Source organism: Draconibacterium orientale (assembly GCF_900111425.1).
Classification (GTDB): domain Bacteria; phylum Bacteroidota; class Bacteroidia; order Bacteroidales; family Prolixibacteraceae; genus Draconibacterium; species Draconibacterium orientale.
In genome coordinates this window covers 115,343-173,013 of sequence record NZ_FOHT01000003.1, presented here as the reverse complement: position 1 = coordinate 173,013, position 57,671 = coordinate 115,343, and the positions used below count along the sequence as shown (strand labels likewise).

At 39.6% G+C, this 57,671-nt stretch carries 43 protein-coding genes, 1 tRNA gene and 1 riboswitch (2 of these 45 running past the window's edge); of the genes, 23 read left to right on the top strand and 21 right to left on the bottom strand.

The features are described from left to right. From BMW53_RS03395 to hemW, 3 genes are all read right to left on the bottom strand, one after another. On the bottom strand, window positions 1-1,258 hold the 5' portion of the coding sequence (locus tag BMW53_RS03395) for a tetratricopeptide repeat protein (protein ID WP_038557353.1). 506 nt of this gene lie to the left of the window's left edge; only the first 1,258 of its 1,764 coding nucleotides appear in the window; its start codon is at window positions 1,256-1,258; the stop codon falls past the left edge of the window. 1 nt (window position 1,259) lies between these two features. Beyond that, a complete protein-coding gene (dut, locus tag BMW53_RS03390) occupies window positions 1,260-1,694 on the bottom strand; it encodes a dUTP diphosphatase (RefSeq protein WP_038557350.1) in 435 nt (144 codons plus the stop codon). Window positions 1,695-1,961: 267 nt separating this feature from the next. After that, window positions 1,962-3,089 carry a radical SAM family heme chaperone HemW gene (gene hemW / locus BMW53_RS03385; RefSeq protein WP_038557347.1) on the bottom strand — a complete coding sequence of 376 codons (1,128 nt, stop codon included), beginning with the start codon at window positions 3,087-3,089 and terminating at the stop codon, window positions 1,962-1,964. Window positions 3,090-3,128: 39 nt separating this feature from the next. Here hemW and BMW53_RS03380 point away from each other — a divergent pair, with 39 nt between their 5' ends. Next, a complete protein-coding gene (locus BMW53_RS03380) occupies window positions 3,129-3,506 on the top strand; it encodes a VanZ family protein (RefSeq protein WP_038557343.1) in 378 nt (125 codons plus the stop codon). Window positions 3,507-3,533: 27 nt separating this feature from the next. On the opposite strand, the gene BMW53_RS03375 is transcribed toward BMW53_RS03380, so the two are convergent. The 4 genes from BMW53_RS03375 to BMW53_RS03360 form a co-directional block, all read right to left on the bottom strand. After that, window positions 3,534-3,977, bottom strand: coding sequence for an RrF2 family transcriptional regulator (locus BMW53_RS03375; RefSeq protein ID WP_038557340.1), 444 nt, complete (start codon window positions 3,975-3,977; stop codon window positions 3,534-3,536). Further along, window positions 3,978-5,345 (bottom strand): lactate utilization protein B, encoded by a 1,368-nt coding sequence (locus tag BMW53_RS03370; RefSeq protein ID WP_038557337.1) that lies wholly within the window; start codon window positions 5,343-5,345, stop codon window positions 3,978-3,980. It lies immediately after the preceding gene. Then, a complete protein-coding gene (rpiB, locus tag BMW53_RS03365; protein WP_038557334.1) occupies window positions 5,346-5,798 on the bottom strand; it encodes a ribose 5-phosphate isomerase B in 453 nt (150 codons plus the stop codon). Window positions 5,799-5,910: 112 nt separating this feature from the next. Continuing rightward, window positions 5,911-7,395 carry a lipopolysaccharide biosynthesis protein gene (locus tag BMW53_RS03360; RefSeq protein ID WP_038557332.1) on the bottom strand — a complete coding sequence of 495 codons (1,485 nt, stop codon included), beginning with the start codon at window positions 7,393-7,395 and terminating at the stop codon, window positions 5,911-5,913. Window positions 7,396-7,498: 103 nt separating this feature from the next. On the opposite strand from BMW53_RS03360, the gene BMW53_RS03355 reads away from it, so the two are divergent. Further along, the gene (locus BMW53_RS03355) at window positions 7,499-8,572 is read left to right on the top strand and encodes a glutaminyl-peptide cyclotransferase (protein WP_038557330.1); all 1,074 of its coding nucleotides are present in this window, start codon (window positions 7,499-7,501) and stop codon (window positions 8,570-8,572) included. Window positions 8,573-8,689: 117 nt separating this feature from the next. Here BMW53_RS03355 and ruvB read toward each other — a convergent pair whose 3' ends face one another. Both ruvB and BMW53_RS03345 read right to left on the bottom strand, forming a co-directional pair. Continuing rightward, window positions 8,690-9,709, bottom strand: coding sequence for a Holliday junction branch migration DNA helicase RuvB (ruvB, locus tag BMW53_RS03350; protein ID WP_038557320.1), 1,020 nt, complete (start codon window positions 9,707-9,709; stop codon window positions 8,690-8,692). 12 nt (window positions 9,710-9,721) lie between these two features. Further along, window positions 9,722-10,096 carry a response regulator gene (locus BMW53_RS03345; RefSeq protein ID WP_051567702.1) on the bottom strand — a complete coding sequence of 125 codons (375 nt, stop codon included), beginning with the start codon at window positions 10,094-10,096 and terminating at the stop codon, window positions 9,722-9,724. Window positions 10,097-10,533: 437 nt separating this feature from the next. Between BMW53_RS03345 and BMW53_RS03340 the strand changes: the two genes are divergently transcribed. The 9 genes from BMW53_RS03340 (at window position 10,534) to BMW53_RS03300 (ending at window position 22,904) form a co-directional block, all read left to right on the top strand. Then, the gene (locus BMW53_RS03340; RefSeq protein WP_038557316.1) at window positions 10,534-13,821 is read left to right on the top strand and encodes a DUF4175 family protein; all 3,288 of its coding nucleotides are present in this window, start codon (window positions 10,534-10,536) and stop codon (window positions 13,819-13,821) included. After that, window positions 13,811-14,221 (top strand): ATP-binding protein, encoded by a 411-nt coding sequence (locus BMW53_RS03335; protein ID WP_038557313.1) that lies wholly within the window; start codon window positions 13,811-13,813, stop codon window positions 14,219-14,221. Before BMW53_RS03340 ends, BMW53_RS03335 begins: the two co-directional genes overlap by 11 nt. Then, window positions 14,218-14,655 (top strand): rRNA maturation RNase YbeY, encoded by a 438-nt coding sequence (gene ybeY / locus BMW53_RS03330; RefSeq protein ID WP_038557309.1) that lies wholly within the window; start codon window positions 14,218-14,220, stop codon window positions 14,653-14,655. Before BMW53_RS03335 ends, ybeY begins: the two co-directional genes overlap by 4 nt. Beyond that, a complete protein-coding gene (gene mnmG / locus BMW53_RS03325) occupies window positions 14,652-16,532 on the top strand; it encodes a tRNA uridine-5-carboxymethylaminomethyl(34) synthesis enzyme MnmG (RefSeq protein ID WP_038557306.1) in 1,881 nt (626 codons plus the stop codon). Before ybeY ends, mnmG begins: the two co-directional genes overlap by 4 nt. A 26-nt stretch (window positions 16,533-16,558) precedes the next feature. Continuing rightward, on the top strand, window positions 16,559-17,080 hold the full coding sequence (locus tag BMW53_RS03320; protein ID WP_051568155.1) for an adenine phosphoribosyltransferase: 522 nt from the start codon (window positions 16,559-16,561) through the stop codon (window positions 17,078-17,080). Further along, window positions 17,081-18,904, top strand: coding sequence for an excinuclease ABC subunit UvrC (gene uvrC, locus BMW53_RS03315; RefSeq protein ID WP_217642873.1), 1,824 nt, complete (start codon window positions 17,081-17,083; stop codon window positions 18,902-18,904). A gap of 83 nt (window positions 18,905-18,987) precedes the next feature. Beyond that, entirely contained in the window at window positions 18,988-20,037 is a 1,050-nt protein-coding gene (gene mnmA / locus BMW53_RS03310; protein WP_038557302.1) for a tRNA 2-thiouridine(34) synthase MnmA, read from the top strand. 514 nt (window positions 20,038-20,551) lie between these two features. Further along, window positions 20,552-21,289, top strand: coding sequence for a hypothetical protein (locus BMW53_RS03305; protein ID WP_038557299.1), 738 nt, complete (start codon window positions 20,552-20,554; stop codon window positions 21,287-21,289). Between the two features lie 166 nt (window positions 21,290-21,455). Further along, window positions 21,456-22,904 carry a family 43 glycosylhydrolase gene (locus BMW53_RS03300; protein ID WP_038564236.1) on the top strand — a complete coding sequence of 483 codons (1,449 nt, stop codon included), beginning with the start codon at window positions 21,456-21,458 and terminating at the stop codon, window positions 22,902-22,904. 63 nt (window positions 22,905-22,967) lie between these two features. On the opposite strand, the gene rsgA is transcribed toward BMW53_RS03300, so the two are convergent. The 8 genes from rsgA to BMW53_RS03260 all read right to left on the bottom strand — a co-directional run bounded on the left by rsgA (window position 22,968) and on the right by BMW53_RS03260 (window position 31,724). Then, window positions 22,968-23,918 (bottom strand): ribosome small subunit-dependent GTPase A, encoded by a 951-nt coding sequence (rsgA, locus tag BMW53_RS03295; protein WP_038557296.1) that lies wholly within the window; start codon window positions 23,916-23,918, stop codon window positions 22,968-22,970. A gap of 204 nt (window positions 23,919-24,122) precedes the next feature. After that, entirely contained in the window at window positions 24,123-25,151 is a 1,029-nt protein-coding gene (tdh, locus tag BMW53_RS03290) for an L-threonine 3-dehydrogenase, zinc-binding type (RefSeq protein ID WP_038557293.1), read from the bottom strand. Window positions 25,152-25,243: 92 nt separating this feature from the next. After that, a complete protein-coding gene (locus BMW53_RS03285) occupies window positions 25,244-26,476 on the bottom strand; it encodes an ABC transporter permease (protein WP_038557291.1) in 1,233 nt (410 codons plus the stop codon). A gap of 38 nt (window positions 26,477-26,514) precedes the next feature. Beyond that, window positions 26,515-26,859: a 30S ribosome-binding factor RbfA gene (rbfA, locus tag BMW53_RS03280; RefSeq protein WP_038557282.1), complete on the bottom strand. Its 345-nt coding sequence runs from the start codon at window positions 26,857-26,859 to the stop codon at window positions 26,515-26,517. A 95-nt stretch (window positions 26,860-26,954) separates the two neighbouring features. Continuing rightward, window positions 26,955-28,475 (bottom strand): STN and carboxypeptidase regulatory-like domain-containing protein, encoded by a 1,521-nt coding sequence (locus tag BMW53_RS03275; protein ID WP_038557274.1) that lies wholly within the window; start codon window positions 28,473-28,475, stop codon window positions 26,955-26,957. Continuing rightward, window positions 28,475-30,043, bottom strand: coding sequence for an aspartyl protease family protein (locus BMW53_RS03270; RefSeq protein WP_038557273.1), 1,569 nt, complete (start codon window positions 30,041-30,043; stop codon window positions 28,475-28,477). The genes BMW53_RS03275 and BMW53_RS03270 overlap by 1 nt, the downstream gene beginning before the upstream one ends. A 12-nt stretch (window positions 30,044-30,055) precedes the next feature. Beyond that, entirely contained in the window at window positions 30,056-31,099 is a 1,044-nt protein-coding gene (locus tag BMW53_RS03265) for a FecR family protein (RefSeq protein ID WP_168136401.1), read from the bottom strand. Window positions 31,100-31,142: 43 nt separating this feature from the next. Next, window positions 31,143-31,724, bottom strand: coding sequence for an RNA polymerase sigma-70 factor (locus BMW53_RS03260; protein ID WP_038557268.1), 582 nt, complete (start codon window positions 31,722-31,724; stop codon window positions 31,143-31,145). Between the two features lie 271 nt (window positions 31,725-31,995). On the opposite strand from BMW53_RS03260, the gene BMW53_RS03255 reads away from it, so the two are divergent. The 3 genes from BMW53_RS03255 to BMW53_RS03245 all read left to right on the top strand — a co-directional run bounded on the left by BMW53_RS03255 (window position 31,996) and on the right by BMW53_RS03245 (window position 35,158). Further along, window positions 31,996-33,375, top strand: coding sequence for an MFS transporter (locus tag BMW53_RS03255; RefSeq protein WP_038557266.1), 1,380 nt, complete (start codon window positions 31,996-31,998; stop codon window positions 33,373-33,375). Between the two features lie 220 nt (window positions 33,376-33,595). Beyond that, window positions 33,596-33,679: transfer RNA gene (locus BMW53_RS03250), tRNA-Leu, on the top strand. Between the two features lie 282 nt (window positions 33,680-33,961). Continuing rightward, window positions 33,962-35,158: a site-specific integrase gene (locus BMW53_RS03245; RefSeq protein WP_038557263.1), complete on the top strand. Its 1,197-nt coding sequence runs from the start codon at window positions 33,962-33,964 to the stop codon at window positions 35,156-35,158. A 37-nt stretch (window positions 35,159-35,195) separates the two neighbouring features. On the opposite strand, the gene BMW53_RS03240 is transcribed toward BMW53_RS03245, so the two are convergent. Beyond that, window positions 35,196-37,982, bottom strand: a complete 2,787-nt coding sequence (locus BMW53_RS03240; protein ID WP_038557260.1) for a hybrid sensor histidine kinase/response regulator transcription factor — start codon at window positions 37,980-37,982, stop codon at window positions 35,196-35,198. 268 nt (window positions 37,983-38,250) lie between these two features. On the opposite strand from BMW53_RS03240, the gene BMW53_RS03235 reads away from it, so the two are divergent. The 8 genes from BMW53_RS03235 (at window position 38,251) to BMW53_RS03200 (ending at window position 52,784) form a co-directional block, all read left to right on the top strand. Beyond that, window positions 38,251-39,594, top strand: coding sequence for a sugar porter family MFS transporter (locus tag BMW53_RS03235; RefSeq protein ID WP_217642872.1), 1,344 nt, complete (start codon window positions 38,251-38,253; stop codon window positions 39,592-39,594). Window positions 39,595-39,606: 12 nt separating this feature from the next. Beyond that, window positions 39,607-40,539: a carbohydrate kinase family protein gene (locus tag BMW53_RS03230; RefSeq protein ID WP_051567700.1), complete on the top strand. Its 933-nt coding sequence runs from the start codon at window positions 39,607-39,609 to the stop codon at window positions 40,537-40,539. 12 nt (window positions 40,540-40,551) lie between these two features. Then, window positions 40,552-43,740: a SusC/RagA family TonB-linked outer membrane protein gene (locus BMW53_RS03225; protein ID WP_038557250.1), complete on the top strand. Its 3,189-nt coding sequence runs from the start codon at window positions 40,552-40,554 to the stop codon at window positions 43,738-43,740. Window positions 43,741-43,760: 20 nt separating this feature from the next. Then, on the top strand, window positions 43,761-45,503 hold the full coding sequence (locus tag BMW53_RS03220) for a RagB/SusD family nutrient uptake outer membrane protein (RefSeq protein WP_038557246.1): 1,743 nt from the start codon (window positions 43,761-43,763) through the stop codon (window positions 45,501-45,503). A 78-nt stretch (window positions 45,504-45,581) separates the two neighbouring features. Then, window positions 45,582-47,054 carry a glycoside hydrolase family 32 protein gene (locus tag BMW53_RS03215; protein ID WP_038557244.1) on the top strand — a complete coding sequence of 491 codons (1,473 nt, stop codon included), beginning with the start codon at window positions 45,582-45,584 and terminating at the stop codon, window positions 47,052-47,054. A 30-nt stretch (window positions 47,055-47,084) separates the two neighbouring features. After that, window positions 47,085-48,662, top strand: coding sequence for a glycoside hydrolase family 32 protein (locus BMW53_RS03210; protein WP_038557243.1), 1,578 nt, complete (start codon window positions 47,085-47,087; stop codon window positions 48,660-48,662). Between the two features lie 10 nt (window positions 48,663-48,672). After that, on the top strand, window positions 48,673-50,889 hold the full coding sequence (locus BMW53_RS03205) for an alpha-galactosidase (protein WP_051567699.1): 2,217 nt from the start codon (window positions 48,673-48,675) through the stop codon (window positions 50,887-50,889). A gap of 590 nt (window positions 50,890-51,479) precedes the next feature. Continuing rightward, complete coding sequence (locus tag BMW53_RS03200; RefSeq protein WP_038557241.1) at window positions 51,480-52,784, top strand: ATP-binding protein; 1,305 nt, start codon at window positions 51,480-51,482, stop codon at window positions 52,782-52,784. Between the two features lie 719 nt (window positions 52,785-53,503). Continuing rightward, a riboswitch (cobalamin riboswitch) is annotated at window positions 53,504-53,692 on the bottom strand. A gap of 195 nt (window positions 53,693-53,887) precedes the next feature. On the opposite strand, the gene BMW53_RS03195 is transcribed toward BMW53_RS03200, so the two are convergent. Continuing rightward, a complete protein-coding gene (locus tag BMW53_RS03195) occupies window positions 53,888-55,012 on the bottom strand; it encodes a 5-methyltetrahydropteroyltriglutamate--homocysteine S-methyltransferase (RefSeq protein ID WP_038557239.1) in 1,125 nt (374 codons plus the stop codon). A 135-nt stretch (window positions 55,013-55,147) separates the two neighbouring features. Here BMW53_RS03195 and BMW53_RS03190 point away from each other — a divergent pair, with 135 nt between their 5' ends. Continuing rightward, window positions 55,148-55,645, top strand: coding sequence for an Lrp/AsnC family transcriptional regulator (locus tag BMW53_RS03190; RefSeq protein WP_051567698.1), 498 nt, complete (start codon window positions 55,148-55,150; stop codon window positions 55,643-55,645). A gap of 53 nt (window positions 55,646-55,698) precedes the next feature. On the opposite strand, the gene nrdB is transcribed toward BMW53_RS03190, so the two are convergent. Next, complete coding sequence (gene nrdB / locus BMW53_RS03185) at window positions 55,699-56,814, bottom strand: class Ia ribonucleoside-diphosphate reductase subunit beta (RefSeq protein WP_038557234.1); 1,116 nt, start codon at window positions 56,812-56,814, stop codon at window positions 55,699-55,701. Between the two features lie 47 nt (window positions 56,815-56,861). Next, window positions 56,862-57,671, bottom strand: the 3' end of a protein-coding gene (nrdA, locus tag BMW53_RS03180) for a class 1a ribonucleoside-diphosphate reductase subunit alpha (protein WP_038557230.1). Its footprint extends 1,539 nt past the window's final position; 810 of the gene's 2,349 nt are visible here — the last part of the coding sequence; the start codon falls outside the window, past its right edge — the gene reads right to left on this strand; it ends in the stop codon at window positions 56,862-56,864.

Genomic DNA, 57,671 nt, shown 5'->3' with positions numbered 1-57,671 from the left:
TTAGTTCAATGGTTTCGTCGAATTTTTCCAACTGAACACAGGCAATGGCTTTAAAGAAATATCCCTGCGGCTGATTCGGAAATAATTCGATGATCTGCCCGGTATGTTCATACAATTTATCCCACTGTTGCAAGTCGTTGTCGATGTACATTATCCGTTCCCAAACCATATAATCGTTGGGTTCTATTTCAATGGCTTTTAGCAAGGCTACGCGTCCCTCAGCCAATTTATTTTCTTTCAGTAACGATTCGGCTTGGATGGTGTGAACCAAGGATTCATCAGCATGTTTTTCAAGCAAAATGGCAATCAATTCATCGCGCTGTTGTTCGTTAAGATGCGACTGTGCCGGATTGGCTGTTAACATCATATACAGCTGCATTTTTGTTTGAATATCAACTGCATCGCTTTCAAAACCGGCTTTTGTTTCTTCGAACGATTTTTCAGCGTCACCATTTTCGAGGTAATAATTGGCCAGCGAAAAGTGTACAAAACCATTTTCAGGATCCATTTCCTGAATCTTTTTGTAGTTGGCCAAAGCATTTTCCGCATCGCCCTGGCTCTGATACAAATCGGCCAGCAAGCCGTAATATTTTGCTTCGTTCGGATCGTTTTCAATCAGTTTATAAATCTCTTCAAAGGCTTTGTCAACCTTCCCTATCGATACATAAATCTGTTGTTTGGCCACCGAAATCTGCTCGTTAATGCCTGTTTCTTTTTCCATGCGTTCGTAAGCCGCAATAGCTTCATCGTAACGTTGTGCAGTGGCCAGCAGCGCAGCATTCATGTAAATGTATTCCAGGTTTTCCGGCTCTTTTTGCACCAGCTCGGCATAAAGATCGGCGGCTTCAGAATACTTTCGTGTTTGCTGATAAATTTGTGCCAGCAACAGTTTGTACCACTTGTTATCAGGGTTTATGCTGATGGCTTTTTCCAGCAGCAACGAAGCACTGGTAAAATCGTTATTTGCAGCGTGAATATTTGCCAACTCGTACATGGCTGACGAAGCGTTCGGATCAATCTCCAAACAACTCGACAACAACTGAATAGCTTTTTGTGCGTTGCCAAACATTTTCTGTTTTAGCGCCTCCACAAAAAGGTACTCAAATTCCATCTGTTTTTGATCTACCAATTCGGTAGTGGGTGTATCAATTGCAGCTTTAGCCACTTCCTGTTCGGTAAGCTGTTTGGGTCCTGAACAAGACACCAAAGCCAGCGAAAATGCTGCAATACCAAGTCCCTTTATAAAAATTCTCTTCATGTTAATGTTTTCCGGTGTGGCCAAAGCCACCTGCTCCTCTTTCTGTTTCTTCCAACACTTCTACCAAATCCCATTCCACAGTTTCGTGTGCGGCAATAACCATTTGGCAAATGCGTTCTCCGTTCTCTATAACAAAATCCTCTTGTGACAGGTTGATGAGAATAACGCCAATTTCTCCGCGATAATCGGCATCAATTGTTCCGGGCGTATTTAAAACCGTAATTCCTTTTTTCAAAGCCAAACCACTACGCGGACGTACCTGGGCTTCGTAACCCTGTGGCAATTCAATAAATAATCCGGTGGGTATCAGTTTCCGCTCAAGCGGTTTTAAAACCACCGGTTCATCAAGATTTGCGCGTAAGTCCATTCCGGCCGAAAACGCGGTACTGTAGGCCGGTAGTTCATTCTTTGATTTATTAACGATTTTAACCTGCATCAATCTGTTTTTTTAAAGAACCGCTAAGATAGATAAATAATGCGTCCATTCAGTAGGTTTAACAAGATTTATGATTGTGAAGAACTGAATCAACTATTTGGATAACAATTATATAGTGCCTACCAGAAAACTCAGCTATTTCTTTGGCTTTGATAAGAAAGCGTCAAAGGCAAGGCTTTCGAAGGTTTGGAAATCAGGGAGTTTACTTTCGTAATCGACCGTTTTCAAACCGAGAGTAACGCAGCATTTGGCGCTTTCTTGCAAAGACTATATAATCATGAGATCAGCCATGATCTCGTCGGAAACAAAAAGCCCTTTTCGGGTGAGTGTAATAGTTTCGTTGTTGATTTGCAGTACACCGGTATTGTTGTATCTGGCCAACTGACGGGAAAAGTAGTTGGCCTTTTCAGAGCCAAAACGTTTCTCCAACTCCCTTTCCGATACGCCCCATTTGGTGCGAATGCGCGTTAAAATGTACTCGTTGTACTGATCGTTTTCGCTCAGTTTTTCTTCCTCGAAATAGGTTTGATTGTTGGCCTGTGCTTTTATGTAAGCCTCAACGCTGGAGTCGTTCCAGCGCCGCGAAACACCATCGAACGAATGTGCCGATGGTCCCAGTCCCAGGTATTTGGTGCCCATCCAGTAGGCTGTGTTGTGGCGCGAATAAAGTTGGTCTTTTGCCAGGTTTGAAATTTCGTAATGCTCGAAACCATTGGCAATCGACAGATCTACCAGTGTGTTAAACTGCGCAACACTTTCAGCTTCTTTCAGCTCTTTTAATGTTCCTTTTTTTAGCCAGGTGTAAAAGGCGGTTCCTTCGTGATAGGTTAAATGATAGGCCGACAGGTGTTTTACCGGGAGCCTGAACATCTGGTTCAAACTTTCTTCCCATTCTTTTGGCGTTAAATCGGGGAGACCGTAAATCAAATCGGCACTTAAATTCGTGAAGCCGTTTTTTGCTGCATTTTCAATGGCTTCAACAGCCTGCGCAACATTGTGGCGGCGGTTCATTTTTTCCAAATGCCGGTTTTGAAAAGCCTGAATTCCGATACTTAATCGATTTATTCCTTCTCGTTTTAAGGCTTTCAGGTAATCGTTACTCAAGTCGTCGGGGTTGGCTTCAAAAGTTATTTCGGCATCCGAATTAACTTTAAATTCATCATTCAGCACGGCCAGTATTTCGGCTATTTCGGGCGCCGTAAGCACCGACGGAGTACCACCGCCAAAATATATGGTTTCAACCGTTTCGTCGTTCAAGTAGTTTTTACGTACTTTAGCCTCGTTTTTCAGGGCGCTGATAAAATCGTGCTGCAACGAAGTATTTACCGTTTTGTAGAAATCGCAGTAATAACATTTCTGACGACAGAAAGGAATATGAATGTAAATACCTGCCATTACGAGACCTGAAAAATTTAGATTTAAACAATTGAAAACATGAAGATAGATCCCTACTGGAGACTTGCAATTTGGTTTATTATAATGCTTTACCTGCTTTTTGTGCCGGCAAGCCAACTACCAAGCAAACCATTTTTACAAATTCCGAATTTCGATAAAATCGTTCATTTCGGGATGTTTTTTATCCTTTGTATGCTCAGCTTCAGGCCGGTAAAACAGTTTACTCCAAACTTTTATTTCTGGACACCGCTGTTGACATTTGTTGCTGCCATTGTGCTTGAATACGTTCAGCAAAAAATATCGCCAAGCCGCCACAGCGATGTTTACGACCTTTGGGCCAATGCCGCCGGTTTATCGTTTGCCACCTTTTTTTATGCCCTCTTTGTAAATAAAAAGTGGCTGGAACGCTTTTTTTAATCTTCCGCGATTAGAGTTTCTCCTGCACTATAGTTTTACCAGATCTTCGTATTTGTCGATGTCTTTTCCAATCGTTTCCAACGAAGTGGTTTTGTAAAAATGCGAAATATCCTGACGTAACTTTTCGTATTGTGCGTGTACCGGACAAAGTGGTTTCGACGGATCGTGTGTTTTACACGGCTCTAAACTGATCAGGCAGTTGGTGAAAAACTCTTCGCCATCAACTTTAATTACAATGTCCCACAACGAAATTTCAGACGCATCGCGCGAAAGTGAAAAACCGCCATTCGGTCCCTTTGTTGAAACCAGCAATTTTTGTTTTACCAGGTTTTGCAGGATTTTTCCTAAAAACGGTGACGATAAACCCAAATCTTCCGAGATTTTTTTGATTCCAACGCGCTTGTCTTCTTTCGAAAATTTACCGAGATAAATCAACGCTCTGAGTGCATATTTGCATGTATTCGATAGCATCTATTTTAACTTTAAGATTGTTTTACTGTATGATTGCTCTGCAAAAGCAGGAAACTTCTTTTGTTTTCCCAATACATTTTTGTTGGCTTTTAGCAGCGTATTTTTTACTTTCCCGTTTACCCGATCGAGGTTTTTTCGTTTTTTAAATGCCCATTCGTATGCTTTCATTCCCTTATTCCAGGCGAAAGTTCCGTGGTTTTCGTCAACCGCAATTTTTCGGTTTAAAAGCAACAAGTCGTGCAGCGGAATTTTTACCGGGCAAACATTGGTGCAAGCCCCGCAAACCGTGCAGGCAAAACTTAAATGATTGTATTTATCAAAGCCTTTCATAAAAGGCGTTATTACCGATCCGATGGGGCCGCTGTAAGTGGTGTTGTAAGTGTATCCACCCACATTTTTATAAATAGGGCAGGCGTTTAAACAAGCACCGCAGCGAATACATTTCAGCGCGTCGACATGTTTTGGCTCTGCAGCAATTTTTGTGCGGTTATTATCGAGCAAAACCACCACCATTTTCTCCGGTCCGTTGGCTTCATTAGCGCGTTTTGGGCCGGTTATCAGCGAATTGTACACTGTAACCTGTTGTCCGGTTCCCAAGGCTGAAAGCAAGGGAAACATCAGCTGCAAATCGCCAATCGACGGAATCAGTTTTTCAATTCCGGCAATTACAATATGCACTTTCGGGAAGGCTACCGACATAAAACCGTTGCCTTCGTTTTCGGTAAGTGCCACTCCACCAACATCGGCCACCAAAAAATTAGCACCCGTTACTCCAACTTCTGCCGAAGTGAATTTTTCGCGCAATACTTTTCGAACAAAATTGGTTAATTCTGTTGGTGTTGAATCCTCGGGAGTTTGAAATTTTTCGTGAAAAAGCTCGGCAACATCTTCTTTCGATTTATGCATTGCCGGCGTTAAAATATGATACGGTTTTTCACCGGCCACCTGAACGATAAATTCTCCCAGATCGGTTTCAACCGGCTCGAAACCAGCTTTCTCCAGATTTTCGTTCAGTTCAATTTCTTCCGAAATCATCGACTTGCTTTTCACCAAAAGCTTTGCCTCATTTTCGGTCAGAATTTTTATGATTTCCGAAAAAGCTTCGTTGCCGTTGCGTGCCCAAACGACCTCAATTCCATTGTTTTTGGCATTGGTTTCAAATGTTTCGAGATAATGCGCAAGATTGGAAACTACTTTCTTTTTGAGATAAGAAGCACGGTGTTTGGCCAAATCCATATTCCGGTAACGAAGTTTGCCTTTGGCAACGGCTTCGTCGTATTTCGAAATATTAAAATTTAAGGTCTTCCGGTGTTTTTTATCAAAAGCAATTTTCGAATCCTTCAGAAATATTTTTTTATGCGCTGTCATTTATTTCTCAAGAGGAATCATATCTACTCTGCGGGCATGTCGTCCGCCTTCAAAATCTTCGTTCAGAAAAGTTGAAACAATAGCAATGGCTTCTTCATCGCTTACAAAACGACCGGGCACTGCACACACATTTGCATTGTTGTGCTGACGCGCCAATGCAGCAATTTCTTCTTTCCAGCAAACCGCCGAACGTACGCCCTGATGTTTGTTTGCAGCAATACTAATTCCCTGGCCACTTCCACAAAAAGTTATACCAATTTCGTATTCACCGCTTTCAATGGCTTCACCCATTTTATGAGCATAAACAGGGTAGTCCACGCTTTCGTCGGTGTAACATCCAAAATCTTTGAAAGCGATATTGTTATCACTCAAAAATTTGATAATTACCTGTTTTTTTGCAAATCCGGCATGGTCGCTTGCCAACGCTATTACTTTTCCCTCTAAATTCTTCATTTGTGCAAAATTAATACTTTTTGATATTTATTTCATTTATTCCTAATATTTGTTGAATGAGGAGAAAACAACAGCGAATAAAACCAGTTGTAACCAATTAATATTCTTCCTATTACGACTTATTTATAAAGGGTATAAATCGCTTTAATTCGTTTATTTCCCATTTAAAAACCAGCACAATAAAAGCCAGTGCTAACACTAAATTGATTGAATATTTAAGTATTACCTGTAAATCGAGCGTAAATTGAGCGATACTCACAATTACCATGGCCGCCAAAAAATAGCTGCCTATGCGTTTGAGATCGTAAGGCACCGGAAAATGTTTTTGCCCCAGAAAATAGGAGATGACCAGCATAACCAAAAAGCAGACAAACACTGCAATTGCCGATCCCATATAACCCATTACCGGAATCAAGGCAAAGTTTAAAACCAGCGTAATTGTGGCACCAATTAGAGCCATATAAGCACCGTATCGCGTTTTGTCGGTTAGTTTATACCATAACGATAGCGTAAAATACATACCGTAAAAAAGGTTGGCCATTAATACAATGGGCACCACTTTTAATCCCTCGTGGTACTGCGCATCGACAATACCTTTTAGCACATCGATAAACAATACCATTCCGATGAAAATGATTAGTCCGAAAATGACAAAGTATTTCATTACAACGGCATATATTTTTGGGTCGTCTTTTGATCCTTCGCGGGCAAAAAAGAAAGGTTCGAATGCATATCGGAACGCCTGAATAAACATATTCATCAGCACCGCCAGTTTGTAGTTGGCACCGTAAATACCAAGTTGAAACATCGGATCCTGATTCTCAGGCACCAAAAACGGAATCAGCACTTTATCGATATTCTGATTCACCATTCCGGTCAATCCAACTATCAAAATCGGGAAACCATAACTCAACATTTGTTTTAGCAGCTTCTTGTCAAACTGAAAGGAGATTCTGAAGATTTCGGGAAGCAGTAAAACCAAGGTAATCAGCGAAGCCAGCAAATTGGAAATAAAGACATAACCCACACCGATATCGGCTGAATAAATAGTTGAAATTATTGAATCGGGATTATTAGCTAAAATCCTTGGGCACAACGAAATAAAGAACAGGTTAAAACCAATATTAAAACCAATGTTAACGAGTTTAATAAAGGCAAATTTTATAGGCCGGTTCTTTAAACGGAGCCGTGCAAAAGGAATGGCTGTAAACGCATCGACACCTAAAATTATGGCAAACCACAAAATGTACTCCGGGTGATCGGGATATTGAATCCAGGCAGCTATTTCATTTCGAAAAGCTGCCGCCAGCAACACAAACGAAAAAGTGGTAAAAAACAAGGATACCATCGATGTGGAATACACTTTTTCGGGTTCGTCGCTTTTCGAGGCAAAACGGAAATACGAGGTTTCCATTCCGTAGGTGAGTAACACCAGTAAAAATGCCACATAAGCGTACATGTTGGTTACCACGCCATACTCGCCCGGCAAAAACATAAACGAATAATAGGGGACAAGCCACCAGTTTAAAAAGCGGCCCACAATGCTGCTTACCCCGTAAATAGCTGTATCGCTTGCTAATTTCTTAAAAGGATTCAATTGTTGAATTTTTAGGCAAAGATAAAATCATTTGCGTTGATGCTTTTCTACAAAAGAATCTTTTACAATATGTTTTATCTTTGAAATCAAAAATTACTGTGTAATGAAGCGAAATCTTTTCCCGATAGTACTTATATTTTGTTTGCTTGTGAGTTTTTTTTCGTGCTCGAATAAATCGAACAAACGCCCGCGAAAACCGGTGAGTAGCATTAGTATAAAACCGGGTAAACAACTATACACCTCAGGCGATAAAGTAACTTTAGAGATTAAAACCAAACTGCGCGACGGCGAGCTAAAATCGGTAAAAGTTTACTACGAAGGCGAATTACTGAAAGAAAGCAACGAGCTGAATTTTGAAATTGCCGGTGTGGAACTGGATCAGGTTGGAAACACCAGTTTTAAAGTAGATGCTGAAAAAAACGACGGATTAAAAAACAGCCGAACAAAAACGATTAATGTAATCTCGGATATTGCCCCAAAACAACTCACTTACCAGGTAATTGAAAAGTATCCGCATTTAAAAACTTCCTACACCCAGGGATTGGAATATTACAATGGTTATTTGTACGAAGGAACAGGTGAAACCGGCCATTCGAAATTAATGAAAATTGACATTAAAACCGGTAAGCCTCTTCAATCTGTTGACATGGAAGACAAGTATTTTGGCGAAGGAATAACCCTGTTAAACGGTAAAATTTACCAGCTTACTTACCATGCCAAAAAAGGTTTTGTTTACGACCTGGAAACCTTTGCCGTAATCGACAGTTTTACTTACAAATCGGAGCAGGGATGGGGATTGACAAACGATGGAACCAACCTGATTATGAGTGATGGAACCAATGTTTTAACATGGTTGAATCCGGATGATTTTTCAATTGTAAAAACCGTTCAAGTGGCCAATAACCGCGGAAATATGAATGTTCTGAATGAGCTGGAATACATTGACGGAATTATTTACGCCAACATTTATACCACCAACTTTATTGTTAAAATTGATGCCAAAACCGGTAAAGTTCTGGAAGAAATAAACATGGAAGGTTTAATCGATATGTATCACCAGGCGAGCGACCGCATTGATGTGTTAAACGGAATTGCCTACGATGCCGAAAACGACCGCATGTTTGTTACCGGAAAACTGTGGCCAATGTTATTCGAAGTAAAATTCATAGAAAAATAAAGAATTTCGAATGATGATTAACGAATGTAGATTTTAGAAGTATCCTTCAATTGAAACTGTCTACTTCTTTTCCGATCATAAATCTAAAATCGTTAATCGAAATTCGTCATTCCAGCCTTAAAAAAGGCTAGGGGAGTCGCCGTACCGAACGCGACCTAAATGTTTATAGGCCAAATCAGTAACTTCTCTTCCGCGAGGTGTTCGTTTTATAAAACCTTCTTTTATTAAAAACGGTTCGTACACCTCTTCAATGGTTCCGGCATCTTCGCCAACGGCTGTTGCAATGGTTGTAATTCCCACCGGTCCGCCTTTAAATTTATTGATGATAGCTTTTAAAATTCGGTTATCCATTTCGTCCAGGCCGTATTTATCGATGTTTAAAGCCGACAAAGCATGACGCGTAATATCCATATCAATGGTACCATTACCTTTTACCTGTGCAAAGTCGCGAACACGACGCAGCAATGAATTTACGATACGCGGAGTGCCACGGCTCCGGAAAGCTATCTCATGAGCCGCCTCGTCGCTTATCTCCACATTTAGTATACCTGCGGACCTTTTAACGATTTGCGTTAAAATATCGCCATCATAATACTCCAGGTGAGAATTGATACCAAAACGTGCGCGCAAAGGCGACGTTAATAATCCCGACCGGGTAGTGGCTCCAATCAGCGTAAACGAATTCAGCTCTATTTGTACCGAACGTGCACTCGGTCCTTTGTCGATCATTATATCGATACGGAAATCTTCCATGGCCGAATACAAATATTCTTCAACAACAGGGGAGAGGCGGTGAATTTCGTCGATGAACAACACATCGTTTTCTTCAAGGTTGGTCAATAAGCCCGCCAAATCGCCTGGTTTATCCAATACTGGTCCGGAAGTGATTTTTATCCCGACTCCCAGTTCGTTGGCAATAATATTCGACAAGGTTGTTTTACCCAGTCCCGGAGGTCCGTGCAGTAAAACATGATCCAGAGCTTCGCCACGTAAAAGCGCTGCCTTTACAAAAATTTCAAGGTTTTCAACAATTTGTTTTTGTCCGCTAAAATCATCAAATTGTAAAGGGCGTAACCGCTTATCCAGCTCTCTTTCGGTATCCGTATATGAATTTCCTCTAATATCTAATCCATCCATCAGCACTAACTCTTATTCGGGAATAAAGATGCGTATTTTTTCAATAAGCTGGGCAGCTGTAAAGGGTTTTGATAAATACTCGTTCATTCCTACGTTAAAACAGCGCTCACGATCATTGTCGAGCGTGTTAGCCGTTATAGCAATAATGGGAACAGGGTTTTCAATGGCGTTTGCGGTTTCGTAATCGCGAATAGCCGCGGTAATTTCGTAGCCGTCCATTTCGGGAAGCATAATATCCATTAACACCAGATCGTAGGCGTGCTGCTTTACCTGCTCAATTGCTTCGGGTCCGTTGGTAACTGCAGTAACGTTGTAGTTATATTTCTTCAAATTAAATATAACCACCTTTTGATTTAATAGGTTGTCTTCTACAAGTAGTATGTCCAATCTTCTTCTATTATTATTAATAATTAAACAAATTTAAAAATTAATACTAGTTATTATATCCTGTTGGTAATTGTTAATTACTATTTTTTACCAATTATGCAGAAACTGTAAACATGTTTGCCCTACTGTTTTCAACAACTATTTCACAGGTTAATTTGTTCTTTGGTAACTATATAACTTTTCTTTTTAACAACTGTTAATAGTAAAAGTGGAAAGAGAACTGACGTTTTTAACAGGTGTATTTGTTGTGAATAAACGGGCATCAAAATTCTGTAAGATTAACGACGGTTTTTGAAATGCGAAATTATATGATGAAAAAACTGAAGAATACAAAAATTAGTTTAAAAGATTACTTTTGTTTTTTTGACATGTTTATCCACAATTATTAACAATTGGTGAAAATAATAAACGTTTGAGAAATAAGAACTTTAAGCAGAATGACAGAAAATTTCAACATACTTGTTAATAAACTAAACGCATTCAGGTTTAAATATGGCTTGTATAGGTTGGTTAGAGGGACAGCTTTGGTTTTTGTTTTGTTAATTACCTTATACACAGTATTTTCAGTAGTTGAATACTATATTTACCTTTCATCGTTAACACGTAAGGTCATCTTTTACGGCTACCTTATTTTTGCTGGTTTGGTAAGTACGCAGTTTATTCTCATTCCACTATTCCGCTTACTACATATTTTAAAACCTATCGATCTGAAATCATCCACTCAACTGATTCAAAAACATTTTGGCGATATAAAAGATAAGTTACTGAATATCATTGAACTATCGAGTTTGCACGATAAAAAGTATTCCAACGATTTGTTAATTGCCAGTATCGATCAGAAAATTGATGAGTTAAAAGTGTTCGATTTTAACGAAGCCATTGAGTATAAGAATGTTAAAATTGTTTCTATTTATCTGATATTTAGTATTTTAATCGCCTCTGGAATATTCTTAGCCAATAAAAACATTTTTACAGATTCAACAAATCGTTTGGTACATTACAACCAGGAGTTTGTTAAACCGGCTCCTTTTTCTTTTCACTTAACAAACGGAAGTTTAAAAGTTAAAAAAGGAGACCCCTATACAGTGAAAGTTATTGCCGAAGGCGATGAAATTCCACAAGTAGTATATATAAATATAGAAGGTAATAATTACCTGATGAAAACAACAGAAACCGGAAAATATGAATTTGAAATGGCTTCAGTGATCAATCCGGTTTCATTTTATTTTACCGATTTAAATTATAAATCAGATATTTATATCTTGCAATTACTGCCTAAACCGGGTATTAATTCATTTACCGTTAATGTAAATCCGCCAGGCTATACATTAAGCGAATCGCAGCTGCTTGAGAACATCGGAGATGTGCAGGTTCCATGTGGAACAATTTTAAAATGGCAGTTCACAGGAATCGATGTTGACTCGCTGGCTTTGATGTTTAACGACTCCATTCGGGTTACTGCAACTGAAAACGAAGAACTATTTGAAGTAGAAAAAACGGTTTATAAATCAAGTAATTACAATGTTTATATACGTAATAAAGTTACTGACGAAGAATTGGCGCTATCGTACAATATTGATGTGATACCGGATATTTACCCGGATATTGAGGTAATGCGTATTGAAGATTCAACACGTTTAACACGTTTCTTTTTTAAAGGTGTAATTGGCGATGACTATGGTTTTTCAGGGCTAAATTTTCATTGCAATATGGCCAACGAAGATACCGCTATAGCTTTGCCATTTTCGGGGAATATTAGCGATCAGGAGTTTTATTTTAGTTACGATTTTAACGATGTCGGTTCGGAAGGAGCTATTTCGTACTACTTTTCGGTTTCGGATAACGATGTAATAAACGGTTATAAAACCACTACTTCTGATAGTTATACTTTTGTATTTCCTGATAAAGAAGAGCTGGAAGCCAACGAAAAAGAGCAGTTCGAAAACCTGGAAAAAATGATTGCCGAAAGCCAGCAGTTATCGAAAGAAATCCAGAAGAATTTGCAAAATCTGCAGATTAAAAATATGGATACCAACACTTCTGACTGGGAAAAATCGCAGATGGTTAACGACATTGTACAAAAGCAAAATCAACTGGAAAAACTATACGATAAAATAAAACAGGATAATAAAAAGCTAAATAATTACCTGAATTCGTTTAATGATAACTCAGAAGAGATAATTGAAAAACAAAAGCAAATAGAGGAATTGCTTAAAGAAGTTTTTACCGATGAGTTGCAAGAATTAATGGATGAATTCAATAAGCTGGCTGAAGAATTCGACAGTAAAAAGCTGAACGAACTTAGCCGGGATATGAACGTAACCATGGACGATTTGCAGAAACAACTGGATAGAAACCTGGAGATGCTGAAGAAGTTCAAGGTAGAGCAAAAACTGCAGGAGATTACCGATGAGATGAATGAATTGGCCAGGGAAGAGGAGAACATGGCCAGGGAGGTAAGCGAGGAGAAGAATTTTGAAGAAATAAGCGAAAAGGTAAACGAACATCAGGAAAAACTGAATGAGCTGGAAAAACGGTTAGGTGAAACGCTGGAAATGAATAAAGAATTGGAGAAACCAATTGGTTTTGATGATTTTGACGAGGAATTTAGGGAAATGCAAAACAGTTCGGAAGAAAGTAAACAAAACCTGGAGAAAAAGAACCGTAAAAAGTCGAGCCAAAGTATTCAGAAAACTTCGGAGCAAATGAAAAATGCCGCGTTTGCCATGCAGCAAATGCTCGACATGAACAGCATGCAGCAAAACCAGGAGAACATACAAAATCTACGGCAAATTTTAGATAATCTCGTGCTTTTGTCGTTTAATCAGGAAGATGTATTAAACGGCTTAAGTAGTATTAGTGCAAAAGATCCGCGGTTAACCGAACTGAATAAAGAACAAAAACGCATTGAAGACCAGAGTAAAATTGTAAGAGATTCGTTGTATGCTCTGGCGAAACGTACACCACAAATCTCAAGTATGATAAACAATGAGTTGGTGAACATGGAATTAAACCTGACAAAATCGGGCGAACAACTGGAGGAAGGTTTGTTTCCGCAAGCCAGAGGTAGTCAGCAATTTGTAATTACCGCCATAAATAATCTGGCGCTTTTATTAAACGAATCGTTAGAGCAGCTGGAAAAACAGATGGCAAATGCACAGCCGGGCGATCAACAATGCGAAAATCCCGGAGGTATGGGGAGCGGAATGCAGGACCTTAAAGAATCATCGGAAAGTATAAAACAACAGTTGCAGAAGATGATTGAGCAAATGAAAAACGGAAATTCGCAGGGATTAAGCAAACAAATGGGGCAGAGCCTGATGCAGCACGAGATGATGCAGCAAATGCTGCGCGACTTAATGAATAACGGCCAGGTTGGTAGCCAGGCACAGGAAACGTTAAAAAAAATCGATCAGATGCTTGAAGAAAACAGAAGGGAGTTGATGAATAAATCAATTAACGCCGAAACCATTGCCCGTCAGAACCTTATAACCACCCGCTTACTCGAAGCTGAAAGGGCCGAAACAGAACGCGAATTCGAAGATAAGCGTGAATCGGAAAGTGCTGACGATTTCTACAGTAACCCTGTTAAGTTTTTTGAGTATAAGGAAAAAGAGAATTTTACCATTGAGTATTTAAACCGAAATTCAAATACATTAAATAACTTTTACAACAAAAAATACAAAGATTATTTAAATAAAATACAAAACCAGAGTGAAAAATAAACCACCCAATATATTGGTAATAAGGTCGGTAAGTGAAGAAATAAAAAAGGTGGAAGAATTTGTAAGGGCACATTTTAATTTTCATAATATGCCTGAAAAATGCTTTAACTCCGTATTTTTATGTATTTCTGAAGCTACTACAAATTCTATAGTTCATGGTAATAAGGAAGACTATAGAAAAACTGTAGAACTTACCATTGATTGTAAAAGCCATCTTATTCATGTTCGGGTTACTGATGAAGGAGAGGGATTTGATGTGGAAAACATCCCGGATCCGACTCATAAGGATAATCTTTTAAACGAAACAGGGCGTGGAATACATATTATTAAAAGTATTGCCCAAAATGTTGTATTTAATAAAAAAGGAAACAGTCTAAGTTTCCATATTGTCTGTGAATGAAATCAATAGAATTTTATTTTGAAGATATCAAAGCGATATCGTTTCATGAAGATTTTCTAAAAAATCAGATTGAAAGTCTTGTCATCAATGAAAAGTATGAACTTGGAGAACTTACAATTGTATATTGCTCCGACGAGTTTTTGCTCGCTATGAATAAACAATATCTTAATCATGACTATTATACAGATATAATAACTTTTGATTACGTAGAGAAAAATGTAATTTCGGGCGATTTATTTATAAGTCTCGACAGAGTTAACGAAAATGCAGAAAATTACGGTATTTCGCAATTAAAAGAATTGTATCGTGTTGTTCTGCATGGAGTTCTGCATTTAGTAGGATATAAAGATAAAACCGATGAAGAGCAAGAGGAGATGACAAAAATGGAAGAGTTTTATCTTGCAAAAATAGATTTTAAAGCACTGAAGGTATGATGGAGAAATATGATGTAATTGTTGTTGGGGGAGGACATGCCGGATGCGAAGCAGCAACAGCAGCTGCAAACCTTGGATCGAAAACATTACTGATCACTATGGATATGACCAAATATGGTCAGATGTCGTGTAATCCGGCTATGGGCGGAATTGCAAAAGGTCAGATTGTACGCGAAATCGATGCATTGGGTGGTTATTCAGGTATTTTGGCCGATAAAACTACTATTCAGTTCCGTATGCTTAATAAGTCGAAAGGACCTGCAATGTGGAGTCCACGTGCACAAAACGACCGCTTTCGCTTTGTTGAAGAATGGAGGAACATTGTGGAAAACACTGATAATCTTGATTTATGGCAAGATGCTGTTATTCAACTAATAATTAAAGATAAACAGGTAAAAGGTGTAAAAACCAAAATAGGTATCGAGTTTGAATCGAATACGGTTGTTTTAACCAATGGCACTTTTTTAAACGGTTTAATGCATATAGGGCAGGAAAAGCTTGCCGGTGGACGTATTGGAGAAGCCGCATCATACAACATTTCAGAACAGTTACTGGAAGCTGGTTTTAAAACCGGCCGAATGAAAACCGGGACACCCGTACGTATAGATGGCAGAACCATTGATTTTTCGAAACTTACGGAACAAAAGGGCGATACCGGACACTATAAATTCTCCTATTTGCCTGGTACCGAAACAAAATTGAAACAGCGTTCGTGCTGGATCACACATACCAGTTCCGAAGTGCATAGCGAGCTACAGGAAGGATTTGAGGATTCACCAATGTTCGATGGAACTATCCAAAGTACCGGACCACGTTATTGTCCGAGTATCGAATCCAAACTGGTAACTTTTGCTGAAAAGGAAAAACATCAGTTGTTTTTAGAGCCAGAAGGAGAAAATACAATCGAGTATTATTTAAATGGTTTTTCTTCCTCACTTCCCTGGCAGGTTCAGTTAAAAGGTTTACATAAAATAGCCGGCTTGGAAAAGGCAAAGATATTCCGTCCTGGTTATGCAATTGAATACGATTATTTCGATCCTACTCAATTAAATCATACCCTGGAAACCAAAATTATCGACAATTTGTTTTTCGCAGGACAAATTAACGGAACAACCGGATATGAGGAAGCAGGGGCGCAAGGAATAATGGCCGGTATAAACGCGCATTTAAAATCGGCAGGAAATAACGATACTTTTGTTTTAAAAAGAAACGAAGCCTACATTGGAGTATTGATTGACGATCTTGTAACAAAAGGAGTAGATGAACCTTACCGAATGTTTACCAGTAGGGCAGAATTTAGAATTTTACTCCGTCAAGACAATGCTGACATCCGTTTAACCGAAAAATCGTATAAATTGGGTCTGGCTTCGCTAGAACGTCTTAATTTGTTGCAGGAAAAAACAGCCTTAATTCAGGAAATTATTGCTTACGCAAAAGATTTTTCGGTTAAGCCACGCTTTGTAAATCAATTACTTACAGAAAAAGGTACTTCTGAATTAAAGCAGGGAGTTAAATTATTCGACCTTATTTTACGCCCTCAGATTTCAATATTTGATTTGATTGAAGTAATCACCCCGTTTAAAACATTTCTGGAACGGGTTACGGAGGCCAGAAAAACAGAAATTATAGAAGGAGCCGAAATTGTGATTAAATACGAAGGATATATTAATCGCGAAAAGCAACTGGCAGAAAAGTTGGATAAATTTGAAAATATAAATATTGAAAATAAATTTAATTATAACGAGTTAAAATCAATTTCCACAGAAGCACGTCAAAAGCTAGATAAAATAAAACCAAAAACAATAGGACAGGCAAAACGAATATCAGGTGTGTCACCAGCTGATATAAACGTTTTATTGGTTCTTTTGGGGCGATAATGTTTCACGTGGAACAATTTTGTAAAATGGATTTAAAAAGAGAAATACGCGAAATTCCAGATTATCCGAAAGAGGGGATAAGTTTTAAAGATGTGACAACGCTTTTTAAAAATAAAGAAGCGGTAAGGTTTGTTACTAATACAATCGTAGAGAATTTTAAAGAGAAAGGGATTACAAAAGTTGTTGGTCTTGAAGCCCGTGGTTTTGTTTTTGGCGGAGCAATTGCAGATCGTCTCGATGCTGGTTTTGTTCCGATACGTAAAAAAGGAAAATTGCCAAGTACCGTTTTAAGTGAATCTTACGAGCTGGAATATGGTGTTGACAGTGTAGAAATGCACAGCGATGCGTTGGAGAAAAACGATGTGGTTTTGATTCACGATGATTTGCTGGCAACCGGGGGAACTGCTGTTGCGGCATTAAATCTGGCAAAAAGATGTGGTGTTGAAAATATTTACTTTAGCTTTATTTGCGATCTGGAATTTATTAATACACCTAATAAATCAATACTTAAAGAATACGAAACTCAGGTATTGGTAAAATATCAGTAATTGAAATATAAGACCGAAAATAAGAATATTGATCACTTAAAAACGCTTATATCGGTGTTGCCGAATAAGCCCGGTATTTATCAGTATTTAGATCAAACGAATACTATAATCTACATCGGAAAAGCGAAAAACCTGCGAAAGCGGGTTTCTTCGTATTTTACAAAGAATCACGATCACCGGAAAACAGCTTTATTGGTGCGCAATATCGCCGATATAAAGCACATGGTGGTGGAAAGCGAGCAGGATGCTTTGCTGTTGGAAAACAACCTGATTAAAAAATATCAGCCACGTTACAATATCCGCTTAAAAGACGATAAAAGTTATCCGTGGATTTGTATCAAAAACGAAGCTTTTCCACGCGTTTTTAAAACCAGAAATCTGGTTCGCGATGGTTCAAAATATTTTGGTCCATACACCTCAATTTATACCGTTAGAACACTGCTGGAATTATTTAAGTCGGAATATAAATTACGCACCTGTAATTACAATTTATCACCCGAAAATATTGCGTCAGGAAAGTATAAAGTGTGTTTGGAATATCATATTGGTAATTGTAAAGGACCATGTGAAGGGTATGTTTCAGTAGATGAATATGACCAGGGAATTGCTGATATTGCTGATATTTTAAAGGGAAATATTTCGGGTGTTATTAAGCATCTGGAAGGAATGATGGCCGATATGGCGGAAAATTTAAATTTCGAGGAAGCTGCCGCAATCAAAGAAAAGTACGATTCGCTGAAGCGCTATCAGAGCCGATCAACGGTTGTTTCTCCTGTTATTACAGATGTTGATGTTTATTCTATTGAGGAGGATGAAAACTTCGCCTTTATCAATTACCTGAAGATTATAAAAGGTGCCATTATACAAACCTTTACTTTGGAGATAAAAAAGGGTTTGGATGAGAATACGGAAGAGCTTCTTTTGGCTGGAATTATTGAAATAAGGCAGAAAATATTTAGTAACGCACGCGAAATTTTGGTGCCTTTTAAACTGGAAAATGTGATTGAAAACGTCACTTTCAGGGTGCCGCAAAGAGGGGAGAAGAAGCAATTATTAGACCTTTCGAAGCGTAATGCAAAGTATTTTCGTCTGGAAAAGGACAAACAAGCTGTGCTTAAAAATCCTCAAGTCAGAACTGATCGTATATTAAATACCATAAAAAAGGATTTACAATTAAAGGAATTACCCGAGCGAATTGAATGTTTTGATAACAGCAACCTGCAAGGAACAAACCCTGTTGCAGCGTGCGTGGTGTTTAAAAATGCTAAACCTGCAAAAAAGGAATACCGGCATTTTAACATCAAAACTGTTGAAGGGCCAAACGATTTTGCCTCGATGGAGGAGGTGGTTTACCGGCGTTACAGGCGTTTGAAAGAAGAAAACAAACCATTGCCCAATCTTATTGTTGTTGATGGCGGAAAGGGCCAGTTATCGGCTACAATGAAAGCTATGGATAAGCTGGAACTACGTGGTAAAATAACGGTTATTGGTATTGCAAAACGACTGGAGGAAATCTATTTTCCGGGCGACTCAGTTCCGCTGTACATCAATAAAAACTCCGAAACCTTAAAAGTAATTCAGCATTTAAGAGATGAAGCGCACCGTTTTGGAATTACTTTTCACCGCGATAAACGCTCCAAATCATTTATAAAATCCGAATTAGGTAATATAAATGGAATAGGGGAGAAGACTACAGAAAAATTATTGAAGGATTTCAAATCAGTAAAGCAGATAAAACTACAAAAGCTCGACGCTTTGGAAGCTTCAATTGGGAAGGCCAAAGCACGGGTTGTGTACGATTATTTTCAGAAAGAAAAGGAATAATACAACGAATTCAATCACTTAATCAAACCAATACTTATTAGTGAGTTTATTGAATACCATTAAAGATTTACAATTCAATTGAAATGAATAAACGTGTTTTGCTGGGGATGAGTGGGGGAATTGATAGTTCTGTTTCAGCGATGCTTTTGCAGGAACAGGGCTATACGGTAATTGGAGTTACCTTTCTTTTTAGTGGTACCGATGATCAAAATCATCACTTTTTAAAAGAGGCAAGGGATTTAGCTGATCGCCTGAACATTCAACACATTACTGTTGATCTGCGCAGTGAGTTTGAAGAATACGTAATTCAATATTTTATCGACGAATATATAAACGGACGCACACCTTTTCCGTGTGCGTATTGTAATCCTAACCTGAAATTTAAATACCTGGATAAATACGCGAATGCCATGAATTGCGATTCAATCGCTACCGGCCATTATGTGAAAACCGGAATTTATAATGGTCAGAAATATCTTTTTCAGGGTGAAGATCCGGAAAAGGATCAGTCGTTTTTTCTATGGGGATTACCTCTCGAAATAATCGATAAACTGATTTTCCCCTTAGGTAAATTTAAAAAAACGGAGATCCGGAATATTGCCAGGGAAAAAGGTTTTTTATCCTTGTCGGAAAAAAAAGACAGCCAGGGAATATGTTTTATTGAGGGAAATGACTACCGGCAATTTTTAAAAAAGAGAGGCATAAAATCGCAACCCGGAAATTTTGTTGATCAAACCGGGAACATTTTGGGCAAGCATAAGGGAATTTTCAATTACACCATCGGACAACGTCGCGGATTGGGCCTAAATCTGAATTTTCCGCTATTTGTGGCCGAATTTCGTCTAGATGACAACGAAATTGTGTTGGCAAAATACGATGATTTATATCGCTCCAAACTCCTTCTTGAAAATTACTATATACATGATAGAGAGATAGTTGGCTCTAGTGAAGAATTGATAGTAAAGGTACGTTACAGGCTTCAGGAAACCCGCTGTAATTTGCATATTTTAAACGACACTGTGGCTGAGGTCGAATTATTAGAACCTGAGGCTATGATTGCACCCGGACAAACCGCAGTTTTTTATCATAACGACAGATTGGTGGGTGGTGGATTTATAAAGGCAGCAGAATAGATATTATCTATTAGAAATTCCGATCAGGTACAGATTCTTTAAAGAATCAGATTTTGTTTACAACTGCAATAACCACCCTCAAGATTCAGAAAAAGTTTTCTTCGATATGATTTGTTAAGACACAATTGGGTTTAGAGCAATTCCTAAATTTTATGTTAATACGATTAAACTTCTGTTTTTATAAATAGTAAATTCGATTTAATATCTATTAATCAAAAGCGAGAGAATGATTATTCTCCGTTTTCGGTGGAGGATTATTTAAATGGTTCGATTGGCAATAGTCAGTTATTCAGTTTGCAGTGTCAAAGCGTCTTTTTGTTCCCGGAAATGACGAAATATGTGTAAAAATAGAAATCAAATATTCAAAAACTAAAATCCCAAAACTGACATCGTCTTAATTTTGAAAAAAAAGTACTCTGTTTCCATACTTGAAAATATGGAGTAATGGAATAATGACCATTCGCGAAATTGATTAATAAAAAAAATAAATCTTAAACTAAGTAAAAATGTAATTATGAACTTTAAACAAAAAACATTTCTATTGGCGCTCAGCCTTTTTATTTTGGTTGGTTCCGAATTAAAAGCCCAGCCAGGAAGTATTGGACGTCAAATGGACGATCCGGCTTTAACCGATACTACAGGAAGAAGTATTGATGCTTATTTTTCTCCGGTATCGCTTGAAAAAAGTATCCCGGATGCTGATGGATTCATTCAACGTTGGTTACTGTTAGAGCCAATTAGCAAGCCAAATCGTAGCAATACGGTTTTTACCGACAGTTACCTTCGTGCAGCTTTCGATACGCTTTATTTTCCCAATCAGTTTACAATTCTTCCTGAGGATGGAGACATTGTAAAAGTTGGCGATACAGAACTGGCCTGGCATGCTTTGGACAGTAAACTTTTTAACGTTAAATTATTCCGTTTTGCTTATGGATTAAGCAAACCCATTTACGGAGTGGTATTTTGGGCTGTAACCGTTGTTAACGCGCCTGAGGACATGGAAAATGTGCGCATGGCAGTGGGCTCAAACTCAGCATCGATGTGGTGGTTAAACGGCGAAGAAACATTACTGCTTTCGGGCGACCGACGTATGGTGATGGACGATGCTGTATCGCCGCGACTAACACTTAAAAAGGGGAAAAATATTGTTCGCGGCGTTGTAATCAACGGTCCGGGAATGAGCGATTTTTGTGTTCGTTTCCTCGATGAAAAGGGCGAACCAATCAAAAACATCACAATTACCTGTGAATAAAACTGTTTAGTCAAACAAGTTAAATCTTAATTGAATCGAAATTATTATGAAACGAACATGAATTTTCCTCATTCTAAATTCACAAACAAGAATGATTAAAATTTATGTGAGTTCCTGAATGTATTCAAATTTTTTGAACATTCAGAAATCAAAAAAATTTAAACAGATGAAACAAATCAAAATATTGGGCTCAATAGCTCTTTTATCGCTGTTATTCTGCGAAATAGTAATGGCACAAGTAGGGAAACCATATATACACGATCCTTCAACAATAATGGAATGCGACGGAAAGTATTATACTTTTGGAACAGGTAGAGGCGGTTTAATATCCGAAGATGGCTGGGTATGGAACGGTGGGGGAGTTCGCCCCGGTGGCGGTGCTGCTCCTGATGCCATGAAAATCGGCGATCGTTACTTGGTAGTTTATGGTGCAACCGGTGGTGGCCTGGGAGGTGGACACAACGGACGAATTCTGACCATGTGGAACAAAACACTCGATCCAAATTCTCCTGATTTTGAATATTCAGAGCCTATTGAAGTGGTTCGCTCGGAAGGAATGGAAGATAATGATGCCATTGATCCGGGCTTGTTGCTCGATCCAACCACAGGGCGCTTATGGTGCTCGTACGGAACTTATTTTGGCTTTATTCGCCTAATCGAGCTTGATCCCGAAACCGGGAAGCGCGTTGAAGGCAATGAAGCAATAGATATTGCCATCGACTGTGAGGCCACCACAATGATGTACCGAAACGGGTGGTATTACCTGCTGGGTACTCACGGAACCTGCTGCGATGGTGCCAATTCTACCTACAATATCGTAGTTGGCCGTTCGAAAAAAGTTACCGGCCCTTATGTTGATAATATGGGACGGGAAATGCTTAAAGGTGGTGGTAAAATGGTTATTGCTGCAGGCGGAAGAGTTACCGGTCCGGGGCATTTCGGATTAATAAATATTGATGAAGGCGTGCAAAAAATGTCGTGCCATTTTGAAGCTGATTTAGATCGGAGTGGCCGCAGTGTACTGGGTATTCGCCCGTTACTTTGGAAAAACGACTGGCCGGTTGCCGGCGATCCGTTCAAAGAAGGAACTTACGAAATTGAATCGGAAAGAAGAGGTTATGCTTTGGAGTTGGTGGTTGATTTTGTACGTATGCCACGTGGAACACACCGGTTTTGGGAAGATGCAGATAAACCGGTTGAACCCATTCCATCGCAAACTTTAGAAGATGTGATTGACACCTGGCCAGCAGGAGATATTGGCGTAAGAATTGGTGATTACATGTTCCGTCCGCACCAGCGATGGACCATTACAGCCGTACCAGAAGCCGGCGGATACCTGGGCGGGCCATACTATAAAATAGTTATTGAAGGTACAGAACGCGCCCTGGCAGCTACAGCAGAAGCAGAAGTAATTGCCGTTCCGGAATTTACGGGTGCCGACGAGCAATTGTGGAGAATTGAGCAATTAATTGACGGAACCTACAGAATAATGCCTAAGGTGGTTCCAAATTCAACTAAGAAGTTGGCGTTGGTTTCTTCAGGAGACAGTACACCTACACTTGCTGAATTTGATTTTAACAGCGACAATTCTAAATGGAATTTTAGAGATCACTAAAAGAAGAATAAAAATATTTTGCTGAAGGCGCTCGTTGATTCAACCTGCGCCTTTCTTTTTGGCTTAAAATGCCGGTCGGTGTTTATCATCCGGTTCCAGTAAGCCTAAATAACTTCTGAATCGGGAAGGGGCGATCTGATAGTTTTCCACGGCCTCTTTAACGGCACAACCGGGTTCGTGCGTGTGCGAGCAATTGTTGTACTGGCAGTGCTCCGAAAATTTAAATATCTCAACAAAATAATGTGAAATCTCCCAGGGTTCCATTTCCAGAACACCAAAAGCTTTAATTCCCGGCGTATCGATAATGTACCCGCCAAAATTCAGCTTAAACAGTTGCGAATAGGTTGTGGTGTGTTTTCCGGTTTTGTGCGAATCGGAAATTTCCATGGTTCTCAGATTCAAACCCGGCTGAATAAGGTTGATGAGTGTTGATTTACCAACGCCACTATGGCCGTTTATTACGTTGGTTTTATCTTTTAAAGCTTCCTTAAGTTCATCGATACCGGTTCCTTCTTTAGCCGACGTTTTAAGGCATTTATAGCCGATATTTCGATAGATCTGCATCAACAGGTCCATCTCTTCTGTTTCGTCTTCGTTATAGCGGTCAGCTTTGTTAAACACAATCATTACCGGAATGCGATAGGCCTCTGCTGATGCCAGGTAACGATCGATGAAAGTGGTAGTGGTAACCGGGTATTGCATGGTTACTACCAGAACAGCCTGGTCGATATTGGCAGCAATAATATGTGCCTGTTTCGAAAGATTAATAGAACGCCGGATAATGTAATTTTTGCGTTCGTTGATTTTGGTAATCAAACCAACCTGCGCCACATTTTCGTCGGCAGAAACGTTTTGGAGCGTGAATCCCACACGATCGCCAACGGCAACGGGGTTTGTGTTCCGAATTCCTTTAATGCGAAATTTGCCCTTTATTTTGCATTCGTAGGTATTTCCGTTTTCATCCTCAACGGTGTACCAGCTACCGGTCGATTTTATTACTAATCCTTCTTTCAAATTGTTTAATTTTCTGCAAAGGTAGTTTTTCTGCTGTTTATCAGGAAATTTCCCGAAACACCTGATGATTTTTCACGTGGAACAAATTAGAATATCGAATGATGATTAACGATTTTTGATTTAAGAATTGAAATACGTGCAGAGTTTATGTACTGACTCTTTACTTCCGAAATCATCATTCGTTAATCATCATTCATCATTCTTTTATTCCCAATCCAAAATGATCTTTCCGCAGTCGCCTGATTCCATAATTTCAAAGGCTTCCTGGTAATCGTCGGCTTTAAAACGGTGGGTAATAACGGGCGAAATATCGAGGCCGGTGGTCAGCATCATTTCCATGTGGTACCAGGTTTCGTACATTTCGCGGCCATAAATTCCTTTTAATGTTAATCCTTTAAAAATGAGCTTACTCCAGTTGATTTGAGTGCGTTCGGGCAGCAAACCAAGCAAACTTATCTTTCCGCCGTTGTACATGTGGTTTACCATGTCGGTAAAGGCAATTGGCGAACCCGAACATTCCAAACCAATATCAAAACCACTTACCATGTGATGTACTTCCATGGCTTCTTTAATGCTTTCTTTGGTAGGATCGATAACACGCGTAACTCCCATTTTTCGGGCCAGATCGCGGCGGTATTTACTTAAATCGGTACCAATAATGTTGCGTGCACCGGCAAATTTGCAAATGGCAGCAGCCATGGCTCCAATTGGCCCGCCAATTCCGGTAATTAATACATCTTCGCCCAACAGAGGAAACGAAAGTGCCGTGTGTGTGGCATTGCCCAGCGGATCCATAATGGCCATCATTTCATCCGAAATTCGTTGATCGATGTGCAGAACGTTCTTCGCCGGAACAGAAATATATTCGGCAAAACCACCATCGCGGTTTACACCAATACCAATGGTATTGTCGCAAATATGTTGGCGGCCGCGTCGGCAATTCCGGCAAAAACCACACGAAATATGGCCTTCAACGGTAACGCGCTCACCCACTTTTACGCGGTCAACTTCCGAGCCTACTTCAACAACAGTTCCCATGTATTCGTGGCCAATAGTTACCGGCGTTTTAATGGTTTGTTGCGCCCATTCGTCCCATTTATAAATGTGCAAATCGGTGCCGCAAATGGCTGATTTTCGTACTTTCAGAAGAATATCGTTGGGTCCGACAGTTGGCATCGGAACATCTTCCATCCAAATGCCTTTTTCAGGTTTACTTTTTACAATCGCTTTCATTTTACATATAACTTGTTAGCTGTTATCAGGTGCAAGTTAAAACAAAAATACGCGCGAAAATCTAAGGAAAGTCAGTTTTGAAAAATCGTGAGTTAGCTGATATTTGAAGGTGCTAATTGTTTGTTCGACATGAATTTAACCGGGTACCATGAGGCAATAAATCCGATGATTAATACGGCAGCGAATGCCAAAATGATGTCGGTAAAAATGATATGGACCGGGTAAGCCGAAATAACAAAGGAACCACCGGCACCGGGTAATTTTACCAACTCGAACGTAATTTGAAGCCAGCATACAAATACGCCCAGAATGGTACCTAAAACACCTCCAGCCAATGAAATTAGCCAGCCTTCGTAGAGAAAAATCCGGTTGATTTGTTGTGCCGGAAGTCCCATGCTACCCAAAATAGCAATATCCTCTTTTTTATCGATATAAAGCATTGTTAGGTTGCCGATCATATTTCCGGAAGCCAGCAGCAAAATAAAGACGAGGATGAAATATACGGCCCATTTTTCTGATTTCATGGTTTTAAAAACCAGGTCGTGCTGCTGCTCTTTGTTTTTCACGTGGAACCCGGCTCCCACAATTTCTTCCAGTTTATCCTGAATGGCATCAACATCAGCCCCATCGGTAATGGCCAGTTCAATCGCAGAAATGTCGTTTCCACTGTCAAAAAGCTCTGTGGCAAACGCTTTCGATACCAGCATGTATTTGGCATCCACATCTTCGAGCACAGCAAACACTGCCGACGGAAACAGATAACTGTGGTTAAAAGCTCGCGATGGATTCAACGATACCTGTTTTCCTTTTTTGGGCACATAAATATGCAGCGGATCGAGAAAAGATACGCCAACGCCAAGATTATTGGCAATTCCGCGCCCTACCACAGCGTAATCAATGCCGTCTTTTTTCAGGTAATATTCGCCTTCAATCAGCAGTTTATCGATGTTGGTATAATCCGGATAATTATCGGGAACGCCTTTAATGGTAGCTGCAAACTGGCGTTTTCCGTAGCGTAGCAAGGCCACTTCTTCAACCACTTCGGCATACGAAACCACATCGGGCAAGGTTTTAATTTGTTCAATATCAATCGTATTGGGATCAAACATTTTCCCTTCAACCGACGATATTTTAATGTCGGGATCGAAGTCGCTGTAAAACACACCAATCAAATCGGTAAAACCGTTTAACACCGAAACGATGATGATGATGGCCATGGTACCCACCACAATTCCGGCCATCGAAATCCATGATATTATGTTAATAATATTTTGTTTCTTTTTCGAGAACAGGTATCGTTTTGCTATGAAAAATGGTAAGTTCAAACGCCGGTGTTTTGTTTGAAAACGAAAAGTTTCAGAAACTATTTTTTCAGCAGGTTATCAATATTGTCGATATAATCGAGGCTGTCGTCAATGTAAAATTCCAGGTCAGGAATAACACGCAGGCTTTTTCCGGTTTTCCGGCCCAGTTCGCCACGCAATTGTTTGCCCGAAAGTTTGATTTCTTCCAAAATATCGTTGGCAAATTCCGACGGGAAAATGCTGAGGTGAATGCGCGCAATGGAAAGATCTTTTGTAATGCGTACTCCGGTTACGCTAAGCAATTTACCCGGGAAACGTTCTTTATTTACTTTTAAAAGAATATCGGCCATTTCGCGTTGAATGAGCCTCGAGATTTTATTCTGTCTTGTACTGTATTGTTTCATTGTTTCTGATTATAAGCCACAAAATTACGCAAAAACCTTGGAATAGTAAGATAATACCATTATTAACGCTCATTCGTCATTAAAATTGGTCTAAATCAGTTCAACAGCGATTGTTTGAAAGCATTTCGCAGGCTTTCGTTGGGTTTTATAATGTTGTAGTTTTCCCAGAAATCTTCGTCGTAAGCACCTAAAACTTCCACAAAAATATCGTTGCGGTTAAAACGTTCGTCTTTGTTGAAACGCTTTAAACCGGTGGGTTGAATATTGGTGATTAGCAGGTCGGAAACGCTGTGAAACTCGGAGTTTATGCGGTCTCGTTTGCTTCGTACTTTAAATTTAACCGATGCTTTTGCCGATGCCAGGTGCCATTTTCCCTGGTATTGGCGGTAATTTACCTGGTAATGCACATAGGTTGGTCGCGCTTTAACTTTGCGTGGTTTCTTTTTAATCATGATTTCTTCGGCCTGTTTTAATCCTGCTTTATTTAAATGGTAACTGGCATGCACCAGGGCAAATGTTTCACGGTGAACATACATTTCTCCTTCAAAAGGCGGGTAAAATTCGCCGGGTTCAGCACGAAAATTTACCACATAAACCGGTTGGTTTTCATACCATACCACATCGCTGATCTGGTATTCATACACATGCTCATACTCGGGATCAATAAAGGTTTCAACGGTTTTTACCGCATCCAGTTCGGTAATAGTAAAAGGACCGCCCATTAATTTAAAATTCAGCCACTTAAATGGTTGTACATCGCGGCTTTTTCGACCCTTTAATAAGCGCACCAAATCGCCTCGGGAGGTGCCAATATAAGGTGCTTTTAACACTTCTATTACCGCCTCCGAAAGACTTATATAATTTTTATCCTGTTTAACAGTTTCACGGTAAAAAGCTGTCATTAGTTTGCTTGATGGCGTATAATTCTTTTCGTAATTGGCCCGCATATTCTTTAACAATTTTTCGGGTGTGATTGCAGTAACTTTTATCTCCTTAATCTGTATTGAAGCCGGTTCCAGAATAAAAAGATCTTCGTCGAGTAATTGATTGGCCGGCAATAACTTTTGCTCGTATCCCATGCACGAAATTACAATGGTATCAGCGATATACGATGGATGAACTTTCAACAGAAATTCGCCATCGGAATTGCTGATGGTACCAATTGGTTTATCTAAAATGGAAACCGATGCAAAAGGAACGGGTCGCCCTTTGCGGATTTCGATTAATTTACCCGACAGGAAAAAATACTTAACAGGAACCGAATCCGGTGCTGCCGAAAACTCATTATATTCCGATTTTCGGGTAATAATTACCTGGTTTTGCAACTCGCTAAAACGATATTGAGAGGTATCGAGCAAAGTATTCAGAACGGTGTACAGCGACTTATCCTGGGCCGAAATATTTACTTTTTGGGCGGCATTAAAAATAGTGGCATCGTACGAAAAAAATACGTTAGCCTGCCAACTGATCTGTTCAAAAACAAAATCGAGCGGCTGATTGGTTTGATTGATACTTATGCGGCGCTCGAAAATAGAGCCATCCTGTTGCTGGCCTTTTGTAGTAAAAGATAGCAACAGGATGGTAATAAATATGATCAGTTGTTTTACTTGTTTCATTAAAACATCTTTTTCAGCTCAAAAGAAGTTTTAAACTCTTCGCCGTTGCGTAATACGGTGAGTTTAATTTTTTTGTCTTCGCGGCTTTGAAGCAGCAGGTTAATATCGTTTAACTCCAGCGACTGATGATTACTGCTGTTAATACGAATAATCTGGTCGTTTTCCTGTAACCCGGCAATGTGTGCCGGCGAATTTTCGCGTATATCGGCAATGGTGAAAATGGGCAGGCCGGGCATCGGATTGGTAACTTCCATTCCACTCATATTGTAATTAAAGTCTTCTTTAATTTTATGATTCGGTCGTAGTGTTAGACGGCTATTCCGGTAATCGATTGTAACATAAAAACGCCTAAGAATTTCTGCACCAATGGTTCCGTTTCTGCCGTTCACCGAAATCAGGCTATCGATATTTTTTGAGTTAGGAAAGGCTACAATTGGTTTTGTAAGCAGTAGCGTTCCAACCCAAATGGCATCAATACGTCCTTTTGTTCCGTACAGATCGCCATTTAAACCACGGCCCAAAAATGCTTCAATGTGATTTTGCGGCAGATTGATACGTTCGTCTGAACTTTCTGATAACCAAAGCGCATCGCTGGCACCGGTGTCAACCAATAGTTTTACCGGAACTTCTTTTATTTCGTCGGTAACAATTGTAGTGCGCACAAAGGGTTTGTTTCCATCAAAATGCAAAGGCATAATAATGTCTTTGTTGCGGTCGCGGTACTTGTAATATTCCGGTTTGTACAAGGTCAGTTTTTCATTCAGGTAATCAACTTTTACAATGTAATCTTTAAACAGGTTAAAGCCGATTAATCCGTGAACCGGAATACCCAGCATGTGCGAAATCTGGAAGTTTTCGTCGATGATCATTTGTACTTCCTGGTTACGCGCTGTTAACCCGTTGATGTGCATTACGTTATTCCCCGAGCGATAAGCTGTTAATGATTCTCCCTCGCCAAGTCCTTTTACCTTAACCGGCATCATGTAGTTCAAATTCAGCTTATTAATAAAAGGAAGCTCGGTGATAATCGGGAAACGAACACCGGTGTCGAGAATAAAATTCAACGTATCCGAATCGTTAATATTTACCGGAATGATAATTAAGTTACTGGCCGATTTAAATTTTATGGTGATTTGTTTATCACGCGGATTATCGAACAGGAATCCACGGTTAGTACTGGCAAATTGTTGCGTGGTATTTTCGTATTCCATACTTTCATCGATGGGAACGTAATCGCGCACCACCAGCAGGTTATCTTCAATTTCAAATAGCAGGTAAAAATCTTTCATCAGCTTATCGAGCACATATTTTAAAGGCTTGTTCGATACGTTTAAACTGATTTTCTTATCTGCAACCATATCGGCGTTGTACGAGTAATCGATGTCCAGGTATTTACAGATCTTTTCAATTACATCTGAAAGTGGCTCGTCTTCAGCATAAATACTGATGTTTTGATCGAGCGCCTGGCTTTTTGTATCCTGGGCAAAACTGGTGTTAGGTACCACTAACAAAGCCAGTAAGGCCATTAGGACAATAATTTTTATTTTATTCCATTTTATTGGTTTCATGACTTTAAAGCTTTACTGATTGTTTGTACGGCTCATTAAAGTGTAATGTTTGCCTTCAACCGATAAATCCAGATCAAATGTGAGCCGAATTACATTTAACACGAAATCAACCGGTTTCTGATCGAAATGACCTTCGTATAAGAGGTCGTTTAGCTCCGGTTCCATCACGTCGATATCAATGTGGTAAGCTTTTTCAAGACATTCAACCACTTCGTGTAACGGAACAGTGTTGAAAATGAGGTCGTGTGTTTTCCAGGCCAGGAAATTCGGATCGCTGTTTACTGTTTTCATCAAATCGAGATTCGACAAATGCAGCGTTCCTTTTTCGCCGGGAGACAAAAATACCTCGCGGCTTTCCAGTTCAGGATTATCGTTTTTACTGATTACCTGAACTTTGCCTGTTTCAACAATAACCTCAACGGTTTCTGCGTCGGGGTATGCACTTACGTTAAAAGAGGTACCTAAAACTTTAACCTGTGCATTGCCGGCATTAATTACAAACGGTTTTTCGGGATTACGCTGAACATCGAAAAATGCTTCGCCAATGATGGTAACTTCGCGGGTGTTGCCTTTAAACTTTTTCGGAAACAGCAGTTTCGAATCGTTGTTTAAGGTAACCACCGAACCATCGGGTAAAACATATTCGTTCAGCACCTGATCTTTGGCCGAGATCGTTTCGCTGTAATAGGCCTTGTCCGGGTTGCGGAAACCAAGGTAATATGCAACTGAACCCAATAAAAGTGCGATAACAACTATTGCAGCATATTTGTAAAATTGTGCAATAACCTCCTTTCTTGTTTTTTGTAGCTGAATAGATCGAACTTTAGCAGGGTGTAATTGTGTATGTACAGATTTCCAGGCCGTTTCGTTATCGAATTTTTTTGCCTGGTAATAGGAATCTACTTTGGTGAGCATGTTTTTATACTGCTCAAACTCCGCCCGGTTTTTATCAGATTGATTAATCCAGGTCTCCACCTCGTCATTTTCCTGTAAACTGGTTTCTTTATTCAAATATTTGGTAACCAGTTCCCAATCAAATTTTTCTATGTTCTCCATTTTTCCCATCTCGTTTAAATGACAATACACAATTAATTTACCCTTAAGCCTTTTTCGCTCTGCTAACAAAAAAGTAGAATATGAAGGTGTTATATTTTTTCAATTTATCTCGTAATGACTTGATTGCCAAACTCATTTGTGCTTCAACTGTTTTAATTGAAATATTTAATTTTTCGGCAATTTCGCGGTATTTTAGTCCCTCTTCGCGGCTTAACCGGAATATTTCGCGGCGTTTTTTGGGCAGTTCCTCAATGCTTTTGGCAATGTCGGCTGCCAGATCAACTTCAATATAATCGTTATTGAAATTACTCGTTTCCGATTCGGCAATCACCTTTTGCGCATGCTGTAATTTTATATTGTTATGTTTAATGTAATTCAGGCAAAGGTTTTTTACCGATCGGAAGAGGTAGTTTTTTAGCGACGATTCTACAGAAAGATCGGCCCTGCGCTCCCAAAATTTCACAAAAAATTCCTGAACGATTTCTTCGGCAGCCACATCGTCGGCAATTATTTTAGTGGCAAAATTGCACAGGTATCCGTAATACAGTTTAAATAGCTTTTCAAAAGCTTTTTCATCGCCCTGCTGAATATTTATGAAAAGATTATTTTCTTCGAATGAGTTCATGTACAAATAGTTCTAACGGTAGTTGCGAAGGTATGAAAAAGAAATTCTTTGTAAAAGATTGAAATTATGTTTAAAAAATTTATGTGATACGAATTGTATTCAAAATGCAGCAAATGCAAATTTTGTATTTACAATCGTTAATGCCGATGCTACAATAAAGTAGCCGTATAAACAAAGTGAAAGATGGCGACATTTAGTTGTAAGATCGGTGTCATTTTGTGCTTTCGATTAAGTGGCTATTTTTGCTGACCTTAATTATCATTAAACAAGCATGGAAAAGAAAGTAAAAGTGAAGTTCCCGAAGGCTTTTTGGGTGGCTAATGCAGTGGAGTTATTAGAGCGGGCTGCGTATTATGGGGTGTTTATTGTTATCACACTTTATTTGTCGCGAATTTTAGGATTTAACGATTTTCAGGCTGCAATGCTGGCCGGTTCGTTTTCGGCAGGCCTTTATTTCTTACCCACATTTGCCGGTGCAGTTGCCGATAAAATTGGCTTTAAAAAATCGTTGCTGATTGCTTTTACATTACTTTCTGTCGGCTATTTTTCGATGGGAGTATTACCAACAATGCTCGAATCGTCGGGACTGGTAGAATATACCAAAACCACCCAGTTTAACGGACTTCGCGAAAGCAATTTGAAATGGATTATCGTACCGATTATGATTGTGATTATGATTGGCGGATCGTTCATAAAATCGTGTATTACCGGAACCGTAGCTCGCGAAACCACTAAGGAAACCCGCGCGCAAGGCTACTCCATTTTTTATATGATGGTAAACATCGGTGCTTTCTCAGGGAAAACCATTGTAAAGCCATTGCGCGACGCCATGGGTAACGAAGGATTGGTTACGCTTAACTACTTCGCAGGAGGAATTACCCTTTTGGCTGTAATTTTGGTGGCCTTGTTTTATAAGGCAAACCGTTTACACGAAGAATCAAAAAGCTTTACGCAGATATTCGATGCATTGATTAAAGTGCTCTCCAATGCGCGTTTAATAATACTTATCATCATTATTACCGGGTTTTGGATGGTACAACACCAGTTGTATGCTACCATGCCAAAATACGTATTGCGGCTTGCAGGCGAGGGGAGTGCTATTTCGTGGTTTGCCAACGTAAACCCGCTGGTAGTTTTTCTTACCGTTGGTTTTGTAACGCAGTTGATGCGCAATAAAACATCGCTGTTTTCAATGACCGTGGGAATGTTTATCATGCCTGTTTCGGCGCTTTGTATGGCCTCGGGGCATTTAATGGGCAGCGATCCTATTTTAGGCCTTCATCCCGTTGCTTTTATGATGATTGTGGGTATCGTTTTCCAGGGACTGGCTGAAACCTTTATTTCGCCGCGCTACCTGGAGTATTTTTCGTTGCAGGCACCAAAAGGCGAAGAGGGCCTGTATCTTGGGTTTAGCCATCTGCACTCGTTCCTGTCTTCTATCCTTGGTTTTGGCCTTTCGGGTTGGTTGCTTACCAAATATTGCCCCGATCCTTTACTGTTTAACACGCACGCTGAGTGGGAAGCTGCATCGGTTAATGCACATTATATCTGGTTTTACTTTGTGGGAATTGCTTCTGTATCAGCAATATCATTGATTGTTTATGGAAAAGTGGTAAAATACATCGACCGTAAAAAAGAAATTTTGAACTAATATTTTGCTGATCCCGAGCGAAGTCGAGGGATCTCTTAGATTGTAACCTGAATAACTGTTTAGAATTTCTGCTTTTTACGGCCAAAAATAAATGAGAATACACCGGTTATCAGCGCTTTTACAGAGCGATAGAATAAAATATAAATAGTTTTTAATTTTTATTTTGCTGATTCGGGTTAAATAATTAGTTTTGCAAACCAATTTTCCACAAAGGAAGTTTGCCCGGGTGGCGGAATTGGTAGACGCGCTGGATTCAAAATCCAGTTCTGGCAACGGAGTGCGGGTTCGATTCCCGCCCCGGGTACTAGGTGAAATACCAAAAAACATTAAAAGCGCTTAAAATCAATGATTTAAGCGCTTTTTTATTTAGCATAAATATCAAAAAAAGTGCTTTAAAAGCATCTAAAATGCGACAAAATCGAGACCTATGGTTAAATAGATCCGATAGGTCTCGCTAAACGCTGTAACTCGCTGATTCATTTCATTTTAATTAGTTTAATTTGGTTCGTTTTACTGTTTTAAAAGTGGCATTTATAATGTATTTTTAGACAGTGAGCGAGACCTAAATTGTTAAAATTTATGGATTATGAGGATTACAATTGCATTTTTACTTAAAAAATCAAAGAAGCGTGAAGACAGAACTTACCCCGTTTATGTCAGGTTTACGCTCAATGGAAAACGTGCTGAATTATCGACAAAGATATTTGTTGATCAGAATTCCTGGGATATATCAAAAGAAAGAATGACTGGCTCATCAAGTTTAGCGAAGACAACTAATAATCGACTTGATAAAGTAGCTTCTAATATTCTTGATATTTATAATCAGTTTGAAGCTCAAAACAAAAAGTTTGATGTAGTTGATATTAAAAACAAACTTTGCGGCATAGAAGAAGAGCATGGAATAGTTGAAATGTTTGGTGTTTATATGAACACGATTGAATCAAATATTGGCAAAGGGTTCTCCGCTACAACGCTCAAACATTATAAAACCTCAAAAAACCGGCTTCTAAATTTTTTATCTGACGTTTATGGGAAGAAGGAGTGGAAACTTGGCAACATAGGTTATAAGTTTATTAATGATTTTGATGTGTACCTAAAATCCAAATACAACAACAGTGTAAATACGGCCTGGTGTTACCATAAACACATGAAAAAGGTATTGAATATTGCAGTTGCAATGGATTATCTTTCAACGAATCCGTATCTAAAGTTTCAGGTAAAAACAGAACAACCTAAACGTGAATTTTTAACTCAAAAGGAATTAAAAAAAATAAGGAAAAAGAAGATAGAAATAGAACGGCTTGCTATTGTGAGAGACATCTTTCTTTTTGCCTGTTATACCGGACTGTCTTATGCTGATATTTCAAAGCTGGCCAAACATCACATCAGAACTGGGAATGATGGTAAAAAATGGATTATTATTGATCGAACAAAAAATGGATCAAGATGTAGAGTCCCTTTATTGCCATTCGCTAAAAACATATTAAAACGTTATAAAAACTATCCCATAAATGTTTCAAAAGGATTATTGCTTCCTGTGAATTCAAACCAAAAAATGAATGCATATTTAAAAGAAATCTCAGATATTTGCGGAATCACAAAAAATTTGTCAATGCATGTGGCTCGGCATACATTTGCTACTACAATAACATTAAACAATGGTGTGCCTATTGAAACTGTTTCTAAGATACTTGGACATAATTCCCTGAAAACGACGCAAATTTATGCTCGGATTTTAGATTATAAAATTTCAGAAGATATGAAGAAGGTGAAAATAATTTAGTGGAAACGGGAAAATAAAGAGTGCATTTTGTTGGTATCTAATTTTTCCCAAATTCACTCGGCGATATCCCAAATTGAGCTTTAAAACATTTTGTGAAATACGATGGTGACGAAAAACCAACTTCGTAGGCAATTTCAGCAATGGTTTTACCGTTGGTTTTAATCAGGTTCAATGAGAGTTTCAATTTCACGGAGCGCACAAATTCGCTGACTGACATTCCTGTCAGCTTTTTAATTTTTCGGTAAACATGAACGCGCGAAAGACCTAATAACTGGCTCAGTTCTTCAACTGTTAATTCCTCTTTTTCAAGGTGTTCTTCCACAATTTGCGAAATCTTGTTCAGGAATTTTCTGTCAAGGCGTGAAAGATCTTTGTCGTCTTCGGCAATAAGTAGCTGACCTTTGTAGCGTTCCTGCATTTTCTTTCTGAGTTCGAGCAATTTCTTCACCCTAATTTGCAGATGCCTGCTGTTAAAAGGTTTCGGAATGTATGAATCGGCTCCTTCTTCCAGACCTTCAAATTTCTGCTCTTGCGAAGCTTTTGCTGTTAGAAGGATGATTGGAATATGGCAGGTTTTTATATCAGTTTTTAAAGTGCGGGTAAGTTCCAGCCCATCCATTTTCGGCATCATAATATCGCTAACAATAAGGTCGGGTTCGTTTTCCCTGATTATATCCAGCGCCAGTCTTCCATTTTCTGCTTCCAGAATATGATAATGATTAAACAAACTGTCTTTTATATATTCACGAACATCGTTCTCATCCTCAACCAAAAGAACCGTCGGTTTTTCCTCAAAATTTGTCTCAATTTTCTTTTCTCCGGTATCTAAAACCGGATTGATATGGATTTCGTTGTTTCGTTGAATCTGCTTCTTTTTCGTCTCGTTTATCGGTGTTTCAATTTTTTCAGATGCGCTAAGATGGGCGTTTCCAGTTGGCAAATGAATAGTGAAAGTGGTTCCTTCTCCTATGTTGCTTTTAACCTCAATTTCTCCGTGGTGCAGGTCAACAAATTCTTTCGAAAGCGAAAGTCCCAGTCCTGTTCCCATAAAACCACGTGAGCTTTCTGCCTGATAAAAACGATCAAAAATATGGTCAATCTGATCCGTTGGAATTCCATTGCCGGTATCGGAAACTTTAATTTCAACTTCTTCATCCCAAATCTTCTTTGCTAAAGGTTTAATTACTTTTAGAGTAATTTGAATAGTGCCATTAACAGGAGTGAATTTAATGGCATTTGAGAGCAGGTTGAATATAACTTTATCAAGTTTGTTAAGGTCGAACCATGCATTTAAATGACTTTTTTCTGCTTCCCAAACAATTGATATATGCTTTTTCTCCGCCAGATCATAAAAGGGCATTACAATATCTTTAAGAAAACCAACAATGTCGTAATTGGTGGCTTGCAACTGCATTTTATTGTTTTCAATTTTCCTGAAATCCATCAGCTGGTTAATCATGTGCAGCAGGCGAAGTGAATTCTGGTGCATCATGGACACCTGCTTCTTAAAACGTTCAGGAATATCTGCTGATTCGATCATATCCTCTAACGGACCAATGATGAGTGTAAGAGGCGTTCTAAACTCATGCGACATATTGGTGAAAAAGCGAAGTTTGGTTTGTGTGGCCTCCTCCAGTTTTTCCGAAACTTCAATAAGTTGGTCTCTTTGTTTTATAATTTCCTGATTTCTTTTTTCTATTTCGAGTTTTTGAAGCTCCAGTTTTTGGTTGGCCGCACGTTTGTTTTGATAGGCTCTGAAGGTTTGAATAACCAGAATAACAATGGCTGCCAGCAAAACCAATACAACTATTAAAAAACTCCGTTGACTTTTAAAACGGGCGATCTGGTTTTCAAGAACGGATTTTTGGTCTTCTATTTTTCCCTGCAGATCGTCAACTGCCTCGTATTGAAGTTTTAATATTTTGGCATTATTGTTATCAATAACCACCGTTTCAAGAATATTGATACGATCAAAAGGCTGCTTGTTCAGAATTTTAGCAGCCAGTTGAATGGCCTCAGCACCACCGGTAGGATATAGAAAGGTAGCATCAATTTTACCATCGATCACATCTTCTATTCCACCGTCATCTCCCAATAATCCATCGATACCCAGGATAAATTTCTCACCAATGTTATTTGCATCAATTATTTCGTAAGCTGCTCTGGCAATCCGGTCATTATGCGAAAAAACAAGATCGAAGTCCAGTTTTTGGTCAAGAAAATTTTGCATAACCGTTTTACTGTCGCTATAATTCCATTTGCCCGATTCTGAAGCAACCAACTCAATATCGGGATATTGCGAAATCACTTCCATAAAACCATTGTGCCTGTTAATTGCAGGAGATGAACCTTGCAGCCCGGTAATTTCAACGATTTTACCTTTGCCATTTAACAATTTTACGGCATAATCTCCGGCTTCTTTTCCAATTAAATAATTGTTGGCACCAACATAGGCAGTATAAGCCTCCGAGGCTATTTGCCTGTCGATAACGATAACAGGAATTCCGCTATTATATACCTCTTCAACAATTGGTGTAATTGGTTCCGATTCGTTGGGAGAAACAATTAAAAGGTCGATTTCTTCATCCAGCAATTGCCTGATGTCGTTTATTTGTTGTTCGCTATTGTCGTTGGCGTCTTTAATTACCAGTTCAAAATCGGGGTAAAAAGCCAGTTCTATCATCATTTCGCGGTGCATCGATTTGCGCCAGTCATCGCCTGTGGTGCATTGCGAAAATCCAATTTTGTATTTTTCTTTTGACGAAAGACTAAAGAAGGAGAATAGGAGTACGAATAGAAATAGTATCGTTAGTTTCTTCGTCATATAGCTTAGTCTGATTAATATACTTTTGTGAAAGTAATAAATTTCAAATAACCAATGTCTCAATTTACGTGATAACGTGAAAGAAAACTGCCATTTAATTTTTTAACGTGTATCATAGTTGATAATGATGTTACATAAGTATAAACGTATTGATATTTAGGCTGATAATGTTACATGTTTTTAACACTCGGTAACATTGTTTAAAGCAGAAGAACGGCTGCCCCCATACCTTTGATTCAGAGTTTTAAACCAATAATTCTGAATCGAAATGAAGACACAAAACGTATTTTCAGTTGCCATAATAATCGCTCTTGGCGGCTTTCTTTTTGGTTACGACATTGCTATGATGTCGGGTACCACATCGCAACTGGAAACCTTATTCGACTTAAATAGTTTTTGGCTGGGATTTACAGTTGCTGTTGCCATTATGGGTACAATCGTTGGTACTGTTATAATAGGTAAACCGGCTGAAAAATTTGGGCGCCGCAAATCATTAATCGTATTATCCGGTCTTTTTGCACTATCAACTTTGGGAAGTGCATTTGCCATTAATTGGGGAATGTTGCTGGCCTGCCGTTTTATAACCGGAGTTCTTTTGGGTTGTATTTCGGTGGTTACCCCAATGTTTATAGCCGAAATATCGCCTGCAAAAAAGCGCGGACAGCTGGTTTTGTTAAACCAGTTTTTTGTGGTTACTGCCATCTTTCTGGCTTTTGCTGTAAATTACCTTTTGGCAAATATTTTCGAGAGTGGATCGTGGCGCTGGATGATCGGTGTGGAAGCTATTCCCGCTGCAACCTTCTTTTTATTGCTGAACCTGGTTCCTGAAAGTCCGCGTTGGTTGGTAAATCAGGGACATACCGATGAGGCATTGGCTGTATTTCAGCGCATTAAGGCTGAAAATCCAAAGGAAGAAGTACGCATTGTGAAACAATCGGTAGAAGAAGAGGAAGCTATGGGTCACGGAAAGTTGTTTGTAAAAGCTTACCGTTTTCCAATAATGATTGCCTTTTTGATTGCTGCCTTTAACCAGTTGGCGGGTATAAATGCTATTATGATTTATGCTCCACGGGTATTCGAAATGGCAGGATTTGGAACCAATGCTTCGCTACTTCAGTCTATTTCAGTAGGAGCTACCAATTTGGTGTTCACTTTCGTGGCACTTTTCCTCATCGATAAATACGGGCGAAGAACACTTCTTATGGCCGGATCAGTTGGGATGGTCATTTTCCTGGGTCTGCTTTCAAAGTCATTTTTTACCAATAACTACTCCGATTTTGGCGGTTACGGAGTAATGATCTATCTGATGGGTTTCATTGCCTTTTTTGCCTTCTCACAAGGAGCTGTGCTTTGGGTCGTAATTTCCGAGATATTCCCCAATAAAGTACGCTCAAAGGGACAGGCGCTGGGAAGTTTTACCCACTGGATTTTTGCCGCAGCTCTTATCTGGGGATTCCCGGTATTGAACAACACTGTCGGTGGCGGTATATCCTTTGGCTTTTTCGCGGCAATGATGGTGCTGCACTTCTTCTTTGCCTGGAAAGTTCTTCCCGAAACCAAAGGCAAGTCGTTGGAGGAAATACAACAGGAAATGAAAAAACGAATCAAATAATACTAAACAAACATGGAAATTAAGAACAACGAAATATTGTGTTTTGGTGAGGTGCTTTGGGATCGTTTGCCATCGGGCGCGAAAGCCGGAGGTGCTCCCATGAATGTGGCGCTTCACCTCAATGCTATCGGTTTGGATGCTACCATTGCCAGCAGTGTTGGAAACGACGAACCGGGAGCAGAACTAAAAAAATTCCTTGAAGATTCGGGAATGTCTACCGCATACATTCAAACCGATGATAATCTGCCTACCAGTGAAGTACTGGTGCATTTGGATGAAAACAACAACGCTACCTACGAAATTTGTGAACCCGTAGCCTGGGATAATATTCAACTAACTGATTCGCTAATGAAAAAGGCCAGGCAGGCAGGTTTGCTGATTTACGGATCACTGGCTTCGCGCAATCCTTTAACCCGCGAAACACTGATGAATCTGCTGGATTACGATGGACTGAAATTGATTGATGTAAATTTTCGTAAGCCATATGATTCGCAGGAAGTAGTTGAAAAGCTTCTGGAAAAAACGGATGTGGTAAAACTCAACGACGAAGAACTGCAGGTTTTTGCAGGATGGTACAACCGCCCCAGTTCTGACGAGCACAAGCTCATGGAATGGTTTGTAAAACACTATAACATCGGAATGTTATGTGTAACCAAAGGCGAAAAAGGTGCTTTGTTGTATTGCAACGGCAAATTCTACGAACACCCCGGTTTTAAAGTAAATGCAGTGGATACAGTTGGTGCCGGCGATGCATTTCTTGCCGGACTAATTGCCTCTCTGTTAAATAAAAAAGAATCTGCCGACGCATTGGCTTTTGCTTGTGCAACCGGCGCATTTGTGGCATCGAAAGCCGGTGCAACTCCAAAATACGACATGGATGAAATTGAGGAAATCCTATCGAATGACCAACCAACTATCGAAAGAAATAATATTCAAATTAATTAAACTAATCTGATTATGGTAAAAAGGATCAAACTTAAAAATGCGACTAAGGGAATGTTTTTCATTCTGCTTAGTTTGTTTTCAACAATCGCATTTGCCCAGGAAATTTCGGTTTCGGGTACTGTGAAAGACGCCTCGGGCATGGCATTGCCTGGTGTAACAATTGTTGAAAAAGGAACAACGAACGGTACCATTACCGATGTTGATGGTGTGTACACTATCGAGGTAGCGAGTGCCGATGCGGTACTGCAGATTTCTTTTATTGGAATGAAATCACAGGAAATAGAAGTATCAGGAAGAACAACCATCAATATTAGCATGGAGGACGAAACCATTGGTTTGGCAGAAGTTGTAGCCGTTGGTTATAGCGTTCAGCGAAAAGCCGATTTAACGGGTGCCGTTGAAGTGGTTCAAATGGACGCAATTGAAAATGTGAGTTTAAGTTCGGGTAACCCGATGCAGGCTTTGCAAGGACATGTTCCGGGACTTTATATTGAAAAAACCGGTACTCCAAGTGCAACCAGCAGTCGAATTCTTATTCGTGGAGTAAATACGCTGGGAGATAACAACCCATTGTATATTATCGATGGAGTACCAACCAAAAGACCAGAGGTGTTTCAGGGACTGAGCGCCGGTTCAATTGTTTCTGTGCAGGTATTGAAAGATGCGTCAGCTTCTTCAATTTATGGAGCACGTGCATCAAACGGTGTTGTAATTGTTACCACCAAAAACGGATCGGATAAAAAAGGCGAAGTGAATGTTCAGTTTAACTCTAACTTTTCGGTTCAAAGCGAAAAATCGCAACGATATGATATGCTGAATGCTGTTGATCGTGGCCGGGCTTTGTGGCAGGCATCGGTAAACGATGGTGTTGATCCAACGAGCGGATACGGCGAAATATACAACTTCGACTGGAATGGTGATTATAACAATCCTGTTCTGAATGGCGTAACCGTTCAGCCTTATGTTGGAGGAGATATGAACGTTCCCGCGGGCGATACCGATTGGCAGGATGCAACTTATGAAACTGGTTTTGTAATCAATAACGACCTGACTGTTTCCGGTGGAACGGAAAAGTCATCGGTATTAATGAATGTGGGTTACATCAAAAATACCGGTATGCTGAAGTATACCAACTACGACCGTGTTACAGCCCGTATTAACGGACAAACCAGCATGCTGGATGACAAGGTGAAGTTTGGTATCAATGCACAGGTTGTTTCGTCGAACGAAACTTTGGAAACTCCCGACCTTGGTAGTGCTCCAACGCCTGGACTGGCAATTACTTTGGCTCCAACAATTCCGTTGTACGATTCAAACGGCAATTATGGTGGCCCTCTCGGATCAGGTTATTCCGACCGTAATAACCCGGTTATGATGCAGGATATCAACCGGTGGGACAATACCAACAGACGATACTTGTTCGGAAGTGTTTTTGCACAGGTTGAACCTGTTAAGAACCTGGTTTTACGCACGACTTTAGGTATCGATTATTCCATGGTGAAAGACAAGGATATCGAGCCTGCATTTACCAATGGTTTTATTGCACGATCGGTTAACAATTTAAGTATCTATAACAGCGATTTTACCAGCGTAACCTGGTCGAATACAGCGCAATATCAACTTAATCTGGACAAAAGCAAGTTTAACTTCCTGTTTGGTATTGAAGCTGTTAGCGACAATTTCCAGGACTTTAGAGGTTACAAAGAAGGTTTTTCAACACAAACAGAAGACTTCTTTGTGCTGAGCGCCGGAACCAGCAATGGTAACAGCTTTGGAACTGCCACCAGCAGTCGTTTATTCTCTCAATTCGGTAAAATCGATTATAACTATGACGAGCGCTTTTTAGCCTCCTTGACATTACGTCGCGATGGTTCTTCACGATTCGGAGCTGATAACCGTTACGGCTTCTTCCCTGCAGCTACTTTCGGATGGCGTTTGAGCCAGGAATCATTTATGGCAGACATGGAAAAGCTTTCGAACCTGAAATTCCGTGCCGGTGTTGGTCGTGTTGGTAACCAGGATGTTGGTGATTTTGCCAGTCTTGGATTGTTTGAACCTCGTTACGGAGCAGTGGCCAGCCAGGTTGATGGTATATTCCACAACGACTTTTTTGATGACTACTGGAATGTTGGTTCAGCTTATGCTTTAGATGGTCAGGATTCAGGAAACCTGCCTTCTGGTTTTGTTTCTGTGCAAGCCGGAAACCCTGCCTTGAGATGGGAAACAACAGATGAATTGAACCTGGGTATCGATTTCGGATTTTTCGATAGTCAGTTGGTAGGAGCATTCGATTGGTATACACGTAAAACAACCGATATTTTGATTCAGCCACCGGTAGCTTCGGCTTTAGGTGAAGGACAATTACAGTTCCTGAACGGAGCCACCAAGAAAAATACAGGATGGGAATTTGCGTTGAGTTACAGAAAACAAGTGAACAGCGATTTCTCTTACGAAGTTGCAGGTAGTGCCAGCCACTTTGCCGATAAAATCACTGAACTTCCTGAAGAAGTTAGAACCGCTTATCCGGGTAACTCGGAACAAACCGTTCTTGGTCATTCTGAGCTTTCAATTTTCGGATATGTTGCCGACGGTATTTTCAAAAGCCAGTCGGAAGTTGACGCACACGCCAGCCAGGTTGGTGCTGCTGCGGGGCGTATTCGCTGGGCCGATTTGAATGATGACGGTGAAATTAACTCGCTCGACCAGAAATTTCTGGGAACATTACTTCCAAAATTGGAGTATAGCATGCGCGTTGATATGAATTACAAAGATTTCGATCTTTCGATATTTGGTTCGGGTGTTGCCGGAAAAACCGGTTACGATCCTTATACTTTCTACAACGACTTTATTCGTGGCCGCGACAACGTTGGACCCGGTGTTTTCGACGCCTGGACTTCACAAAATCCGGATTCAAACGTACCGGCTTTAACATTGTCTGACAGCAACAACGAAACACGTACTTCAAGCTATTTGAACGTAAATGCTTCTTATTTCAAATTGCGTAATGTGCAGTTAGGTTACTCACTGCCATCAAACGTAACGGAAAGAATTCATATGGACAAACTGCGCTTTTACGTAATGGCTGAAAACCTTTTCTGGATTAAAACCAATGAATTTCAGGGACCGGATCCGGAGCGTACCGACGTAAATGCAATACCAATTCCGAGAACTTTCTCCGTTGGTGTAAATGTTTCATTCTAATCAATAAAACTTAAAATATCATGAAATTGAAAAATATTAAAACATATATAATTGCACTGATAACGCTGTTCGCTGTTTCGTGCGATAATTACCTGGAGACTGAGCCGCAAGGATTTATCTCTGCCGGAAGCCCAACGGCCGAAGGCGCTGAAGGTTTGGTTACCGCGGCGTATGCCGGAATTGGTAATAACGATATGATTGGCCCTATTGCCAGCATGTGGGTTTACGGTAGTGTACGTTCTGACGATGCTTACAAAGGAGGCGGTGGTGTTTCGGACGTTGAGCCTTACAACTTTTACGAGCAATACAACCTTACGCAACCTTTCCAAAGTTGGTTGGCTGGTTTGCCTTACACCTGGGAAAATTATTACCGTGCAATTTCGCGTGCCAATTCGGCATTGCGTACACTAAATGAATTGACTGATGAAGACTTTGACCTGCGTCAGACAAGAATTGCTGAAGCTCGTTTCCTTAGAGGACATTCGCATTTTATGCTGAAAGTATTGTTCAAATACGTTCCATATATCGACGAAAATCTGAGCAACGAAGAGATCCTTCAAACTTCAAACCGCGAATATTCAAACGACGAATTGTGGAACAAAATCGCAGAAGACTTTGAATTTGCAATGAATAATCTGCCGGAATCTCAATCGCAGGTTGGTAGAGCAAATAAATATGCTGCCGCTGCCTACCTGGCAAAACTGAGATTGTATCAGGCCTACGAACAGGATGAGAACAACCAGGTTGTAAATATTAATCAAAGCCGTTTGCAGGAAGTGGTTGACCTTTGCGAAATGGTAATTTCATCAGGTCAATACAGTTTGCAAGCCGATTTTGGCGAGAACTTTACAGGCGGATATGACAATGGTCCTGAGTCTGTTTTTGCCATCCAATTCTCGATTAGCGACGGAACTACTGCCGGCCGTTTGAACTTTGAGACCGGTTTGAACTACCCACACGGTGCGCCACAATACGGATGTTGCGGATTCCACCAGCCAAGTCAGAATATGGTGAATGCTTTTGCCACAGATGCCAATGGTTTACCAAAGTTCGACACTTTTAACGATGTTGAGCTGAGTGCTGCCGATATTACTCCTGATGGTGTGCCTGTTGACCCGCGTATCGACCACACTGTTGGTATCGACGGTCACCCGTACAAATATCGCAACGAAGATGCTTATATTTTCAGCAACAGCTGGGTACGCGATCCGGGTGTTTACGGTTACTTCCAAAGTATGAAAGAACAGCAGGCTGCCGATTGTTCGTGCTACAAAAAGCAAGGTCCTTTTATGGGCGTATCAAAAAACATCGATATTATTCGTTATGCCGATGTGTTGTTGATGCAGGCTGAAGCGTACATCGAACTTGGACAGCAAGATATGGCCCGTCCGCTGATCAATGAGGTACGTAAACGTGCTTCAGAAAGTACCGACAAAACTCGATTTGCCGATGGTACTGCACCATCAAATTACATGATTTCGGAATACGACGGATCGAATTTAGCATGGACACAGGATAACGCGCGCAAAGCTTTACAATGGGAACGTCGTTTGGAATTTGCTTTGGAAAGCCCGCGTTTCTTCGACCTGGTTCGCTGGGGAATTGCAGAGCCTGTTTTAAATGCTTACCTGGAAAAAGAGAAAACCAGAAAAGACTTCCTGAACGAAGCACATTTTACTGCCGGAAGAGATGAATATTTCCCGATTCCGCAGCGTGAAATCGACTTTACCAAAGGTTTGTACGAACAAAATGTTGGTTATTAATAAATAAATCAAGATCATGGTTGGGGGACATTCTCCCCGCCATGATCTGTTTTTAAATTCGAACAAAACTTAAAGAACATGAAAAGTCCGGCCACAATTTTATTGCTGATATTGGTTGTTTTCTGGGGATGCACAGAAAGCAAAAAACAGGAAGTTGCTGATTCTTTACATTTCAGTCTGAAAGATTCAGTGCTAGAGAATCCGATTGCTTTAATCTATGCAGAAGGCAGTTATCAATTGTTTTTCGACTGCACTGTTGACGGGCAAAAAAAGTGTGGACTAGCTGAAAGCAAGGACTTGGTAAATTGGAGCAATAAACCAACAAAATTTGAGTCGGAAGAAGCTGGAAATCAAAATATAAAAACCGTCGTAAAGGATTGGAGTCAAACAACTGAATACAGTGTCGACGTTTCAGCACTAATCGCTTTCGCAACAGTTGCTGACCAACCCGGGAAATTGACAGTTTTATATAGTGCTAATGATGGCTCAACGTGGCAACAGGACACCGAAAACACAGTTGTTCTTACCGATTTTTATGAACCCATTCAAGACCTGAAAGTGTTTTGGAACGACGAAACACAGAACTGGATGATGTTGACTCTTTCAGGTTATGAAGTGCGCTTTTATTCATCTCCGGACTTGAAAAACTGGGAGTACTTAAGTCGGTTTGGTGATGAGGTTGCCTTGAAATCAGGGCAATGGACAAGCATTGATTTTTTCCCGATGGAAATGGCTGAGACCAACGAAACAAAGTGGGTACTTTTTATCAGTGCCGATAGCGGCTCGCCCAATGAGGGCAGCGGTGTTCAGTATTTTGTTGGTAATTTCGATGGCTATGTTTACCAGGCATCACACAATAAACCCAAATGGATCGATCATGGAAGCGATCTTTACCAGGCCGTTGTTTTATCCGATTACCGGATGGTTGCCAAATCACCTGTTTTAATCGGAACTTTATACAGTTCCATCTACGAAAAATTTAGTATCCCCAATAATTCCCCAACTCAATTTTCGCTTCCCCGAAAGTTGACGTTGAAAGAAAAATTCTACGATTACTATTTAATTGCAGGCCCCGTACAAGCCAATGAGAAACTGAATACGGAAACAATTAACGAAACTGAATTATCAGATGGCAAATCGATAGAAAAGAATTTGAATCTGCCAGCACGAATCGATCTGACATTTGATGTTAACAGTCGTTTATATCTGGGTATGGCGGAATCTTTTGGCGTCACTATTAAAACAAAGGAAGGCAAGGAGTTAATTATGGGATACCAGGCTGAGCGAAGATATTTCTATATCGCCGATCCTTCGATACAGCGCGATTTCCCTGATAGCTGGGATGGTTTCTATTACGCGCCTTATGTAACCAACGAGCCACAATTGGATATGACCTTGATTATCGACCAAAATTCGGCAGAATTATTTGCCATGAACGGATTGGTTTCGGTATCAAAGAAATTCGATTTTAAAAGCAATTCAGTGCAGCTTCAATTATTTGGCGAGCAAGGAAAAGTTAATTTACAGACAGGATCAATAACTGAATTTTAAACGATTATTAAACCATTTAAACATATACAAATGAACCACAAGAATTTTAATATCCTGGCCATGCTACTACTGTTTTTCGCAGTGGCTTGTTCTTCAGGTCCAACCAAAACGACAGAACCTATAGAAGAGGCAAAACCATTTACCGAAAAGTACCGCCCGCAATTCCATTTCTCACCGGATTCGGCATGGATGAACGACCCCAACGGGATGGTTTATTACGATGGTGAATACCATTTATTCTATCAATATTACCCCGACAGTACAGTTTGGGGACCTATGCACTGGGGACACGCCATAAGCACCGATCTGATGCACTGGCAACACATGCCCATTGCATTATATCCCGACAGTTTGGGCTTCATTTTCTCCGGAAGTGCTGTGGTCGACTGGAATAATACTACCGGATTTGGCTCAGCAGAAAATCCGCCATTGGTAGCAATATTTACTTACCACGATCCAAAAATTGTAGAGGCCGGTGGAGTTGATGTTGAATCGCAAGCCATTGCCTACAGCCTGGATAAAGGACGAAGCTGGACAAAATATGATGGAAACCCGGTTATTCCGAATGATGGTAACCAGGATTTTCGTGATCCGAATGTGATTTGGAATGAAGAAATTCAGCAATGGAACCTGGTACTTTCTGCTCACGATCATGTCCAGATTTATACTTCTGATGATCTGAAAAACTGGAAACACGAAAGTGATTTTGGCATTGATGCCGGCACACACGACGGTGTTTGGGAATGCCCTGATTTATTTCCTTTGAAAGTTGAGGGAACAAATGAAACGAAATGGGTGTTGATCGTGAATATCAATCCCGGTGGGCCGAATGGTGGTTCCGGAACGCAATACTTTTTGGGCGACTTTGATGGACACCAGTTTATTGCTGACTCGAAAGACACGAGTTGGGTAGACTGGGGTCGCGATAATTATGCCGGCGTAACCTGGAGCGATGTGCCAAAAGAAGATGGCCGCAGGATTTTCCTGGGCTGGATGAGTAACTGGGCATATGCGAATGTTGTGCCAACTGAAGAATGGCGCAGTGCCATGACTTTGCCCCGCACACTTTCGTTGGTTAAAAAGAATGATCAATATGTTTTGAAATCAACTCCTGTAAAAGAAACAGAGCTGATAACAGACAACTCAACTAAAGCAGACATTGAAACTGTTGAGATTTCAGGAGAAATGACATTGAATTTGGGAGAAGTAACCTTGAATCAGAGTCACCTAACGCTGGAATTACAGGTGGGTGAAACGCTGCCTGAATCATTTGGAATTCTGCTTGAAAATGAACTGGGCGAAAATGTCAAATTCAGCTATTCAACTGCTGACAAGCAATTTCAGTTTGATAGAAACCAATCAGGTGACATGAGCTTTTCAGATAAGTTCTCAGGAATTTCGGTTGCTCCATACAAAATCGGATCGACTGTAAAACTTGAAATTTTTGTGGATGCCGCATCTGCCGAAGTTTTTGTGGATGGCGGTGATCTGGTAATGACCGAGATCTTTTTCAACTCTCAACCTTTCAGCAAATTGAAGGTTTTTGCGAATGGGCAATCCATAACACTAATAAGCGCGAAAGCGGTCAATATAAATTCCATCTGGTAAAATATAAGACATGAATAACTATATCAAAACAATACTTTTCAGCCTATTGCAGATCGTTTTGCTCGGCTCCGCGTCATTAGCACAAAACTCGGAAGTAATCGAAATAAATACTAAATCAACCTCGTTGGTTTATGCCGTTGATCAAAGTAGTCGACTCATCTTTCAATATTACGGAAAGAAAGTAGAAGCAGCTGCGAATTTCAGAGTGCAGCAAGCATATTCAAAACCGGATACCGACCGCGATTTTTCGTACGAAGCATATCCAACATTTGGATTGGGAAATATTAACGAGCCGGCTTTGGCTGTTATTCATTCCGATGGAAGCCTAAATACAGAACTGGCTTTTGAAACCGTTGAATCTATTAGTAATTCAGATTTTACAGAAACTGTAATTCATTTAAAAGACCGTGTTTACGATTTTGCCGTAGAATTGCACACCAAAGCCTATTTTAATGAGGATGTGATTACGCAGTGGACTGTAATTGAAAACAACGAAAATGGTGCGGTAAAACTGAACAATTTTGCCTCATCGTTTCTGCCACTGAAAGCCGAGAGTTACTATCTGACGCATTTTTACGGTGCATGGGCCGGTGAAATGAGCGTGGCCGAAGAGAAACTGGAAAATGGAATTAAAGTAATTGAATGTAAAAAAGGTGTTCGTACCACACAGACAGAAAATGCCTCGTTTATTTTAAGTTTGAATCATCCTTCATTGGAGAATTCCGGCGAATGTTATGGCGGAGCGTTAGCCTGGTCGGGGAATTACCGACTGGCTTTTCAGGTTGATGAATGGCGAACCTTGAATGTAGTAAGCGGTATTAATCCTTTCCTTTCGGCCTGGAGTCTGAAACCGGGTGAAAGTTTTTCCACTCCCGAAATGATATACACTTTCAGCAACGAAGGACGCGGTCAGGTTTCGCGAAATTTACACGATTGGGGACGCAAATATGGAATGACTGGAGGAACCGAAATCTATGATATCGTGCTTAATAGCTGGGAAGGCGCGTACTTTACTTTTGATGAAAATACACTGTCCGGAATGATGAATGACGCAGCAGAAATGGGCATCGAAACTTTCGTTCTGGATGATGGTTGGTTTGGTAATAAATACCCAAGAAATAATGATGATGCAGGATTGGGTGACTGGCAAACGAATACCAAAAAGTTACCACGGGGACTGGATTACCTAATCGATTATGCACATTCGAAAGGCTTAAAATTTGGACTGTGGATTGAGCCGGAAATGGTGAATCCGGAAAGTGAACTGGCAGAGAATCACCCGGAGTGGATCGTACAAAGTAACGGTCGTGAAAAAATTACCTGGCGAAACCAGTTGTTGCTTGACTTGTCGAACCCAAAAGTACAGGATTTTGTCTACAATGTTTTCGACAGCCTGCTTACAACACATCCGGGAATTGAGTACGTAAAATGGGATGCCAACCGTCATGTAGAACAGGCAGGATCCACTTACTTATCAGACTCAGAACAGACGCATTTTTGGGTAGCTTACACCCGGGGATTATATTCTGTTTACGATCGGATTCGTGCCAAATATCCTGATTTTGTGATTCAGGATTGTGCGTCGGGAGGTGGCCGCCTGGATTACGGAGCATTAAAATACCACAACGAATACTGGACTTCTGATAATACCGATCCTTTGTCGCGAATATTCATTCAATATGGAACAACATTGATTTATCCACCTGTTGGAGCAGCATCGCATGTGTCAACCAGTCCGAACCACCAAACGCAACGAATGACACCGCTAAAATTTCGTTTTGATGTGGCAATGACAGGCCGTTTGGGAATGGAACTGCAACCAAAAGATATTCAGGGAGACGATCGCATTTTTGCTGAAGAAGCCATTAAAAATTACAAAGAGTTTATACGGCCTTTGGTAACACACGGTGATTTGTATCGCTTAAAATCACCATACGATGAAGGTGGCTGGGCATCGCAACTATTTGTAGCAAAAAGCAAGGAGTCAGCAGTGTTTTATACTTTTAGTTTAGAGCCGCATTTGCGGGGTATTTATCCAACGATAAAACTGAACGGATTGGATCCGAATAAAAACTATCAGATCAAAGAAATCAATAAAAATGGAAAAAGCCGTTTTTGGGGCGACGGACAAACATTTTCGGCCGACTACCTGATGAATGTTGGAGTGGAACTAAAAATAGCCGATCAGTACGATAGTGCATTATTTATGCTGAAAGTAGTGGGTTAAACGACTGTTATTCAGCTTGTAATTAAGATATTCAATAAATGGAATTGAATAAATCGTTAAGGCAGAATTTCCGAGATTTCATTCCATTTAATAACCATAGTGTTAAGTTTGGTTAGATGAATGGCCCGGCGGAAACGACGGGCTTTTTGGCTATCTCTTTTATAGTGATGTCAAATTCATTTTATTTGGTTGATATTGAGCTTGTTTGCTGTTTTCTTTTTGTGTTCTGTTACCTAACTTTATTTCCATAAAAAAAACCCTTCGAGGTAGGATAGCAAGTTTATGTTTTGGGCAGACCAAAACCCCTGTTTAGCATCCCGTTGGTCTAAAAAATGGTAATAAAATATGGTACAATTTAACAAAGGCGGATGGCTCTAAAAAATGGCTGCCTAGAAGATGATACGATTTGGGATGAAGGATAGCTTTGCGAAATGAATGAAAATGGGAATATTTTTCTTTTCATTGGCACCAAAAGTCATTCGAAAAAATGTGTCAATTCACGAAAAGTCGTTCGAAAAAGTGTGGAAAATCGCAAAAAGTCGTTCGGAAAAGTGTATTTTTGTATTGAAGAAGATACAAAATAAATTACTATGGAAAGGACAGCAATAGCATATCTTTATGATTGGAAGAATAAAGAGAATAGAAAACCTCTTATAATAAGAGGTGCCCGTCAGGTGGGTAAAACCTGGCTTATGAAAGAATTTGGAAAGAAAGAATATGCTCAAACTGCTTATGTGAATTTTGAAAGTTCCAGAATTCTAAAGGATTTATTTTCTGAAGATTATAATATAACCCGAATCATCAATGCCATTCAGATTGAAACCGGTGTAAAAATTAATGCCGAAGATACCTTAATCGTATTGGATGAAATTCAGGAAGCAGAAGGTGGAATTACTTCGTTGAAGTATTTTTATGAAAACACTCCGGAATATCATGTGATTGCAGCAGGATCTTTATTAGGGGTATCACTTCATCAACACACATCTTTCCCTGTAGGGAAGGTTGATTTCCTGGATTTGTATCCGTTGAGTTTTCCAGAGTTCCTTAAGGCGTTGAATCAAGAGTCTTTATTACAATTAATTGAGTCCAGAGATTGGGACCTTATGCGTAATTTCAAAACGAGATTTATTGAACTTTTAAGACAGTATTACTATACGGGAGGGATGCCGGAGGTGGTAATGTCTTTTAGGCAAAATATGGATTATACTGATGTTCGTCAGATTCAAAATAATATCCTGTTGGCCTATGAACAAGACTTTTCAAAACATGCTCCTGCAGAGATAGTGCCCCGAATTAGAATGCTTTGGAATTCTACCCTTGCACAATTAGCAAAAGAAAACAAAAAGTTCATTTACAGTGCTGTTAAAAAAGGAGCGAGAGCAAAAGATTTCGAATTTTCTTTATCCTGGTTAATTGATAGTGGCTTGATTTATAAAGTCAATAGAATAAATAAAGCTGGTCTTCCACTGAAAGCTTATGAAGATATGGATGCTTTTAAACTGTTTATTGTTGATGTTGGTTTATTAGCTGCCATGGGCAGTCTTGATGTAAAAACGTTACTTGACGGAAACACAATTTTTGAAGAGTTTAAAGGAGCGCTTACAGAGCAATATGCATTACAGCAATTAAAAACGATACCTAATATTCCTATTTATTATTGGTCTGCAGATAAAGCTAATGCTGAAATCGATTTTGTTATTCAACACCTGAGTAATGTTGTACCAATTGAAGTAAAAGCAGCTGAAAATTTACAAGCGAAAAGTTTAAAGTCGTTCAAAGGACGATATCCGGATTCAATTGCAGTTCGGACATCGATGTCAGATTACAGAGAAGAAGATTGGTTGTTTAATGTTCCTTTGTATGCAATAAATTATTTATCTGAAATAGTTGATTAGAAAAAATTCAGGTGTATTTGAAAAAATTCTATTTAGCAACAAAATTTCAAATAGGATTGAAAAATGAGCGGCATGCATTCATATCCCATTATATGTTTGAATAAGAACGCAAAATTTTGTATTTTTAAGCTATAAAATATTGAAAATGAACCAGTGAGAGACAAAAACGAGACCTCACAATTTGTATTGGAATAACACATTGATTATAAGCGTATTATCGGGGTGGTTCGATTCCCGCCCCGGGTACATAGAACGCTTGATAGTCGATTGATTATCAAGCGTTTTTGTTTTTTGGGATACAAATAGGATACAAAAATGGTTTTGACCCTTTCCAAAATAATTTTAATAATTCCATATGTTAGTGATTTTTGTTTGCATAAAAAGGAGGAAACCACTTATGATTTCCTCCTGAGCAACCGATAGCAATTCTATTGAGGAGGTATCGCTTCCCTCATACGAATTGCTGCATGAATCATATTTTTAATTGTTTTTTTAATTCCGTACCGGGTTTCCTTTTCGATATCGAAAAACGGAGTTATCCAACGATTTCTACCGGCTAAATAACCAGTAAAGGAGAAGTGAAAACATTGTGTAAGCATACAGCATTTTTAATTTTAAAATTAAACCTGAACACTTACGCGAATAATTAAATAGTGTGAGTACGAAAGAAGGGTTTTCGATTCGTTCCTCGACTATGCCTTATACCGCGAAAGCAATTGCCGTTCATAAAAATTAAGACAGGTCTCCTGGCTTGTCCGTTTTACAACGCCTTCCCGCTCCAATGATTTGGAACAGTGGCATTAGGTTGCAAAACTGAATTGGACTTTACAGTTGCGCGACAGCTCACGATTTACACGTGATTCCCTATTAAACCCGTTTTACCGGGTATCTTATTTCAATAAAATTGATGAACGTGATGGCAAAGGTAAAATAAAGTTTAATCTGAACCAAAGTATATGGATTACATCACTTTTGTGTTAATAGTCTTTGCCTATTAGTTGTCAGCCATGCATATAAAGTTATTTGCAACAGAGGATTCACAGGTAAACAAAGTAATGATTTACTTCGCTAACCGATGTTAATTCACTTCTGAGTGTCATTTGTTATGATTGTGGCCATACTTCTTTCGAAATTTCCTGTACCAATTGTATTTTTTTCCATTGGTCTTCTTCAGTAAGAATATTTCCTTCTTCAGTTGATGCAAAACCACATTGCGTGCTTAAAGATAAACGCTCCAAATCGATATATTTAGCTGCTTCCAAGATTCGGCTTTTTATTGTTTCTTTTTCTTCGAGTTGTGGTGTTTTGCTGGTTACCAAACCGAGCACTACTTTTTTATCTTTAGGTACAAAACGTAACGGCTCGAAATCACCCGAGCGTTCATCGTCGTATTCCAGAAAGTAAGTTTCAACGTTTTCTTTGGCAAAGAGGCTTTCTGCAACCGGTTCGTAACCACCAGAAGTTGCGTATGTAGAGTGGTAGTTACCTCGGCAAACGTGTGTCGATAATTTTAAGTCGGCGGGTAAATTTTCCAGGGCTTTGTTGTTTAGTTTCAGGTAGAGGTCTTCCAATACTTTTGTATCAAAATTAGGACCGGCCATTGTTTTCCAGAATTCGGTATCGCAAAGCATTCCCCAGGTGCAATCATCGAGTTTTAAATTGCGGCAACCTAAATCATAAAATGCAAGAATTGAATCACGATAAGCTTTTGCTATATCATTTACAAAATCGGTTTGGTTGGGATAAATATCTTTTACTTTATCTTCATTCACACCACGAACCAATTCGGCATATAATTGCGATGGAGACGGAATACTTAAACGCGCTTCAGCATTGTCGCCAACATTTTCTTTTAAGAATTTAAAATGGGCAAGAAATGGGTGGTTATCCGAGAAATTGATTTTTCCGCTTAAACGCGCCGAATCATCGCGGGTTTCTTCACCATGAAACATATAACCTTGTCCCATGTTTACATGATCTACACCATTGAATCCCCAAAAGAAATCGAGGTGCCAGTAGCTTCTGCGAAACTCGCCATCGCTGATGGCTTTGTAGCCTAATTCTTTTTGTTTGGTAATGATGTAAAGAATTGCTTCATCTTCAACGGCTGTTAATTCTTCGAGATTAATTTTACCTGCTTCATAATTTTCGCGCGCCTCTTTCAATTTTTCAGGACGTAAAAAACTCCCCACCAAATCGGCTTTGTGAAATGAACTATTTGTACACATATATTTAATTTTATTTAGATTATAATTCTGGCAAAGTTATATAAAGTAGAATATAAAAATGTATAGGAGGGTTAAATGGGAATATAAATCTATATTTGCTATTTTTAAGGGAATAAACACTAAATAGAACAAGAAATGTCTGTTAAAACAGAAAAATCATCTGTCGGGTTTCCGGATCATACCGATCTGGCGATCCTGGAAATCCTACAAAACGATTCGTCGCTTACTACAAAAGAAGTGGCCTCAAAGGTTAATTTATCGCCAACACCAGTATTTGAACGCATAAAACGCCTTGAAAAAAATGGGTACATCAAAAAATATTGTGCGGTTTTAGATGCCGAGAAATTGAGCCGTGGTTTTGTGGTTATTTGCAATGTACGTCTTAAACACCACTCAAAAGAGTTGGGAAAAAAGTTTACAGAAGCAATAATGCCGATTGAGGAAATAACGGAATGCTACAACATTTCGGGCGATTACGATTTTATGCTGAAAATTCATGTTGAAAGCATGCAACGCTATCAGGATTTTGTATTAAACACTTTGGGCGAAATTGACAGCATTGGTAATTTACAAAGTCTTTTTGTGATGGGAGAGATTAAGAATTCCTATGCGATTCCTTTAAATGAGAAGTAAGTAAAAGCTTTCCGTTTCCGAAGTGTTTTATTTCCTCGAAAACGGAAAGGCAGTTAAAAATCAAAGTCTTCGTCTTTTGCATTCATATCGATACCACCGACAACATACGATGTGATTTCAGTTTCCTGAGGTAAAACTTCAACACTGTCGTTGCGTAGCCAATGGTCCATCCACGATAAAGGATTGTTTTTTTCGTTGTATATAGGTTTAAGCCCGATTCCTTTCAATCGTTTATCAGTCATGTATTTCATGTATTTTATCAGTAATTTGGCATTCAGTCCAATCATCGAACCGTTTTCGAACAGATATTCAGCCCAGCGCATTTCTTGTTCGGCAGCATCTTTGTAGAGCGCGTACACTTCATCGTCGAGGCTTTCAATAATCTCTGAAAATCCTTCGTTTTTATTGTGACGCAAATCGTGAATCATTCGTTGGGTAATGGCAAGATGTTCGTTTTCGTCGCGGGCAATAAACTTGATAATTTTAGCATTGCCTTCCATCTTTTTGTTTTCAGCAAAAGCAAACGAACAGGCAAACGACACATAAAAGCGTACACCTTCCAGAATATTTACCGACACCAACGCCATATAAAGCTTTTTCTTTAAGGTATCTTCATCAATTTCATTCTTTAATGTTGTACCCAGTTGTTGCGCCTGGTATTGAATCAGGTAGTGGTAAAAATCGTTGTATTGGTCGGTAACCGAACCGGCACGCTCCATAATCATTTCGTTCGACATAATATCGTCGAAAATTTTATTAGGTTCGGCATAAACGTTTTTTATGATGTAGGAATAGCTCATGGAGTGGATGGTTTCGAAAAAATCCCAGATAATAATGGCTTCCTCCACTTCGGGCAAGGTTACCATCTGTCCGAAGGTAATAAATGGCGAGCGCCCCTGAACACTGTCGAGCAGCACCTGGTATTTCAGGTTTTCGGTGAAGATAAATTTCTCCTGGTCGCTTAACGTGTTAAAATCATTTATGTCTTTTGTCAGCGAAATTTCTTCCGGACGCCAAAAGAAGCTCAGCATTCGTTGCGATAGCTTCTCGTAAAACGGGTACTTTTGGATATCGTAGCGTTGTACATTTTTCCCTTCGCCTAGGAACATTTTTTCGTTCAGAAAATCAATTTTATTTCCGTTATATATACTTGGTTTATGTGTGCTCATTATAATACTTATTAAACTTTTTACTACTATTTTTTTTGATAAACTCTTTACACAGAACAAGCACCGCCTTCGCAGGCATCTAATTCTACTTCCGAGATTTCACGGCTTTGTTCTTTTTCTTGTTGTGTGGTGTCTTCAACAATTATTGTTTTTTCAACATCTCTTTTTTGTGCTGCTTCCTGCGATGCCTCACCCGAATTATCGTTGCTATTTAGGTAGTACAGCGTTTTTAATCCGTATTTGTAGGCTAAACTTTCGTGGCGTATTAAATTACCAATCGGAACTTTGTTGTCTTCGTATTTCGATATATCGTAATACAGGTTGGTACTGATACTTTGATCCACAAATTTCTGGAATACAGCGACAAATTTCAGATATGCTTCGTTGTCAATGTCCCATGCCAGCTGGTAATTTTCTTTGTAGGTTTCAAAGCCGGGAACAAGTTGTTTTAATGGGCCAAATTTGCTCATTTTGGCAATCAGAAGTTTGCGTACCGGATCGATTCCGGCAGTTGAATTAGACACAATAGAACTTGAAGCAGCAGGAGGAATGGCACTTAATGCCGAGTTACGCAATCCATGCTGTTTTACCAGTTCCCGGAGTTCGCCCCAATTAAGGGTTAAATCGTTTGGAGTAATTTCATCTACATTTTTCTCATAGGTATCTATCGGTAAAATGCCGTCGGAATATTTGGTACGGTTAAAATAGGCACAGGCTCCTTTTTCTTTTGCCAGATTTGCCGATGCTTTTATCAATCCGAACTGAAAGCGCTCCATGTGAAGGTGCATTGTTTTAAGTCCATCTTCTTTGTCGAAACGCAGGTTGTTTTTTGCCAGAAAATTAAACACATCAGAAAC

Bases quoted from the DNA above. Each gene is read 5' to 3' on its own strand.
- dut (WP_038557350.1), bottom strand. From the start codon at position 1,694: ATGCAGGTTAAAATCGTTAATAAATCAAAGAATGAACTACCGGCCTAC.
- hemW (WP_038557347.1), bottom strand. From the start codon at position 3,089: ATGGCAGGTATTTACATTCATATTCCTTTCTGTCGTCAGAAATGTTAT.
- BMW53_RS03380 (WP_038557343.1), top strand. From the start codon at position 3,129: ATGAAGATAGATCCCTACTGGAGACTTGCAATTTGGTTTATTATAATG.
- BMW53_RS03375 (WP_038557340.1), bottom strand. From the start codon at position 3,977: ATGCTATCGAATACATGCAAATATGCACTCAGAGCGTTGATTTATCTC.
- BMW53_RS03370 (WP_038557337.1), bottom strand. From the start codon at position 5,345: ATGACAGCGCATAAAAAAATATTTCTGAAGGATTCGAAAATTGCTTTT.
- rpiB (WP_038557334.1), bottom strand. From the start codon at position 5,798: ATGAAGAATTTAGAGGGAAAAGTAATAGCGTTGGCAAGCGACCATGCC.
- BMW53_RS03355 (WP_038557330.1), top strand. From the start codon at position 7,499: ATGAAGCGAAATCTTTTCCCGATAGTACTTATATTTTGTTTGCTTGTG.
- ruvB (WP_038557320.1), bottom strand. From the start codon at position 9,709: ATGGATGGATTAGATATTAGAGGAAATTCATATACGGATACCGAAAGA.
- BMW53_RS03340 (WP_038557316.1), top strand. From the start codon at position 10,534: ATGACAGAAAATTTCAACATACTTGTTAATAAACTAAACGCATTCAGG.
- ybeY (WP_038557309.1), top strand. From the start codon at position 14,218: ATGAAATCAATAGAATTTTATTTTGAAGATATCAAAGCGATATCGTTT.
- mnmG (WP_038557306.1), top strand. From the start codon at position 14,652: ATGATGGAGAAATATGATGTAATTGTTGTTGGGGGAGGACATGCCGGA.
- BMW53_RS03320 (WP_051568155.1), top strand. From the start codon at position 16,559: ATGGATTTAAAAAGAGAAATACGCGAAATTCCAGATTATCCGAAAGAG.
- mnmA (WP_038557302.1), top strand. From the start codon at position 18,988: ATGAATAAACGTGTTTTGCTGGGGATGAGTGGGGGAATTGATAGTTCT.
- BMW53_RS03305 (WP_038557299.1), top strand. From the start codon at position 20,552: ATGAACTTTAAACAAAAAACATTTCTATTGGCGCTCAGCCTTTTTATT.
- BMW53_RS03300 (WP_038564236.1), top strand. From the start codon at position 21,456: ATGAAACAAATCAAAATATTGGGCTCAATAGCTCTTTTATCGCTGTTA.
- tdh (WP_038557293.1), bottom strand. From the start codon at position 25,151: ATGAAAGCGATTGTAAAAAGTAAACCTGAAAAAGGCATTTGGATGGAA.
- rbfA (WP_038557282.1), bottom strand. From the start codon at position 26,859: ATGAAACAATACAGTACAAGACAGAATAAAATCTCGAGGCTCATTCAA.
- BMW53_RS03275 (WP_038557274.1), bottom strand. From the start codon at position 28,475: ATGAAACAAGTAAAACAACTGATCATATTTATTACCATCCTGTTGCTA.
- BMW53_RS03270 (WP_038557273.1), bottom strand. From the start codon at position 30,043: ATGAAACCAATAAAATGGAATAAAATAAAAATTATTGTCCTAATGGCC.
- BMW53_RS03265 (WP_168136401.1), bottom strand. From the start codon at position 31,099: ATGGAGAACATAGAAAAATTTGATTGGGAACTGGTTACCAAATATTTG.
- BMW53_RS03260 (WP_038557268.1), bottom strand. From the start codon at position 31,724: ATGAACTCATTCGAAGAAAATAATCTTTTCATAAATATTCAGCAGGGC.
- BMW53_RS03255 (WP_038557266.1), top strand. From the start codon at position 31,996: ATGGAAAAGAAAGTAAAAGTGAAGTTCCCGAAGGCTTTTTGGGTGGCT.
- BMW53_RS03245 (WP_038557263.1), top strand. From the start codon at position 33,962: ATGAGGATTACAATTGCATTTTTACTTAAAAAATCAAAGAAGCGTGAA.
- BMW53_RS03240 (WP_038557260.1), bottom strand. From the start codon at position 37,982: ATGACGAAGAAACTAACGATACTATTTCTATTCGTACTCCTATTCTCC.
- BMW53_RS03235 (WP_217642872.1), top strand. From the start codon at position 38,251: ATGAAGACACAAAACGTATTTTCAGTTGCCATAATAATCGCTCTTGGC.
- BMW53_RS03230 (WP_051567700.1), top strand. From the start codon at position 39,607: ATGGAAATTAAGAACAACGAAATATTGTGTTTTGGTGAGGTGCTTTGG.
- BMW53_RS03225 (WP_038557250.1), top strand. From the start codon at position 40,552: ATGGTAAAAAGGATCAAACTTAAAAATGCGACTAAGGGAATGTTTTTC.
- BMW53_RS03220 (WP_038557246.1), top strand. From the start codon at position 43,761: ATGAAATTGAAAAATATTAAAACATATATAATTGCACTGATAACGCTG.
- BMW53_RS03215 (WP_038557244.1), top strand. From the start codon at position 45,582: ATGAAAAGTCCGGCCACAATTTTATTGCTGATATTGGTTGTTTTCTGG.
- BMW53_RS03210 (WP_038557243.1), top strand. From the start codon at position 47,085: ATGAACCACAAGAATTTTAATATCCTGGCCATGCTACTACTGTTTTTC.
- BMW53_RS03205 (WP_051567699.1), top strand. From the start codon at position 48,673: ATGAATAACTATATCAAAACAATACTTTTCAGCCTATTGCAGATCGTT.
- BMW53_RS03200 (WP_038557241.1), top strand. From the start codon at position 51,480: ATGGAAAGGACAGCAATAGCATATCTTTATGATTGGAAGAATAAAGAG.
- BMW53_RS03195 (WP_038557239.1), bottom strand. From the start codon at position 55,012: ATGTGTACAAATAGTTCATTTCACAAAGCCGATTTGGTGGGGAGTTTT.
- BMW53_RS03190 (WP_051567698.1), top strand. From the start codon at position 55,148: ATGTCTGTTAAAACAGAAAAATCATCTGTCGGGTTTCCGGATCATACC.
- nrdB (WP_038557234.1), bottom strand. From the start codon at position 56,814: ATGAGCACACATAAACCAAGTATATATAACGGAAATAAAATTGATTTT.